This window comes from Streptomyces sp. NBC_01520 (assembly GCF_045040375.1).
In the GTDB taxonomy this organism is placed as follows: domain Bacteria; phylum Actinomycetota; class Actinomycetes; order Streptomycetales; family Streptomycetaceae; genus Streptomyces.
In genome coordinates this window covers 4,585,694-4,640,369 of sequence record NZ_CP109404.1, presented here as the reverse complement: position 1 = coordinate 4,640,369, position 54,676 = coordinate 4,585,694, and the positions used below count along the sequence as shown (strand labels likewise).

Here is a 54,676-nt window from a genome sequence, read left to right as displayed (position 1 = left end):
GTCCAGTACGCGGCGGAAGTTGTCCACCACGTTCTGGCCGTGTTCCGCGATCTCGCCGAGCGCGCGGGCCAGCGGGCCGGCCGCTTCCGACTCCGCCTCCGCGAGCAGGCCGTGGCAGGCTCTCAGCCCCGAGATGCTCTCCGCGCTCATCCCGACGACGTGCAGGCACGTCAGCGGCGCACCGCCCCGGCCCCGGAGCGTGTAGCCCTCCGGGTCCCGTCGCTGACGGGCCCGGCGGACCGCCGTCTCCTGCCAGTGGAGGCGGCGAGGCATCCGGCTCTGGATGTCTCCCCAGCCTTCGTACGCGTCACGAATGACCTTTGCCTGCCCGGGGGGAAGGTCGCGCAGGTAGAAGTAGTACAGCGAATGAAGGAGCGGTTCCTCCATCGCCAGGAATCTGGTCATGAAGACGGGGTCTTCCGGCACCAGGACGTGCATCGAGCTCCTTCTGTCACCAGGCTGGAACGGGATCGCCGGTACGCGCACCGATTTCCGGGTCCGTCGGGGCACGGGCCGTCCCGTCCCCCGTCAGGGCGCTCCGGAAGTCGTGTGCGCCACGACCTCGGTCACCGCCGGCGGGCCTCGCCACCGTCGGCCCGGATCCACCGGTCCGACGCCGGTGGACAGCTCTTCCGGGAACGAGGAAGCATGCCGCGACCTGCGACGACGGGGTTGCTCCACGGCCCCAACCGACTGGATCGGCAGGGCAGTTCGGAGAAATGATCTTGCCATGCCCCGGCGCCTCCGGAGACCGCCGAAGCCGGCTCCCGGCCCTCGGACGCCGAGGTGCGGGGCACAGGTGTGCCCGACGGGACGCCCAGGAATCCGTACGGCGCCCCGGCCGCCCGGTGTCCGCGCCGGGCCGGGTCAACACCCTTGTGGACCAGGCAAGTTATTCTGCGTAAGTGTCGCCGGTCCCGACGTTAGGGTGACCTGCATGAGCCACATAGCGTTGAGCGATGTCACGCTGCACTACGACGACCAGGGGCCGTCGGACGGGCTGCCGGTCGTGCTCGTGCACGGCCATCCGTTCAACCGCACCCTGTGGGGACCCTCCGTCCGGGCGCTGGTGGTGGCCGGGTACCGCGTGATCACCCCGGATCTGCGCGGCTACGGCGACAGCGGCGTCACCCCCGGCAAGGTCCTCCTCTCCGAGTTCGCGGACGACATCGCCGCTCTCCTCGACCACCTGGGCGTGGAGCGCGCGGTCGTCGGCGGCGTGTCCATGGGCGGCCAGATCGCCATGGAGTTCCGGCGGGGCCGTCCGGAGCGGGTCCTGGGCCTGGTGCTGTCCGACACGTCCGCGCCCCCCGAGACCGAGGAGGGCAAGGAGATCCGCAACGCGATGGCGGACCGGTTGCTGGCCGAGGGCATGGACGGATACGCGGCCGAGGTGATCGGCAAGATGCTCGCCCCGTACAACGTCACCGACCTGCCTGACGTGGCGGCACACGTCCTGGGCATGATGCGGGCCACCGCCCCCGAGGGGGCCGCCGCCGCACTCCGGGGGCGGGCCGAGCGGCTCGACCACCGGGACACCCTCGCCGCCGTCGACACACCGGTCCTGCTCGTGGTGGGCGCGGACGACGCCTACACCCCGGTCCGCGACGCCGAGGACATGCTCCGTCTCGTGCCCCACGCCACGCTCGCCGTCATCGAACGGGCCGGCCACCTGCCGGGGGTGGAGCAGCCCGAGCGGTTCAACGAAGCGCTACTGGGCTTCCTGGGCGCCCGGTTCGCCGGCGGTGCGTAAGGGGCCCAGCGCGTCGTCCAGCAGCCCCGCCCACTGCGCGACGACCCTGCGGCGGCGGGCGGTGTCGTCGGTGAGGACGTTGGCGAGGCCCAGGCCCCTGGCCATGTCGAGGAGGCCCTGGACCGTTTCGCGGACCCCGGGGCGGCTCTCGTCCGCGCTGAGGAGTTCGACGGCTATGCGGTGGGTCTCGCGGCCGACGCGGGCTTCGAGTTCGGTGACGCGGGGGCGGAGCGGTTCCTCGTTGGAGGCGGCGACCCAGAGCTGGAGCGCGGCCCGGAAGAGGGGCCCGGTGTAGAGGTCGACGATGGCGGCGATCACCGCCGGGCGGCCCTGGACGGGCAGGGCGCGCAGGGCGGCGGAGCGTTCCTCGGCGACGTACTCGATGGCGCCGGTGAACAGGTCCTCGCGGGTCGGGAAGTGGTGCTGGGCCGCGCCGCGTGAGACCCCGGCGCGTTCGGCGACGACGGAGACGGTGGAGCCTGCCCAGCCGTGTTCGGCGAGGCAGGCCACCGCGGCTTCGAGCAGCCGTTGACGGGTGGCGCGGCTGCGGTCCTGCTTCGGGGACTTGGGGCTCGTGGGGGTCACAGCAGCCATGCGGGATCCCGTCGTTCCAGGAAGGCCGCCATCCCCTCCCGTGCCTCGTCGGAGGCGAAGAGTGCCGCGGAGCGGGCGATGAGGTCTTCGGCGTACTGATCGAAAGTCTTCAGCACAGTAACCGTGACCAGCTCCTTCGATGCGGCCAGCCCCTGGGGGGACGCTCTGCGCAGTCCGTCCAGTACCGGCACGAGGGCCTTGTCCACGTCCTCGGCCGCGAGGGTCACGAGGCCGGCCCGGGCGGCTTCCGCCGCGTCGAAGCGCTCCCCGGTGAGGTAGTAGCGGGACGCCGCGCGGGGGTCGAGGCGGGGCAGCAGGGGCAGGGAGATGACGGCGGGGGCGAGGCCGAGGCGTGATTCGGTGAGGGCGAACGAGGAGTCGGGGCCCGCGACCGAGATGTCGCAGGCGCCGAGCAGTCCGAGCCCGCCGGCCCGGACGTGCCCGGTGACCCGGGCGACGACCGGTTTGGGCAGGGTGACGATGCGTCGCATGAGGGCGACGAAGGCACGCGGGTCGGCCGGTGCCTTGAGGTCGGCGCCCGCGCAGAACGTGTTGCCGGTGTGGGTGAGGACCACGGCCCGTACGGTGTCGTCCGCCGCGCAGGCGTCGAGGGCGTCGGCCAGCCCGGACACGAGCCCTGCGCTCAGGGCGTTGCGGTTGGCCGGGGAGTCGAGCGTGAGCGTGGTGACACCCCGGTCGTGGGTGGGTGCGGCGAGGGTCATCGTTCCTCTCCTCGGGTCGGGTTCGTGCGCGGGTCCGGCGTGGATCACTGACGCTTCTCCCGGTCGCGCAGTTCCCTGCGCAGGATCTTGCCGGAGGCGGCACGCGGTACGGTCTCGACGAATTCGGCCTGTCTGACCTTCTTGTACGGCGAGACGCGCTCGGCGACGTACGCCATGACGTCGTCCGTGGTGAGGTCCTGGGCGGCCGGTCCGCGTACGACGTAGGCCTTGGGCACCTCGTTGCCGTCGGTGTCGAGGACGCCGATGACGGCGGCGTCGGCGACCGACGCGTGGGTGAGGAGGAGGGCTTCGAGTTCGGCGGGGGCGACCTGGTAGCCCTTGTACTTGATGAGTTCCTTGACCCGGTCGACGACGAAGAGCCAGCCGTCCGCGTCGACGCGGCCGACGTCCCCGGTGTGCACCCAGCCGTCGCCGTCGATCATGTCGGCGGTGGCCCCGGGGCGGCCGAGGTAACCTTTCATCACCTGCGGGCCGCGGATGAGGATCTCGCCGTCGGTGTCGATGCCGAGGTCGGTCCCCGGGTCCTCGATGGACACGATCCGCATCTCGGTGCTCGGCAGCAGCTTCCCGACGGCTCCGGACGGCGGGTTCTCCGCGTCGAGGGGCACGACATGGGTGCCGGGCGAGAGTTCCGTCATGCCGTACGCCTGCCGTACGGGCGGCACTCCCAGGCGGTTGGAGCAGGCTTCGGCGAGCTCGGCGTCCAGGGGCGCGGCGGCGCTGACGATGTATTCGATCGAGGACAGGTCGTAGGTGCCGACCGCCGGGTGCTTGGCGAGGGCCAGGACGATCGGCGGGGCCACGTACAGCCCGCTGATGCGGTGTTCCTGGATGGCGCCGAGGAACTGGTCGAGGTCGAAGCGGGGCAGCACGACGACGGTGGCTCCGCAGCGCAGTGGCACGTTCATCAGGGCGGTCAGCCCGTAGATGTGGAAGAAGGGGAGGACGGCGAGGATGCTGTGGCCGGGCTCCATGGGGATGAAGGGGCGCAGCTGCTCCAGGTTGGTGGCGATGGAGCGGTGGGTGAGCATGACGCCCTTGGGGGTGCCGGTGGTCCCGGAGGAGTACGGGAGGGCGGCGACGTCCTCGGCGGGGTCGAAGGCGATGTCGGGCTCGGGGGCGGTGGAGCCCAGCATGTCGAGCACGGAGGTGTGGCCCTCCGCCTGGTCGCAGACGAAGATCTCCTGGATGCCGCCCGCGAGTTCGGCCGCCCGGCGGGCGACGTCGAGGAACGGGGACACGGTGACGATCCAGCGGGCGGCGGAGTCCTCCAGCTGTCTGGCGAACTCCTCGGCCGTGGCCAGCGGGTGCACGGTGGTGACGGCGGCCCCGGCGCGCGTGGCCCCGTAGAAGACGGCCGGGTAGGCGATCGTGTTGGGGCTGTGCAGGGCGAGGACGTCGCCCTTGCGCAGTCCTGCCGCGGCGAGGTGTGCGGCGATGCGGCGGTGGAAGGTGTCGAGCTGGGCGTAGGTGACGGAGAGGCCGTTCGTGCCGTCGACCAGGGCGACGGTGTCGCCGAAGGCCGCGGCCCCGCCCAGGACCGCTTCGTGGATGGGTGCGTCGAGGGCCGGAACGTCTGCGTACACACTGCGGAACACCATGGTGGTCCCCTGTCGTCGCGGTGCGGCGGGCACGCGGCCCCGCTCGGGAGCGGGTCCGTCGTGCGGGTGTGAGGAGTCGGAATCGCCCTGTCGGCAGGAAATGGGGAGACCCCGGGCCGACCGGGCCGCGTCGTCAGTACGACTTCGGCAGTCCCAGCGACTGGTGGGAGACGTAGTTCAGGATCATCTCCCTGCTGACGGGCGCGATGCGGGCCACGCGTGCGGCCGTGATCAGGGAGGCGAGGCCGTATTCGCGGGTGAGGCCGTTGCCGCCCAGGGTGTGGACGGCTTGGTCGACGGCCTTCACACATGCCTCGCCGGCCGCGTACTTGGCCATGTTGGCGGCCTCGCCGGCGCCGACGTCGTCGCCCTCGTCGTACAGCCTGGCGGCCTTCTGCATCATGAGCCGGGCCAGTTCCAGCTCGATGTGGGCGATGGCGAGCGGGTGCGCGATGGCCTGGTGGGCGCCGATGGGGGCTTTCCACACCTGGCGGGTGCGGGCGTACTCGACGGCCTTGCCGAGTGCGTAGCGCCCCATCCCGATGCCGAACGCGGCGGTCATGATCCGCTCGGGGTTGAGCCCGGCGAACAGCTGGAGCAGCCCCGCGTCCTCATCGCCCACGAGCGCGTCGGCGGGCAGCCGCACGTCGTCGAGGGTCAGCTCGAACTGCTTCTCCGGCGCATGGAGTTCCATGTCGATCTGCGAGCGTCCGAAGCCGGGGGCCTCGCGCGGGACGATGAAGAGGCAGGGCTTGAGCGTGCCGGTCCGCGCGTCCTCGGTGCGGCCGACGACAAGGGTGGCGTCGGCGATGTCGACGCCGGAGACGAAGACCTTGCGGCCCGTGAGGATCCAGCCTCCCCCGCTCTCGCGGCGGGCGGTGGTGGTGATGCGGTGGGAGTTCGATCCCGCGTCGGGTTCGGTGATGCCGAAGGCCATGGTGAGGCTGCCGTCGGCGAGGCCGGGCAGCCACTGCCGCTTCTGGGAGCCGGTGCCGAAGCGGGCGATGACGGTGCCGCAGATGGCGGGCGAGACGACCATCATCAGCAGGGGGCATCCGGCGGCGCCGAGCTCCTCCAGGACGATGGAGAGTTCGGCCATGCCGCAGCCTCCGCCGCCGTACTCCTCGGGGAGGTTGACGCCGAGGTAGCCGAGTTTCGCGGCGTCGGTCCACAGCTCGTGGGGGTGGGAGCCCTCACGGACCACGGTGGTCATGTAGTCGCGCCCGTAGCGCGTGCCGAGTGCGGCGACGGCGGCCCGCAGTGCCTTGTGCTCTTCGGTTTCGAGGACGGTGCTCATGCGTTCTCCTCCGGTGCGGCGGAATCCGGTGCGGCGGGGTCGGTGACGACGGCGAGCAGTGCGCCGACCTCGACCTGGAGGCCGGGGGCGGCGTGGAGCGCGGTGAGGGTACCGGAGGCGGGGGCGAGGATGCGGTGCTCCATCTTCATCGCCTCCAGCCAGATCAGCGGCTGCCCGGCCTCGACGGCCGTGCCCGGTGCGAGGCCGTCCGCGAGGCGTACGACGGTGCCGGGCATGGGGGCGAGCAGGGAGCCGGGTTCGGTGCGTTCGGCGGGGTCGGTGAAGCGGGGCAGGACGGTGAAGGTGTACGCGCCCGCGGCACCGTCCACATAGGTCCGCCCGCCGTGGACGGTGACGGTGAAGTGCCGGGTGAGGCCGTCGGCTTCGAGGGTGACGTGGCCGGGTGCGGCGGTGACGACGCGTTCGCCGGTCTCCGGCCGGGGGCCGGTGCGTCCGGTCCGGTAGGCGACCTCGTGCTCGGTGCCGTCCGGTTCGCTGCGGTAGCTCACGGTCTGGTGCTGCGAGGCGAGGTTGCGCCAGGCGCCGAGGCGGGCCGTCCCGGTGGCGGGCCGGGTGGCGGCCCGCGCCAGGGCGGCGGCGGTGGCGGCGAGGCGGCGGCCCTCCTCGTCCTCGGACCGGGTGAGCGCGGTGAGGTGCCGGTCGTAGAAGCCGGTGTCCGGGCGGGCCCCGGCGAAGTCGGGGTGGCGCAGGGACCGTACGAGCAGGTCGCGGTTGGTGACCGGCCCGTGGATGCGGGCGCGTTCGAGGGTGCGGGCGAGGAGGCGTACGGCTTCGGTGCGGGTGGCGGCGTGGGCGACGACCTTGGCGAGCATCGGGTCGTAGTGCACCCCGATGGTGTCGCCGCCGGTGTAGCCGGTGTCGAGCCGCAGGCCGGGGCCGTGCGGGACGTCCAGGGTGTGCAGGGTCCCGGTCTGCGGCTGCCAGTTCGCGGCGGGGTCCTCGGCGTACAGCCGGGCTTCGACGGCATGCCCGTGCGGCTCCGGGGGCGTGGCGGCGGGCAGTGGTGCGCCCTCCGCGACGCGGAGTTGCAGGGCGACGAGGTCGAGCCCGAACACGGCTTCCGTGACGGGGTGTTCGACCTGGAGGCGGGTGTTCATCTCCAGGAAGTACGGGCGTCCTTCGGCCGATACGAGGAACTCGACGGTCCCCGCGCCCCGGTAGCCCACGGCCTGGGCCGCGGCGACGGCGTCGTCGTGGAGCCGTGCCCGCAGCGCGTCGTCGAGGCCCGGGGCCGGGGCCTCCTCGATGACCTTCTGGTGGCGGCGCTGGAGGGAGCAGTCCCGGGTGCCGAGGGCCCACACCGTGCCCTGTGCGTCGGCCATGACCTGGACCTCGACGTGCCGGCCGCGTTCGACGTAGGGCTCGGCGAAGACCTCGCCGTCGCCGAAGGCGGAGGCGGCCTCGGCCGTGGCGGCCGTCAGCTCGCCGGGCAGGCCGGCGAGGTCCCGGACGATCCGCATCCCGCGTCCGCCGCCGCCCGCCGCGGCCTTGAGCAGCAGCGGAAGGTCCTCGGCGGTGGCGGCGGACGGGTCCACGGGGGCGAGGAGGGACACCCCGGCCGCGGCCATCAGTTCCTTGGCGCGGGTCTTGGACGCCATCAGCTCGATGGCCTTCACCGGCGGCCCCACCCATACGAGGCCCGCGTCCTGCACGGCCTGGGCGAATCCGGCGTTCTCGGAGAGGAATCCGTACCCGGGGTGCACGGCGTCGGCGCCCGCCGCGCGGGCCGCGGCCACGACGAGGTCGCCGCGCAGGTAGGTGTCGGCGGGGGCGGACCCCGGGAGGCGTACGGCGGTGTCGGCCTCCCGGACGTGCAGGGCTTCGGTGTCCGCGTCCGAGTACACGGCGACGGTGGAGATGCCCAGCTCACGGCAGGTGCGGAAGATCCGGCAGGCGATCTCACCGCGGTTGGCGACAAGGAGAGTGGTGATCATCTGGGCCTCACATCCGGAAGACGCCGAAGCCGCCGCGGGCGCCCTCGACCGGTGCCGTGTGGATCGCGGACAGGCACATCCCGAGGACGGTCCTGGTGTCGCGGGGGTCGATGACCCCGTCGTCGTACAGCCGCCCGGACAGGAACATGGGCAGGGACTCGGACTCGATCTGCTGCTCCACCATGGCGCGCAGTCCGGCGTCGGCCTCGTCGTCGTAGGGCAGGCCCCTGGCGGCGGCCGAGGCGCGGGCGACGATCGACAGGACGCCGGCGAGCTGCTGGGGGCCCATGACGGCGGACTTGCTGCTGGGCCAGGCGAAGAGGAAGCGGGGGTCGTAGGCACGGCCGCACATGCCGTAGTGCCCGGCGCCGTAGGAGGCGCCCATCAGCACGGACAGGTGCGGGACCTTGGAGTTCGACACCGCGTTGATCATCATCGCGCCGTGTTTGATGATGCCGCCCTGCTCGTACTCCTTGCCGACCATGTAGCCGGTGGTGTTGTGCAGGAAGAGGAGCGGGATGTCGCGCTGGTTGGCGAGCTGGATGAACTGCGCGGCCTTCTGCGACTCCTCGCTGAACAGCACGCCCTGGGCGTTGGCGAGGATGCCGACCGGATAGCCGTGGAGCCGGGCCCAGCCGGTGACCAGGCTCGTCCCGTACAGCGGCTTGAAGGCGTCGAAGTCCGATCCGTCGACGAGCCGGGCGATGACCTCGCGGGGGTCGAAGGGGATCTTGAGGTCACCGGGCACGATCCCGATCAGCTCGTCCTCGTCGTACTTCGGGGGTTCGGCGGGCGCCGGATCGGCGTACGCCTTGCGCCAGTTGAGACGGGCGACGATACGGCGGGCCTGGCGCAGGGCGTCGTGCTCGTCGAGCGCGAAGTGGTCGGCGAGTCCGGAGGTACGGGCGTGCATCTCGGCGCCGCCGAGCGATTCGTCGTCGCTCTCCTCGCCGGTGGCCATCTTCACCAGCGGTGGGCCGCCGAGGAAGACCTTCGACCGCTCCTTGATCATCACGGTGTGGTCGGACATGCCGGGGACGTACGCGCCTCCGGCGGTGGAGTTCCCGAAGACGACGGCGACGGTGGGGATCCCGGCCGCCGACAGCCGGGTGAGGTCGCGGAACAGCGCTCCCCCCGGGATGAAGATCTCCTTCTGCGAGGGCAGGTCGGCGCCGCCCGACTCGACGAGGCTGACGCAGGGCAGCCGGTTGGCGAAGGCGATCTCGTTCGCCCGCAGGGCCTTCCTGAGCGTCCACGGGTTGGAGGCGCCGCCGCGTACGGTCGGGTCGTTGGCGGTGATCAGGCACTCGACGCCTTCCACGACCCCGATCCCGGTGACGAGTGAGGCGCCCGTCGCGTAGTCGCTGCCCCAGGCGGCGAGCGGGGACAGCTCCAGGAACGGGGTGTCCGGGTCGATCAGCAGCTCGATCCGCTCGCGGGCCGGCAGCTTCCCGCGCTTCCGGTGCCGCGTCACGTACTTCTCGCCGCCGCCCGCCAGCGCCTTGGCGTGCTCGGTGTCCAGCTCGGCGAGCTTCGCGAGCATGGCCTCGCGGTGGGCGGCGTATTCGGGTCCGGCGGTGTCGAGTGCGGTGGGCAGGACGGTCATGCGGTCACCTCCGGTTCTTCCAGGAGCGCTGCGGGGACGGGGAGATGACGGGACCGCAGCCACTCCCCCACCGCCTTGGCCTGCGGATCGAAGCGGGCCTGGGCGGCGACGCCCTCGCCGAGGAGGCCGTGGACGACGAAGTTCAGCGCCCGCAGGTTCGGCAGGACATGGCGTACGACGGTGAGCCCGGCGGTCTCCGGGAGCAGCTCCTGGAAGCGGGTGACGGTCAGCTCGTGGGCCAGCCACCGCCACGCGTCGTCGCTGCGCGCCCACACACCGACGTTGGCGTCGCCGCCCTTGTCGCCGCTGCGGGCTCCGGCGACGCGGCCGAGGGGGGCGGTGCGGACGGGGCCGGGCGGCAGCGGCTCCGGAAGTCCGGGCTCCTCGACCGCTTCGAGCACCCTGTGCCGCCGGGCCGGGGGCACGGTCTCCCGGTCCCCGTCCGGGAGGACGGCCACGTGCCCGACCTCCGCCACCGGTACGTACCTGGCCTCGAACACCCCGTACGGGGCGCCCTTTCCCGGCGGGGCGGTCAGGTGGAAGCCCGGGTAGCTGCCGAGCGCCAGCTCGACGGCCGCCCCGGACACCGCACGGCCCACGGTGTCCGCGTCCCGGTCGCGCACGACGAGGCGGAGCAGGGCGCCGGCGGTCTCCTCGGTGGCGGCGTCGGGCCGGTCGGTACGCACGAGCTCCCACCGCACCTCGGCGGGCTGCCGCCCGCCGCGGGCGAGGGCGTCGGCGAACTGGTCCTTCACGAGGCGTGCCTTGGCCTCGATGTCGAGGCCGGTCAGCACGAAGACGACCTCGTTGCGCCAGCCGCCGAGCCGGTTGAGCCCGACCTTGAGCGTGGGCGGCGGGGCCTCGCCCCGTACCCCGGTGATCCGTACGCGATCCGGGCCGTCCGGCGCCAGCCGTACGGTGTCGAGCCGGGCGGTGACGTCGGGTCCGGCGTACCGGGCCCCGGCGGTCTCGTACAGCAGCTGGGCGGTGACGGTGCCGATGTCGACGACACCGCCCGTGCCGTCGTGCTTGGTGATGACGCTCGACCCGTCCTGGTGGATCTCGGCGAGCGGGAATCCGGGCCTGCGGACGTCGTGGCCACCGAAGAACGCGTAGTTCCCGCCCGTGGCCTGCGTCCCGCACTCCAGCACGTGCCCGGCGACGACGGCCCCGGCGAGGGCGTCGTGGTCCTCGGGTCCCCAGCCGAAGTGGGCGGCGGCGGGTCCGGTGACGAGAGCGGCGTCGGTGACGCGTCCGGTGACGACGATGTCGGCCCCGGCCCGCAGACAGGCCGCGATGCCCGCACCGCCGAGGTAGACGTTCGCGGTGAGGAATCCGTCGGGCGCGGGAAGGCTGTCGCCCTCGACGTGCGCGACCCGCACGGGCACGCCCACCGTGTCGGCCAACTCCCGTACGGCGTCGGCGAGCCCGGCCGGATTGAGCCCCCCGGCGTTGGTGACGATCTTCACGCCCCGCTCGTGGGCGAGGCCGAGGTTCTCCTCCAACTGCCGCAGGAAGGTGGAGGCGTATCCGCGGGTGGGGTCCTTGATCCGGCCGCGGCCGAGGATCAGCATGGTGAGCTCGGCGAGGTAGTCCCCGGTCAGGACGTCGAGGGGGCCCCCGGTGAGCATCTCGCGTACGGCGTCGAAGCGGTCGCCGTAGAACCCGGAGGCGTTGCCGATCCGCAGCGGCCCGGTCATCGGTCGCCCTTCGGAAGACGTCCGGAGCCGGCCGGTCCGGCGAAGGCCTGCGCGATGTCCAGCCAGTGGCCGGCGTCGGCGCCCACAGCCACCAGGGCGAGGTCGTCGCGGTGGGCGCGGTGGGTGACGAGCAGACAGAAGTCGGACAGGGGCCCGGTGACCCGTTGGGCGGCGTCCTCGGGACCGTACGCGTACGCCTCGCCGTCCGGTCCCTCCAGCTCCACCCGGAACGGCTCGCCGGGCGGCTTCTCGCCGTGCACGAAGTAGGCGTAGTCCCGGGCCCGCACCCCGATCCTGGCGACGTGCCGCAGCCTCGCGGTCGGCTTCCGCGTCACCCCTAGGGCGTCGGCGACGTCCTGCGCGTGGGCCCAGGTCTCCATGATCCGCGCGGTCGCCATCGAGGCGACGCTCATGGGCGGCCCGTACCAGGGGAATCTCGCCCCGTCGGGTGCCTCCCGCAGCGCCCGGTGGAGCCGCTCCCGGCCCTCCCGCCACTGCACGAACAGGGCTTCGGGCGGCAGCCGCGCCACTCTCTCGGCGGCTGCCTCGTCGACGAACGTGTCAGGGTCGGCGAGCGCCCGGTCGACCTCGGCGGCGAAGGCCTCGGGCTGGGTGACGGCGATCAGCGCGACCTCGTCGGTCCAGTTCAGGTGGGCGATCTGATGGGCCACGGTCCACCCCTCGGCGGGTGTCGGCCCGGCCCATCCACCGGCGTCCAGTCCGGCGACCAGCAGGTCGAGTTCGTCGCTCTCCCGACGCAGGTCGTCGAGCACGGCGACGGTGACGGCTGCGGCATCGGACACGGTGCGCTCCCTCGGGGCGTGGCGGTGTGCCCCGGAGCATGCCAGCGACCAGGAAAACAAACAAGCACGCTTGCATGGTTTTTTCGACGGGACCAACCACGCCCGGTGCCCGGCCTGTTCAGGTCGTGAGCGGGTGGCCGGTCGTCGCGTCCACGTGGTCCGGGATGTCGTCGTGCCGATCGCCCACGGTCGGCGTCCCGGCGGGCTCGAACATCAGGATGGCGGCGCCGGACGGGGCGGACGGCTTGTGCTCCACGCCCCGGGGGACGGTGAAGACCGCGCCCTGCGGGAGCAGGACCGTGCGCTCCCCGGCGGGCTCCCGCAGGGCGATGCGCAGCTCCCCTTCCAGGACCAGGAAGAACTCGTCGGTGTCGTCGTGGGCGTGCCAGAGGTGTTCGCCCTCGACCTTGGCGACGCGGACGTCGTAGTCGTTGACGCGCGTGACGATGCGGGGGCTCCACAGGGCGTCGAAGGAGGCGAGGGCCTGGCCGAGGGAGAGGGGTTCGCTGCTCATGGATGCCATCGTCGGCCGTCGCGGCGGCCGGCACGAGTGCTAGGAATCGCATATGACGCAAGAATCCTCGCACGCGGGGCGCACGGCGGGCCTCCACCGGGTCGTCGTGATCGTGGACGCGAACTCGAATCCCTTCGAGCTCGGCTGCGCGACCGAGGTCTTCGGCCTGCGCAGACCCGAGATCGGCCGGGACCTCTACGACTTCGGGCTCTGCTCCCCCGAACCCCGCACCCTGATGCGGGACGGATTCTTCACGCTCACGGGCGTGGCCGGTCTGGAGGCGGCCGACACGGCCGACACCCTGATCGTCCCCAACCGTCCCGACGTCGAGGTGCCCCGGCGGACCGCCGTCCTCGACGCCGTCCGGCGGGCGCACGCACGCGGTGCGCGTCTGCTCGGCTTCTGCAGCGGCGCGTTCACCCTGGCCGAGGCGGGCGTCCTGGACGGGCGCAGGGCCACCGCGCACTGGCAGTGGGCGGATTCCTTCCGGGCCCGCTTCCCTTCCGTACGGCTCGAATCCGACGTGCTGTTCGTGGACGACGGCGACATCCTCACCGCTGCGGGGAGCGCCGCCGCGCTCGACCTCGTGCTGCATGTGGTCCGGCGCGACCACGGCGCCGAGATCGCCAACTCGGTGAGCCGGCGCCTGGTCTTCGCGGCGCACCGGGACGGCGGACAGCGGCAGTTCGTGGAGCGCCCCATGCCCGACCTGCCGGACGAGTCCCTGGCACCGGTCCTGGCCTGGGCCCTGGAGCGGCTGGACTCGCCCCTCACGGTGGCGGACCTGGCGGCACGCGCGGCGGTCAGCCCGGCGACGCTGCACCGCCGCTTCCGGGCACAGCTGGGCACGACACCGCTGACGTGGCTCACGGGGGAACGCCTCGCCCTGGCCTGCCGGTTGATCGAGCGGGGCGAGTCCCGCCTGGAGGTGGTCGCCCGGCGCAGCGGGCTCGGCACCGCCGCGAATCTGCGCACGCTGATGCGCCGGGAGACCGGCATCACGCCGTCGGCGTACCGGCGCAGGTTCGGGCCCGCGGTGACCTGACGGGGCGGTACGGGCCGGGCCTCGTTACGCTCACGCCACACACGCTCCGCCCATGGAGCGGGGTGACGACGGGGGGCCGGTGCACATGGGGCGCAGAACGGGCGGAATGAGCCGGAGGGCGTGGCTCACGCTGGGGATCGGGGCGGGTGCCGCCGTGGCCGTGGGCGGCGGCGTGTACGCCTGTAGCGGGCCGACCCCGGCACAGCGGGACGCCGAGCGCGTACGCACGGATGTCGCACCGCTGCGGAAGCGGTTCGGGGAGGCGGGCCGGCTGTCGGACCCGCACTGGCTGGCGTACGACCGGGACGAGGCGGAGCGGAGCCGGGAGCTGCTGCCGAATCCGGACGCGCGCTACCGCGTGGTGGGCGTGGCCCGGCTGCCCGCCGGGACGGTCGCGTCGGTCGTGGCGACGCCCTCGTACGCCTTCGCTCCCGCGAGCCCGGACGACGTACCGGACGTGCTGGCCGAGTTCCTGCCCGGGAAGCCGCGCTGGATGAGCAGCACGGCCTACGACCGCCACCTGCTGGCACCCGCCGCCGAAGGGCTCTCGGGCGGCCGGTTCTTCCTCGACCCGTCGACGGACAGCCTGTACTTCGACACGGTCAATCCCACGTAGGGCCTGCGGGGGCCGTCCGGTAGCCGGGGACGGACGGCCACCGGACGGTCAGGACCACGGACTCCTCCTCCGCACGCCAGGAGTGGTCGACGCCCCGGCCCCACACGACGTAGTCACCCTGCCGGGCCGGCAGCACGCTCCGCCCGGGGAGCTCCACGCGGAACCGGCCGCCGATGAGGACCAGCAGAGCCGTCCGCTCCTCACCGGTCACCCACCGGGCCCGCTCGTCGCCGCGCGGGTGAACACCCCACTTGATCTCCGGATCCTCGCTGTGGCGCGGGTCGGTGGGGTTCCTGAAGTGGCCGAGCAGCCATCCCGCGTCGAGAGCCGCGTCGCTCCCCGCATCGCCTACGTACACGCTGTCGTTCATGGCCGTGGACGGTAGCGGAACGGGGATCCGCGCCCAGGTGCCCTACGTATGGCAGGTGGTAATTTGGAGGCATGATAAAGACGACGGTGTACCTCCCGGAAGACCTGGAAGTGCGGCTGGACGCCGAGTCGTCGGCCACCGGGGTCAGCAAGGCCGAGCTGATCCGGCGGGGCATCGCGATGCTCCTGGAGAGCGCGGAGCGGCCCAAGGGGACCCGGAAGCTTCCGGTCTTCGACAGCGGGCGCCCGCTCAGCCCCGAAGCGATGGACGACTCCGTCTACGAGCACATCAAGGAACGAGCGGCACGCCGTTGATCATCGTTGCCGACACGTCCGCCCTGTACGCCGCCTTCGACGCGGCGCAGCCGGAGCACCACGAGGCGGCGAGGATCCTGGAGCGTGAGCGGCTCGCCGTATCGCCCCTCGTCGTCACCGAACTCGATCACCTGGTGCACCGGGATCTCGGCTTCCCGGCGGCGATGCAGGTGATGGAGGCTCTGAACTCACGCATGGCGGACGGCCAGTACAGGCTGGCCGAGCTGAAATCCGCAGACCTCGGTGCGGCCCATCAGGTCCGCCGGAAGTACGAGGGGCTGAGGCTGGACCTCGCGGACGCGGTGGGTGTCGTCCTCGCGGACCGGTACAGGACCGACCGCATCTTCACCCTCGACCAGCGGGACTTCCGGGCCATCACGCCCCTGACCCCCGGCTTCACCTCGTTCCGCATCCTGCCCGCCGACGGCTGAGGGCCGGCCCCGGGCCTATTCCGCGCGGCCGCCCTCCGCCTGGGAGGGTTCGGTCCGGGGGACGTCCGGGTGGGTCTCGGAGGCCCGGCCGCGTTCGGCGGGTTCGTCGCGTTCACCCTCGGCCTGCGAGGGGGTGTGCGCGTACAGCCCGTCGTACTCATCGGTTCCCTTCGTGGATCCCATGGGCGGGCCTCCTTCCTCAGCTCCCTTCCATCGTCCCTCTCCGCGAGGCGGCGCGCACCGCGCCCATGCTCGCGCCGATGACCAGCGCGATGGCCAGGGCGTCGGTCGTGGAGAGTGCCTGGTCGAGGACGAGGAAGCCGGCCGCGGCGGCGATGGCGGGTTCCAGACTCATCAGGATCGCGAAGGTGGGGGCGGGCAGCCTGCGCAGGGCCATGAGCTCCAGGGTGTACGGGAGGACCGAGCTCAGCACGGCCACCGCCGCGCCCAGTGCCAGCGTGGACGGGACCAGGAGTTTCGACCCGGCCTCCATGATGCCGAGGGGCAGTGAGAGGACCGCCGCCACCGCCATCGCCAGCGCCAGGCCGTCGGCCTGCGGGAAGCGGCGGCCGGTGCGTGCGCTGAAGACGATGTACGCCGCCCACATGGCGCCCGCCCCCAGCGCGTACGCCGCTCCGACCGGGTCCAGCCGGTCGAAGCCCCCGCCGCTGAGCAGGACGACGCCGCCGAGCGCCAGGCCCGCCCAGACGAGGTTGGCCAGACGGCGGGAGGCGACCACGGAGAGGACCAGCGGGCCGAGCACCTCCAGGGTGACGGCGGCGCCCAGCGGGATGCGGTCGGCGGCCTGGTAGAAGAGCGTGTTCATGGCGCCCATCACGACGCCGAACGCCACCACCGTGCCCCAGTCCGCGCGCGAGTGACCGCGCAGCTTCGGGCGGCAGACGACCAGCAGGACGAGCGCGGCGGCGGCGAGGCGCAGGGTGACCACGCCGAGCACACCCGTCCTCGGCATCAGCAGGACCGCGACCGCCGCGCCGAACTGCACGGAGAGCCCGCCCGCGACCACCAGCGCGACCGGCCCGAGCGCCGCCCTGCGGGCGCCGGGGCGGCCATGACCGGGCTCGTCGAGCGCGGACACCGCCTCCGGTACGGCGACGGCTGCGGCCGGCTCTGCGGTGCTGCGCGGGTCGTTCACCTGACACCTTTCAAAAAGTTCACTGGAGTGCACTGAAGGGTTCACAATACGGCACCACTGCCGCACCCTTCCCCTCCTCACCGTAGAGACACGCGCACCTCGCGTGAAATGCCGATTGCGCTCACGTTATGCTCCCCACGCATGAGCACAGGACAGGGCGGCGGCAAGGGCGGCGGACGCGGTATCGAGGTGCGCCATCTGCGGGCGTTCCTCGCGATCGCCGACGAGGGCAACGTCACGCGGGCAGCCGGCAGGCTCCGGCTCACCCAGCCCGTCGTCTCGCGGACGCTGGCCGCCCTGGAGAGGCATCTGGGCGTCCGGCTGGTCGACAGGTCCACGCACCATCTCGCCCTCACCGCCGAGGGCGTCCTCTTCCGGGACAAGGCCGCCGTCGCGGTCGGCGCCTTCGACGAGGCCGTCGGCCCCGGGCGGCCGCGTCACCGGCCGTTGCGGCTCGGGCACGCCTGGTCGGCGTTCGGCCCGTACACCACGCCGTTGCTGCGGACCTGGCAGGAGCGCGACCCGGCGACCCCGCTCGAACTGCGGCGGATCGACGACCGTACGGCGGGGCTGACGCGGGGCGAGGTCGACGCGGCCCTCCTGCGCGGGCCGGTGGACGCGCCGGGGCTCGTCACCGAGGTGCTGTTCGCCGAGGCCCGGGTGGCGGCCGTCGCCGCCGACGGGCCGCTCGCGGCCCACGGGTCGCTGACACTGGCGGACCTGGCCGGGGACGCCGTCGTCCTGAACACCGTCTCCGGCACCACCACGCTCGACCTGTGGCCCCGGGACGCCCGGCCCGTCGCCACGCTCACCGTCGCCAACACCGACGACTGGCTCACCGCCATCGCCGCGGGGCGCGGGGCGGGGGTGTCCGGCGCGTCCACGGCCGACATGCATCCGCACGCCGGGGTCGCGTACCGGCCCCTCGACGACGCCCCGCCGCTGCCCGTCCTGCTGGCCCGCCGGGACGGCCCCGGCCACCCCGCGCTTCCGCGGCTCTTCGCGCTCGCACGGGAGATCGTCGAGCGCGGGAGGTGAGGCGCCCGCGGGGGTGAGGCGCCCACTGGAGGTGAGGCGCCCACTGGAGGCCGGGCGCCCCGTTGCGGGGCTACCAAGTAGGTAATGGGGGGGGTGAGGCGCCCGCTGGAAGTGAGCCGCCCGTGGCAGTCAGGGACCCGCCCCTCACGGCCCGAAGCCCCCGAACCCCCACGAGGGGGCCGGGGGCTTCCGTGGTCCGGCGGGCCTGCGCCGACGGAGCCGGCGGATCCGCGGGGGCGGCCTACTTCGCGCAGACCGCCTTGTCCGCCTGGACCTGCTGTATGTCGGCCGGGGCCTTGTCCGGGGCCGACAGCGGGGTGCCCGCCTCCGTGAAGTCGGGGCCCAGGGTCAGCACCATCGGGTCCATCTCGCCCGCGTCCGTCTTCGTCGGCTTCATCACCGAGGCCGACAGGCCCATCAGGTCGGCCAGCCGGCGCGCCTGGTCCGCCTGGTTGGGGGCGTAGACGAGCTGGGTCCTCCTGACGTCCTGGGGGGCGTTGGCCTTGTTGGTGGACTTCAGCACGCCCTCCTCGTTCTGCAGCCAGTCCAGGGCGTTCTGCGCGGACCCCGCCGGGGCGCCGCCGTTGTAGACGTCGACCCGCACGTCCGCCGGGGCGGCCATCTCGCCCTTGAGCTTGGCGGCGGCCTCGGCCTTCGCCGCGGCCTTCTCCTGCTTCTCCACCGCGGTGAAGGAGACGTCCTCGCGCATCATCGAGAACACCTGAGGGGCCCTGGACTCGTCGAGGATGACGGTGGCCTTGTCGTTCGGGTTGTCCAGCACCGGCACCGTGGCGAAGGTGATGTTCTTCGGATCGACCGAGGCCAGCTCCATGCCCAGCTTGCGCAGCTCGTTTATGTCGGCGATCTTGTCGTCGACGGTGAGCGCCTTGGTCGCCGCCTCCGCGAGGTTCCACATCTTGGTGGGGCTGGTCAGGGTGTCGTTGGACTTCAGCTTGCGCATGAGCGAGCCCAGGAACTGCTGCTGGAGCTCGATCCGGCTCAGGTCGCTGCCGAAGCCGACGGAGTACCTGGTACGCAGGAAGGACAGCGCCTCCTCGCCCTGGAGGGTGTGCTCGCCCTTCTTGAGGTTCAGGTGGGACTTCGTGTCGTTGATGTCCTTGTCGAGGCAGATCTCCACACCGTCGACGGCGGCGGTCAGGGTCTTGACCGCGTTGAAGTCGGCCACCATGAAGTGGTCGGCCTTCATGCCTGTCAGCTCCGTGACGGCGCGCATCGTGCAGCTGGGCGTCCGGTCCGACTGCCCGAGGCTCGTGTTGAAGCGAGCGCCCTCGGTTCCCGGGATGTCCTTCGTCGAGCCGTCGCTCTGCGTCGTCGGGCAGTCCGGGATGTTCGCTATCAGGTCACGCGGGATGCTCAGCGCGGTGGCGTTCGTACGGTCCTTGGAGACATGGAAGAGGATCGTGGTGTCGGCATGGCCGACACTCTCCTTGTCCCCGTAGCCCTCGTTCCCCGCACCGGTCCGCTTGTCGGTCCCGATGACCAGGATGTTGATGGGACGGTCCTTGCTGAAGCCGCCGGTCCCGGCCCCGTCGCTGGAGACGGACGTGATGTTGCCGTTGAAGTGCTCGTACACGAAGTAGCCCGTGGTCCCGACGCCCACCAGCAGGAACGCCAGTACGCCACCGGTCCACACCAGGGCCTTCTTCTTGCCGGACTTCTTCTGCTTCGTCCTGCGGCGCCCCGTGGACGCCGCGGCACCCCGGCCGCCGGACCGGTTCGCGGCCCGCCCGCCCGGCTTCCGCTCCGGCTGCGGATCGTCGTCGTCACGCGCGTCGGCGCCTCTGCGCCCGTCGCGCTGTCCCGGTACGGAGGCCCGCTCGCCCGGAGGCGGTGGCGAGGGCTTCGAGCGGCGGCGCGGCGACGGCGTGGCCGCAGCGCCTCCCGGGGAGGACGGTGCGGCCGATCGCCCTGTGGAGGGGGTCAGTCGCAGTTCGTAATCACCGGTGTCCGGGTTGAGTACCCACTGGTCTGCGGGGTCGATTCCCTCGTCCCGCCCACGGCCTTGCGCGTCCACGGTTGCCTGCGTCCTCCGTCGGGGCCCACGCGGCGCCTCCCCCTTCAAGGCGCGCGGTGTGTCATACGGCAGTGCGCGACCTGGGGGGTCGGCTGCACCGGAGCGCTCACACTAGCTGGCCACCCGCTCCTGAGCGACGATCGTGGCAAATCAAGCCCCCTACAGGGGACATAGCGCAACATATGCCACCTATTCCCCACCCACCCCACCGGCCCACCCCCGGAACAGGACTCGCAACGACCAGCAAGGGTCGCTTTTCGGCCAAATTTCAAACAGAAGTGGCCACAAGGAATCCCCAAACAACTCGTCAATTCTCCTATAGTTGCCATCACTTAATCAGGAACAATCAGCTCCAGTTGTGGTTCTTTCGCCACAGCCGCACAGAGTGTCCTGATTGTCCCTTCCCCCTGAACCGTCCGCCCCGAGGACTCCGATTGCGCCCTTCACTCCGGCCAACCGCGCTCGCCCTGCTGATCTCGGCAGCCGTCACCGGTTCCCTGTGCCTGTGGGCGGTCGCCGCCGCTCCCACCTCGGTACGGACCCCGTTGTTCTGGGGAGCGAGCGCCGCCGCCGTACTGCTGTGCGTCGCGGTGACCGTCACCGTCCACACGCTCGCGACGGCACGCAACCTTCGCGCGCTGCGGGCCACCGACTCCGAACGCTTCACCGCCGAGACCTCCCGGCTCGTCTCGTCCTCCGCCGCCGAGGCACAGCGCTTCACCGCGGAGACGGCCCGGATCAGGGCTGCCGCCGCCGCCGAGACCGCCCGGGTCACCGCCGAGGCCAACGGCCTGGTCGCCCGCGCCACCGAGGAGGCAGCCGAGCGCGGCGACCGTCTCACCGCCGAGGTCGCACGGCTCACCGCCCGTGCCCGGCGCAGTGAGACCGAGCGCGCCGCGGCCGTCGCCGCCTGCGCCAACGCCGCGGGCCGCATGCAGGCCCTGTCCACGAGCATGCTGGCCGACCTGCGCGAGATGGAACACCGGCACACCGCCGAGGACGTGCTCGGGGACCTGCTGCACCTGGACCACCGCACCGCCCAGGCGGGCCGCCTCGCCGACTCCATCGCCGTGCTGACCGGCGCCCGCTCCGGGCGGCGCTGGGCGAAGCCGATCGTCATGGAGTCGATCCTGCGCGGCGCGATGGGCCGGATCGGCAGCTACCAGCGCATCCGCCTGCACTCCACCAGTGACGTGGCGATCGCCGGTCACGCCGCCGAGGGCGTCATGCACGCGCTCGCGGAGCTCCTCGACAACGCCGCCAACTTCTCGCCGCCCACCGCCGAAGTACATGTGTACGTCGAGGAGGTCCCGGCCGGCATCGTCGTCACCGTCGAGGACAGCGGCCTGGTGATGAGCGATGTGCAGCTGCGCCGCGCGGAGCGTGCCGTGTCCGCCGGGAACCAGGACCTCACGGGTCTCTCCGGCACCCGCCTCGGCCTCGCGGTCGTCGGCCGGCTGGCCCGCAAGCACGGTCTGACCGTCTCCTTCCGGCCGTCGGCGCGCGGCGGTACGGGCGCGCTGATGATGCTGCCGCAGGAACTCATCTCCCGTGCCCCCGTCCCCCTACCGGCAGCCCCGGCCGTCCGCCCCGAGCCGGAGCCGGACCACACGTCGGCCGCCGCACCGGGCTCCGCCGGATCCGCGACCGGGTCCGCGCCGGACTCCGTGACCGTGACCGCGCAGGACTCCCCGCCGGAATCCACGCCCGCCCCGGAATCCGCGTCCGCGCCCGCCCCGGAGTCCGCGTCCGAATCCACCGGTGCCGTGCCCCAGTTCGGTGACAGCGGTCTGCCCAAGCGCCGCCGCGGCCGCACCCTGGCAGCCGCCGAATCCCGTACCGGCAATGCCACACCCGGCGGCGCCGACTCCCCCCGGCCCCGTGCCACCGACCCGAAGGTCCAGGCCGCGCGCTTCAGCACCTTCAGCCAGGCGGTACGAGCCAACTCCCCGCACCCGGAAGGCAACACCCGATGACCGCGACCACCGACGAGAAGCTCAACTGGCTGCTGGAGGGGCTCCTGGACCGCACGCCCGGCGCCCGGCACGCCCTGGTCCTGTCCCGGGACGGCCTGAAGCTGTGCCGTACCCCCGAGCTCTCCGTCGACCAGGCCGATCAGCTGGCCGCGATCTCGGCCGGGATCCAGAGCCTGTCGCATGGCGCTTCCATCGAGTTCGGTGACGGCACCGGTGGCGTACGGTCCGCGATGGCCGAGTTCTACGGCGGCGTGCTGTTCATCGTCGAGGCCGGCGCGGGCGCCCACCTCGCGGTCGTGGCGGCGGAGGACTCCGACGTCGGTCTCGTCGGCCACAACATGAGCGAGCTCGTCGAGCAGCTCGGCGAATATCTCGTGGCCCCGCCCCGGAGTCCCGCCGCGGCGGACGACGCAGCGGCCCTCGCCGCGGAAACCGCGGACGTATGACATCGATGCCGCGCCCCCGCCCCGGACGCGACGACGATCCGGACCGGCTGTACACCCTCACAGGTGGCCGCAGCCGGTCCGACTCGGCCGCGTTCGACCTGGTGACGCTCGTCGTCGCCGAATGCGATCCGAACCCCGGGATGCAGTCGGAGCACGTCGCGATCCTGCGGATGTGCCAACGGCCCACCGCGGTGGTCGAGATCTCGGCAACCCTGAACCTGCCCGTCAGCATCGTCCGCATCATGCTCTGCGATCTGCTCGACACCGGCCGGATCAGCGCCCGCCACCCCCGTACTGCACGTGTCGCGGACCGGCTCCCCGACACCGACACCTTGGAACAGGTACTCGTTGGACTCCGCAACCTCTGACCGTGCCGCCCTTCAGGCGACAGCCGACAACGGACTGAAGATCGTCGTCGTCGGCGGCTTCGGTGTCGGCAAGACCACCATGGTCCGTTCCGTGAGCGAGATCCGTCCGCTCAACACCGAAGAGACCATGACCCGCGCGGGCGAGGCCGTCGACCACCTCCACGGTGTGCAGTCGAAGACGTCCACCACGGTCGCCTTCGACTTCGGCCGGATCACCCTCGACGCGCACTCGGTCCTCTACCTCTTCGGCGCCCCCGGACAGGAACGTTTCTGGTTCCTGTGGGACCGCCTCTTCTCCGGAACCCTGGGTGCCGTCGTCCTCGTCGACACCCGGCGTCTGGCCGACTCCTGGTACGCGATCGACCGGCTGGAGCACCACGGCACCCCGTTCATCGTCGCGTGCAACGACTTCGGCGGACCGCTCCACTCCGAGCAGCAGATCCGCGAGGCGCTGGACCTCTCCCCCGACGTCCCGCTCGTCGAGTGCGACGCCCGGGACCGGTCCTCCAGCAAGTACGTCCTGATCACGCTCGTCGAACACCTCCACGCACTCTCCGTCGCCCGCGCGAAGGCCGCGGACGCGGCCCTGGCAGGAAGCCCTGCCCCGGCGGCCGCAAAGACCCCGGAGCCGACCCTGTGACCCGGTGCCCCGTACCCCACGGTTCCGTACCCCTGTCCGGGCCACGGTTCCAGTCCGACCCCGTGCAGCTGTACCGGGACATGCGCCGTGACCACGGCGCCGTGGCCCCGGTCGTGCTCGACGGGGACATACCCGCCTGGCTGATCGTCGGCTACCGCGAACTGCACCAGGTCACCAACGACCCGGTGCTCTTCAGCCGGGACTCGGAGCTGTGGAACCAGTGGGACAACATCCCCGACGACTGGCCGCTGCTGCCGATGATCGGCCGCAGGCAGCCGTCGATCCTCTACACGGTCGGTGAGCGGCACACCGTCCGCGCGGGCATGATCAGCAACGCCCTGGAGGCCGTCGACCCGTTCTCGCTGAAGAGGTACGCCGAGGAGTTCGCCGACAGCCTCATCGACTCGTTCTGCGCGACCGGGCGGACCGACATCATCGCCGACTACGCGATGCTGCTCCCCGCCCGGGTCCTGGCGAAGCTCTACGGGTTCAGCGACGAGGTCGGGGGGCCGCTCGTGGGTGCGCTCAACGACATGATCAACGGCACCGAGCGGGCCCTGGCCGGCCAGCAGCACCTCGGCGGGGCCATGTTCCAGCTCCTCGCCGACAAGCACGCCGAGCCCGGCGACGACGTCGCCACCAGGATGCTGGACGACCCGGGCGGCTTCACCGACGAGGAGGTCGCCCAGGACCTCATGGTCATGATGGCCGCGGGACACCAGCCGACCGCCGACTGGATCGGCAACTCGCTGCGGCTGATGCTGACCGACGACCGCTTCGCCGCCTCGCTCTCCGGTGGCCGGCACAGCGTCGCCGAGGCGATGAACGAGGTCCTCTGGGAGGACTCACCCACCCAGAACGTGGCCGGCCGCTGGGCCTCCCGCGACACCCACCTCGGCGGACGCCACATCCGTGCCGGCGACATGCTGCTCCTCGGCATCGCCGCCGCCAACGGCGACCCGCAGGTACGCACCGACGGCTCCACGCTCACCGGTGGCAACAACGCCTTCCTCTCCTTCGGCCACGGCGAGCACCGCTGCCCGTTCACCGCCCAGGAGACCGCCGAGGTCATCGCCCGTACGGGGATCGAGGTGCTCCTGGACCGGCTCCCGGACATCGACCTCGACGTGCCCGAGGGGCAGTTGACCCGGCGCCCGTCGCCGTGGCTGCGCGGGCTGACGGACCTGCCGGTGCACTTCACCCCGACCCCCGCACTTGGAGGCCAGAAATGACCCGGATCGTCCTCGATCCCTTCGTCGCCGACCTCGACGGCGAGAGCGCCGCGCTGCGCGCCGCCGGTCCGCTGGCCGAGGTGGAGCTCCCCGGCGGGGTGCACTGCTACGCGGTCACGCGTCACGCCGAGGCGCGTGAGCTGCTCACCGACAGCCGTGTGGTCAAGGACATCGACGTGTGGACCGCCTGGCAGCGCGGCGAGATCCCCATGGACTGGCCGCTGATCGGACTGGCCAACCCGGGCCGCTCCATGCTGACCGTGGACGGCACGGAGCACCGCAGGCTGCGCACCCTGGTCGCGCAGGCGCTGACCGTGAAGCGGGTGGAGCGGCTGCGGGCGGGCATCGAGGCGCTGACGAACGCGAGCCTGGACCGGCTGGCCGCGCTGCCCAAGGGCGAGCGCGTCGACCTGAAGGCCGAATTCGCCTACCCGCTGCCCATGAACGTCATCAGCGAGCTGATGGGCGTGGACGCGGCCGACCACCCGCGGCTGAAGGAGCTCTTCGAGAAGTTCTTCTCGACGCAGACCCCGCCCGAGGAGGTGCCGCAGATGATGGCGGACCTCGGCACCCTCTTCACGAAGATCGTGGACGGCAAACGGGCGAACCCGGGCGACGACCTGACGAGCGCGCTGATCGTGGCCTCCGAGGACGGCGACCACCTCACCAACGAGGAGATCGTCAACACGCTGCAGCTGATCATCGCGGCCGGTCACGAGACCACGATCAGCCTGATCGTCAACGTCGTGGAGGCGCTCCAGACGCACCCCGAGCAGCGCGAGCGCGTGCTGAACGGGGAGGTGCCGTGGGAGAACGTGATCGAGGAGACCCTGCGCTGGAACACGCCCACCTCGCACGTCCTCATCCGGTTCGCGACCGAGGACATCGAGGTCGGCGACCGGATCCTGCCCAAGGGTGAGGCGCTGATCGTCTCCTTCGGCGCGCTCGGCCGCGACGAGCGGCAGTACGGGCCGACCGCGGAGGACTTCGACGTCACCCGCTCCCCGAACCGCCACATCGCGTTCGGCCACGGCCCGCACGTCTGCCCCGGTGCCGCGCTGTCCCGGATGGAGGCCGGTGTGGCCCTTCCCGCGCTATACGAGCGCTTCCCCGGGCTGGACCTCGCGGTACCGGCCTCCGAGCTGCGCAACAAGCCGATCGTGACCCAGAACGACCTGTACGAGCTCCCGGTCGACCTGGGCTGACGGCCCCGCCGCACACCGTCCACGGGCCGGTTGGTGCTCGTCTCATCCGACGGACACGGTCCTCGACCGTGTCACGGAGGGACTACGCTCCGGCTCGTGGCCGATATCCAGATTCCCGCTGACATCAAGCCCGCCGACGGACGTTTCGGCGCCGGACCCTCCAAGGTGCGGACGGAGGCGCTCGACGCGCTGGCCGCCACGGGCACCTCTCTTCTCGGTACGTCCCATCGCCAGGCCCCGGTCAAGAACCTGGTCGGCGAGGTACGTGACGGTGTGCGCAGCCTCTTCTCCCTCCCCGAGGGCTACGAGGTCGTCCTGGGCAACGGCGGGTCCACCGCCTTCTGGGACGTCGCGACGCACGGTCTCATCGAGAACAAGTCCCAGCACCTGAACTTCGGCGAGTTCTCGTCCAAGTTCGCGAAGGCCGCCAAGCTCGCCCCGTGGCTGGCCGACCCGACCGTCATCGCCTCCGACCCGGGCACCCACCCGGACCCGAAGGCCGAGGCGGGCGTCGACGTCTACGCCTTCACCCACAACGAGACCTCCACCGGTGTCGCCGCCCCGGTCAAGCGGGTCGCCGGTGCCGACGAGGGTTCACTCGTTCTGGTGGACGCCACCTCCGGTGCGGGCGGCCTGCCGGTCGACATCACCGAGACGGACGTCTACTACTTCGCCCCGCAGAAGTCCTTCGCCTCCGACGGCGGCCTGTGGATCGGCGTCTTCTCCCCGGCGGCCCTGGAACGCGCCGCGCGTGTCCACGCCTCCGGCCGGCACGTCCCGGAGTTCTTCTCGCTGCCCACGGCGATCGACAACTCCCTGAAGAACCAGACGTACAACACCCCGGCGCTCGCCACGCTCTTCCTGCTGAACGAGCAGCTGAAGTGGATGAACACCCAGGGCGGCCTGGACTTCACCACCGGCCGCACGGCCGCCTCGTCGCAGAACCTGTACGGCTGGGCCGAGGAGTCCAAGTACGCGACGCCGTTCGTCACCGACCCGGCGAAGCGCTCGCAGGTCATCGGCACGATCGACTTCGAGGACGGCATCGACGCGGCGGCGGTCGCGAAGGTGCTCCGCGCCAACGGCATCGTCGACACGGAGCCCTACCGCAAGCTCGGCCGCAACCAGCTGCGCGTGGCGATGTTCCCGGCGATCGACCCGGCGGACGTCCAGGCGCTGACGGCCTGCATCGACTACGTGATCGAGAAGCTGTAGCGGTTACGCGTACGAGACGGCCCTGCACACGTGATGAGTGCAGGGCCGTTTCTGCTTCACTCGGCCGGGTGGCGGACCGCCTGCGGGACGAATTCGGGCGTGCCGTCCTACGATGATGTTCTCGACACCAGCCATCCCAGGAGGCCCGCAATGTCTGCAGCAGCAGTCGAGCACCCCTGTGACGATGAGCCGGAATCGCTGCTCGAGAGTGCCAACCGGCTCTCGGAGCAGCTCCCCCCGGGTTACCGCGTCGAGATCGTCGGAGGCGTCATCACCGTGGCCCCACCCCCGGACGGCCCGCACGCCCGCGCTCTGACCCAGCTCATGATCCCCTTCCTGGCTGCCGGCCTCCACGACGAGGAGACCGAGGTCCTTCAGGGAATCGGTCTGTGGCTGCCCGGCGGGCCCGAGGACTACGCCATTCCCGACCTGGCCGTCGTCGATGCCGATCTCGACGAGCACCTGGTCGAGAACAACTGCTACGACCCGGCGGCGTTCCGCCTCGTGCTGGAGGTGACCTCCAGCAACTACAAGAACGACCTGCGCAACAAGGTCGCCGCGTACGCCGAAGCCAATGTCCCGGTCTATGTGATCGTCGACCGCAAGCACAGCCGGGTACACGTCCTGACCGAGCCGGTCGGTGGCGAGTACAACAGCCACGAGGTCTACGCCCCCGGCCAGACAGCCGAGCTCCCCGACTCCATCGGAGCCAAGGTGACGCTCGACGTGGCGGAACTGGTGAAGGCCGGACGACCCCGCGCGTAAGGCCTTCGGTGCCGGTTCACTCAGCCGGCGTCCTGAGCCCCCGCTCGCGCCGCTTCCCCGGCCAGGATCTCGCGGAGGGCGAGCACCCCCGCACGCCACTGCTGGTCCTCACCCACGTCCGCCCACAGCTCCAGCAGCTCGGACTCCGCGGCGACGACCCGGTCCAGGGCCAGTGCCGCCAGCGGGCCCAGGTCCGGGGCGAACCGGGGCAGGGGTTCGTCCGGTCCGTACGCGGTGTCCACCGGTGCGCCGCCCGGCCGTTGGGCCGCGAGCAGTGCCGACGCGGCCACCGCCACGACGGCGTCGTCGGCGTCGAGGTATTCCTTCGGGCCCGTCCGGACGACGATCGTCAGCGCCTCCCTGATCACGCTCTCGCGCTTGTCGGCCGGAGCGTCGTCGAGATTCCCCGCGAAGTCCGCGGCGGTGTCGCTGTCGAAATGGCCCATGCCCCAGGTCCCCATCGGAGCCCCCTCCTCGGTCGGTGTCACCATCCTGCCGCCCACCACTGACAGTCGGCCTCAGCGCAGGCCGGCCGCGTCCAGGCGCCACCGCACCTCGCCGTCCTCCCACTCCTCGGTGGGTGCCAGTCCCGCTGCCGCGGCCACCGTGGCGGACGCGGTGTGGTCCGGGTGGATGTGGGCGATCACCGTGCGGACCGTCCCGCCGTCCAGCAGGTGCCGGACCAGAGCGGTCGCCGCCTCCTGCGCGTAGCCCCGCCCCTGCCGCTCGGCCCCGATCACCCAGGCCACCTCGGCCCGCGAACCGCGCACGGTCGCCTGGACGTAGCCGGCCAGGCGACCGTCGGTACGCACCCGGAGCACCCAGTTCCACCAGAGCTCGGCGGGGTCGGGCGAGCCGGCGCTCTGGCGGGCGTAGCGGCCGCGCAGGGTGTCCGCGTCCTCCGGGGCGCCTCCCGTGTACCTGTGCAGGGCGGGGTCCGCGAGGACGGTGGCCATCTCGTCCGCGTACGCCGGATCGAGCGGGAGCGCGTCGAGGCGGCTGGTGGAGAAGGGTTCGGGCCCGTTGTCCGGCATGGGCCCGACCCTAAGGCCTCTCGCCCGCCGGTCAGCGGCTGAGCGCTGGAACCTGCGTACCGCCGACGGAAGGAACACCAGCGTGATCACCAGCGCCATCAGCAGTGCGTGTTCCTCGGCCCAGATGCCGCAGCTCGCCCCCGGGTTGCCGAACAGCTGCCGGGCCGCGGTCACCGTCGAGGACACCGGGTTCCACGCGGCGACCGGGAGGTCGGCCGCCTCGGCGGCGACGGCCTCGATGCGGTCCCCGCCGACCCGGTCCTTCAGCCCGTCCGGGCTGTCGTCGGCGATGGCCCGCCTGCGGCTATGTCGAGGGCTTCGTCCGGACGGAGAGCCACGCCAGGGAGGCCGCCCAGCAGACGGGCCTCAGCGACGCCGCGTTCCGGGAGAACCAGCGCCCCTACCTGGAGCGGGCCATGCTGAGCGGCGCCTACCCGGAGATGGCCGCGCTGCCCGAGGACTCGTTCGGGGGACACGTTCGACCACTTCGCGTTCGGCATCGGCCGTCTCGTCGACGGCTTCGAAGTGCTCGTGCGGGAGCGCACGCGGAAGTGACGCGGCCCCCGATCCGTGGACCATGGGAGGCATGGACACGATCCGCGAGTTCAAGCCGTTCGTGAAGCAGTACGCCGTCCTGCTCAGCACCCGGCGGCAGGACGGGTCAGAGGTCCACACCCCGGTCAGCATGGCCGTCGAGGGCGACCACGCCTACATCCGTACGTTCTCCTCGGCGTGGAAGGTGGACCGGATGCGCAACCATCCGGTGGTGCGGATCGGCCCGTGCACGGTGGGCGGCAGACCTACGGGGCCGCAGATCGACGCCCACGCCCGGCTGCTGGAGGCCGGTTCGCGGGAGAACACCCATGCGGCGCGGATGCTCTCGCGCAAGCACCCGGTGCTGCACGGCGTACTCGTGCCGCTGGTCCACAAGGCCAAGCGGGACCGGACGCTGCACTACGAGCTGCGCCCCTTCACCGACGACGGCTGAACCCCGCGAAGTGCCGCGACGCCTCCGGTCGTCCCCTGCGGCGCCCGCCCCCCGGTCAGCCGGTTGCCCCGGCGGCGCCCGCCCCCGGTCACCTCAAGCCGTGCCCGCCACGGGTCACCGCTGGCCGCGCCGCCGCCTGACGCCGATGACGGCCAGTACGATCACGCCCAGGAGCACCGCGCCCCCGGTCACGGAGGGGCCACCCCCGTCGGACGACTCCGCGCCGCCCCCCGAGCCCTCGCGCGTGGGCACCCTGGTCCCGCCCCCGCCGTTCCCGCCGCCCTCGACGTCCACCCGCACCACTTCGCTCCGCTCCCCCTCCGAGCCGAACATCATCGCCGAGCCGTCCGCCGTGAACGTCACCGACTCGGACTGCCCCTGGAGCGGCACGCTCACCCGGTAGTCCGCACCGAGCCGGCCGTCCTCGAAGGCGTAGCCCCGGGTACTGAAGTAGGAGCGCAGCACCAGGTCCTTGCCGTCCGGTGAGAACGCCCCGTCCGTCACCCACGGCACCTCGCCCACCCGCCGGAACACGTTGGCCCCGCCGGTGGTGAGCTTCGCGGGTCCCTCGTAGAGGCCGCCGCCGTCCTCGTTCTTGGAGGCGACGTACACACGGCCCGTCTTCGGGTGGACCATCAGCGCCTCGGCGTTGCGCGCCCCGTCGGCGTACTTCACGTCGAACTGCGTGGCCTGCACGGTGGCGTCCGCGAGCTTCTTCGGCTCGGGGAAGCGGTAGATCCAGACGTGGTCCCAGGACCCGTCGAGGTTGTCGCCGATGTCGCCGACGTACAGGTTCCCGTCCGGTCCGATCGAGATCGCCTCCACGTCACGGGGCTCCCCCACCCCCCGCAGGGTGATCGTCGCGACGGTCTTCCCGGTCCGGGAGTCGACGGCGTAGACGTACGGCCCGTCGTCGCTGTCGTTGTGCGTCCAGTAGACGCCCGGGTGGATCCGGCTGGCGGCGAGGCCGCTGGACTCCTTGATCCGGGGGTCCTCGATCGTGAAGGTCCGGTCGGCCCCGTCCCCGTCGTCCGCCACAGCGGGCACCGCCCCGGCAAGGAACAGGAGGGCGGCGGCGGCGCAGACAGTCAGCGATCTCATGGCACAAGTGTCCACTGTCACGTATCAGCCCGGAGTGGTGATCGGCCATGATGTCGCCATGCGTTTTCTCTTCGTCGGCGACTCCATGACCATCGGGCGTACCGGCGACTTCACCTGGCGTTACCGCATGTGGCAGCACCTGGAAGCAACTTTCGGCGAGGGTGGGTACGCGATCACGGGCCCGCGCACCGAGCTGTACGACACCGGCGCGAACGCCCCGCTCTGCCACACCTACGGCGACCCGGCCTTCCCCGCCCCCGCGAGGCGGCACCTGGCCGGCTGGGGCGAGGGCTGGCTCCACATGGCCCCGGTCATCGCGGACACGGTCACGGCGACCCGCGCGGACATCCTGCTCGTCTCGCTCGGCCTGATCGACCTCGGCTTCTACACGGACAGCGAGCAGACGGCCCGCAACGCACGGGCCTTCATCGCCGCCGCCCGGTCCGCGAACCCGCACGTCAAGATGGTGCTGCTCCCGGTGATACCGAACATACGGGCCGAGTCCGACGCCCCCTTCGCCGACGAGTGCGCCCGCTTCAACACGCTGCTCGCCAAGGCGGTCACCGACCTCGACGACCCCCGCTCCCCGCTCCTGCTGGCCTCGCACCCCACGGGCTACGACATCCACTCGGACACCTACGACGGCACGCACCCCGGTCCCGGCGGCGAGCACAAAATTGCCGGGGCCTTCGCGGACGCGATGCACCAGGCCTGGGAAGTGGGCGGCCCGTACGCGGGATCGCCGGCCTACGCCTGAGGTGCGGCCGGGCGGGACAGGATCCAAGACGCGTAACAGATGTACATCTGTCACTTTGGATACATGAGCGAACCGGTGACCGAGTCCATGGCGGAAGTCCGTCGGCACCTCGCGGACGTGATAGACCGCGCCCGCCGCGACGACACTCCGACCATCATCACGCGACGCGGGAAGAGCGAAGCCGTGCTGGTCGACATCGACGAATACCGTCGGCTGCGTGAGGCCGCGGCCCTGTTCGATGACGCCTGGCTGAACCGGCTCGCGGATGAAGCCGAGTCCGGAGGCACAAAGGGGTCGGTCTCCTTGGAGGACATGGCCGCGCTCATCCGCTCGGCACCCTGATCCATGGGCTACGTCACGCGTTTCACCCCGCACCCACAGCGGGATCTGCTCAAGATCACTCGCCAGGACGCCTTGCGTGTCCTCATGCGCCTCAGCGACCTCCAGAAGGCCCTGGACGCCGGCGACACCAGCGCCTTCGACGTCAAGGCCCTTCAAGGTCGTCCGGGGCGGTGGCGGCTGCGGATCGGCGACTACCGCGCCGTGTACACCGTCGAGGACGGGCAGTTGATCCTGTGGGTCCTGACCGTGGGCAACCGGCGCGACCTCTACCGCACCTCTGAACAGGCGTCCGGAACCGGGCCGGTGATCACCGCGTCGTCGTAACGTGCGACGTCGTGCCCTCCGGCACGGTGTGACGAAGACCGACGGGGACCGGGCGGGGCGATGACGAAGGCGGCGAACAGCAGAGCACCGTGGAGCGGGCGGCGGGGGCGGGTCCTCGGGGTGCTCTCCGTCCTGGTCGCCCTCCTCCTGGTCTTCCACTCCGTGGTCCCCGGGACCCCGGGGCACGTGGGCAGCCTCCTCGAAACGTTCCTGCCCTGGCTGGGCGTGGCCGTTCCCGTCGTGCTCGTCCTGGCCGTGCTGCGCCGCTCGTACGTGGCCCTGGCCGCGACACTGCTCCCGGCCGTCGCCTGGCTCGTCCTCTTCGGTGGCCTGCTGCTCCCGGGCGACGACTCCCCGCACACGCTCACGGTGCTCCAGCACAACGTCAGCGACGAGAACCCGGATCCGGCGGGCACCGTACGCACTCTGCTCGGGGCCGACGCCGACCTCGTCGCCCTGGAGGAGCTCACGCCCGCCGCCCTGCCCGCGTACGAGGCCGCCCTGTCGGCGGACTACCCGCACCGCGCGACGCAGGGCACGGTCGGGCTCTGGTCGAAGTACCCCCTGTCCGGCATACGGCAGGCGGACATCAAGCCGAAGGCCGTCGGGGACGGCTGGGACCGCGGACTGCGGGCGACCGCCCGGACGGCACAGGGCGAGGTCGCCGTGTACGTCGCCCACCTGCCCTCCGTCCGGCTGGGCCTGAGCGGCGGATTCAGCGCCGGCCTGCGGGACGAGAGCGCGGTCCTCCTCGGTGCGGCCCTCGCCGCCGAGCCCCTGGACCGGGTGATCCTCCTCGGGGACCTCAACAGCACCCTGGACGACCGGGGTCTGGAGCCGGTCGCCTCACAACTCGACGGGCCCGCCTCCGATTTCGCGTTCAGCTGGCCGGCGAAGCTGCCCCTGGCCCGGATCGACCAGGCCATGGCCCGGTCGGCGACGGTCACCCGCGTCTGGACCCTGCCCGCGACGGGAAGCGACCACCTGCCCGTGGCCGCCCACATCAGGTTCTGATCGCCCGGGCGACCGAATTCCTCCTGACGCACACGCTGCCCGGTCGGCAGGCGTCCACCTGACCCCGGCCGCCGCCTGAGGGTGCCGCGTCCTGCGGCGGTTCAGAGTCGGATGACGACCAGAGCGGTGTCGTCCGTGTTGCCGGACGGTGGAATGACTTCTGACAGCAGGGCGTCGGCGACGGAGTCCGGATCGGCCGACGCGTGCCGGCCGAGGCAGTCGGCGAGCCGCTGAAGGCCGGTGTCGATGTCCTCGTGGCGGCGCTCCACGAGTCCGTCGGTGTAGAGGACGAGGGTGGCGCCCTCGGAGTAGGCGGCTTCGGCCTGGACACGGGGAACGTCTTCGATACGGGCGCCGAGCGGCGGATCGGTGGCCCGGTCGAGGAATTCGATGCCGCCGTCGGCATGGAGCAGGGCAGGCGGAGGATGACCGGCACTGCTGTAGGTGACGGTGCGGTGGTCGTAGTCGATCACCGCCTGCAGAGCGGTGGTGGATTCGGCGCCGTCGACCGAGCGGGCGTAGAGGTCGAGTGCGTCGAGGGCGGCCGCGGGGCCGTCGGCCACACGCACGGCCGCGCTGAGTGCGCTCCGGAGCTGCCCCATGACGCAGGCCGCGGTCAGACCGTGGCCGACGACGTCCCCGACCGCGACCGCGAAGCGCCCGTCGGGCAGCTCGGCCAGGTCGTACCAGTCGCCGCACACGTTCAGCGCCCCGACCGCCGGCCGGTAGCGCACAGCACCCCACCGGGGGCCGAGCGGTCCGGGCGTGGGCAGCATCGCCGCCTGAAGTCGCAGGGCGACCTCGCGTTCGTGGGCGTGGGCCCGGCGCAGCCGCTCGTTGACCTCCTGCAGCTCCTGGGCCCGGGTGAACAGCTCGGCCTCCAGCCCCTTGGACCGGTCACCGCCGTTCCGCCCACCCCGGGCATGGATGAGCTCGGTGACCTCCTCCACCCGGTGCAGGAGCAGCACCACCTGCCCGTCCGGGCCGAGGATCGGGGCGTTGACCGGGCTCCAGTACCGCTCCTCCCACTCACCGGGCCGGCCGGGCCGCTCGACGTCGTAGCGCTGCAGCGCCATGGCGTCCCGCTCTCCGGTGGCGGCCACCCGCAGCAGCGACGCCTGGAGGTTGCGCATGCCGGTCGCGGCGGGATCGTTGGGGTTGTCGGGGAACACGTCGAACAGATAGCGGCCGATCAGCTGGTCACGGGTGCGCCCCGACATCTGGAGGAACGCCTCGTTGGCGTCGACGTACACCAGGCCGGTGGTGAGCAGGGTGACCGCGCCCGGCATCGCCTGGAACACCGTCTCGTAGTCGATCCCGGAGTGCTTCACGACGCCTCTCGCCCTGGGGTGCGCCAACGGCCCGAAGCCACCGGCCACACCGAACACCCACGGGCTCCCGAGACGACCGTGGCGAACCGACCACAGCGTGCCCCGTCGACCGTCCCGAAGTTCCCATTTAGGGCCATCAGCGGCATGTCACACGCCGCAGGTCACCCTTGGCCCCGTCGGACCGCTACCCGGCCGCCCCCTGGATCCCCAGCATCGCCAGCCCCAGCTGGGTCAGCTCCGCCGACACCTCTTCCGGACGGGCCCTGCGGGGGCGGCGGCTGTGGTGGGCCATGAGCTCGTGCACGGTGCCGACCATCACCATCACCACCACCCGGTGGTCCCGTTCCTCCGCCTCGCCGCGCACCGCCGCCCGCTCGGCCTCACCGGTCAGGAAGTCGGCCCACAGGTCCCGCCACCGCTTGCAGTGCTCGTCGACGGCCGGGCTCACACCCAGCACCTCGACGAACGTCACCCGGGCCTCGCGCAGATCCCGGGTCACCGCCGACACGTACGCGTCGAACAGGATCCGGAACCGCTGCTCCACCGGGCAGTCGTCCATCCCCTCCGACAACAGGGCCTTTTCCGCCGCTCGCAGTCCGCTCGTCGTCACCTCGTTGTGCAGGGTGATCAGCACACCCTCCCGGGAGCCGAACTCCTCCCAGAGCACTTCCTCCGGGACTCCGGCCACCTCGCACAGCGCCTGTTCCGACGTCTGCGCGTAGCCGTAGACGCCGAACATCTCCCGCCCCGCGTCAAGAAGCTGCGCTCGGGCCCGCACACGAGCCCTGTCGACCGTGCCGGTCAGCTGGTCCACCGGAACATCCACCACGGGTCCTCCTTCGTCTGCCACATCTCCGACTGTCGCGGCGGCGGCTGAGCGGGGTCGCGAGCGCGGAAGAGGGTTTCGTCACCTCTGCGTGGCGCCTACGCCATTGTTCTCACCCTCGCCGAGCCCCGCGTCCCGCCGCGCCGTCACCTCGGCAGGACCACCGGTACGAGCAACCCCTGAAAGCCCACGCACCGACAGGACCCGGCCGCCCGTGGGTCGTTGAGCGCCACCACCCCGTGAAAAAGCACACCCCGGGGCCGCCCGCGCACGCGTGCGCACAGAGCGTAATGACACGATCACGCTACTGCACCGCGTAAGCACCCTCTACGCATATGCCCCGAGCACAGGTATTCGATCAGGCACCCTTCAGGGTCATGCTCGCCAACTCGTGCAGCAATCCGGCCTCCACGAACGGCGCCTCGGCGGTGGGCCGCGAACGCCGGTCCGGAGGCCACGTCCGGCCGTCCGGTACGGGCACCCTCACGAACACGTCGCACCGCGCGTCCCGGCCCATCAGCCGCGCCCGGCCGGCCACCTGTACGCCGCTCCGGTTTGCGGCGGCAACAGGAAGTACATGCTCCGCCCACCGATACCGGACCGGACGATCGGACCCGCGCAGAAGTCCGCGAACGGCATCAGCTCGTACGCCACTTGCTCGCCCGTCAGCCCGGCGATACGTACGGCGTCGAAGTGGATACCCGTGTGCCGCAGGACTCCGAGGACCTGGCCGTCCCGGCCCCCGCCGCCTGGTCCGCCTTCCTCGGGCGGGTGGCCGTCGGCCAGGCGCCGCACTGGTCAGCGGGGCTGGAGCCGGGTGCGCAGGAGGCAGAATTCGTTGCCCTCCGGGTCGGCCAGGACGTGCCAGTCCTCCTCGCCGGTCTGGCCGACGTCGGCCGACCGGGCGCCGAGGGCGAGCAGGCGTTCCAACTCGGCGTCCTGGTCGCGGTCGGTGGCGTTGACGTCGATGTGCAGTCGTAGCTGCTCGGCCTTCGGGGTGCTGCCGGGGCTGAGGACGAGAGTGGGCTGCAGGCCGCCGAAGCCGGCGTCGGGCGGCCCGATCTCGATGCTTCCGTCGTCCTCGCGGCCGAGTTCGACGTAGCCGAGCACCCCGCCCCAGAAGACGGCGAGCCGCTCGGGGTCGGCGGCTTCGATGACCAGCTCACTGATGCGGCATGCCATACCGCCAGTGTATGTACGGCCCTCAGTGCCCGGCACGTCCCGGCCACGGACATGTCCGGCCGGACGCAAAGGAGTTGCCCCGCCCGCGGGCGTCCCGCACCATTCCGGTCTGTGACCCTCATGGACGAGAACGACTCCGTACGCCGCCCGCTCGCCCTGATCACCGGAGTGGGCCGCACCGTCGGGATCGGCGCGGGCATCGCCCGGCAGCTCGCGGCGTCGGGCTGGGACATCGCCTTCACCTACTGGAGCCCCTACGACCGGCGCATGGACTGGGGCGTGGAGCGGGGGGCCACCGAGGCGATCGTCCGGACGCTCACCGAGCACGGCGCGGCGCACGCGGCGATCGAGGCGGACCTGAGCGACCCGGACGCCCCCTCCCGGATCTACGACGAGACGGAGCGCCGCCTGGGGCCCGTCACCGCGCTCGTGATGTGCCACTGCGAGTCGGTGGACTCCGGGCTGCTCGACACCACCATCGAGAGCTTCGACCGGCACTTCGCCGTGAACGCCCGTGCCACCTGGCTGATGATCCGCGAATTCGGCCTGCGCTTCCGCGGTGCACCCGGCACCGGCCGGATCGTCGCCCTCACCAGCGACCACACGGTCGGCAACGTCCCCTACGGGGCCAGCAAGGGCGCCCTGGACCGCATCACCCTGGCCGCCGCGCACGAGCTCTCCCACCTCGGCGTGACCGCCAACACCGTCAACCCCGGCCCGGTGGACACGGGCTGGATGTCCCCCGAGGCGAAGGAGGGGCTCACCGCTGCCACCCCGCTCGGCCGGCTCGGCACCCCGCAGGACACCGCGCACCTCGTGGACTTCCTCTGCTCACCGCAGGGGCAGTGGGTCAACGGCCAGCTGCTGAAGAGCAACGGCGGCCTCGGCCAGTGACTACAACCATGGCGTTTCCTCGCGAGTCCTGATCATCGGCAGTCGCATTCCTGCCGCAGACGATCAAGACCGAAGGAACGCATGAACCGACCCAGAGGAACGACGGTCGCCACCGCGAGCGCCGTCGTACTCGCCGCCGCGGGCGGCCTGCTCACCGCGGCAGCCCCCGCGTCCGCCGCCGTGACCTGCGCGTCGCCCGTCTTCACGCGGACGTTCTACGCGAACACCACCTTCACCGGGACCCCCAAGGGCACGGACTGCGATTCCGTGATCGACCAGAACTGGGGTACCGGCGCGCCCGGTTACCAGGGCATGCCCTCCAACGACTTCGGCGTCCGCTGGTCCATGACCCGCGACTTCGGCTCCGGTGGGCCCTTCGCCTTCACCGCCACCTCCCTCGACGGCATCCGCGTCTACGTCGACGGCGTCCGCAAGGTCGACGTGTGGAAGAACGTCTCCACCGCCGTCTCCAGGACCGTCAACCTGACCATCCCGTCGGGCAAGCACAGTCTCCGCGTCGACTTCGTCAACTGGACGGGCGCCGCGAACGTCAAGTTCGCGTACACGCCGCGCACCACCGCGACCGTCGACAAGGTCAAGCCCCTCGTCCCCACCGGGACCACCGCGGTGTACAGCACGACGACCACGTCCACGAAGGTCAGCTGGGCGGCGAACAAGGAGATGGACCTCGCCGGGTACCGCGTGTACCGCCGGCTGAAGGGCGCCGCCTACCCCACGAAGCCCCTCGCGACCACGACGGCCACCTCGTGGACCGACACGGCCGTCCCGAAGGACGGCAACGTCTACTACTACGAGGTCCGCGCCTACGACAAGGCCGGCAACACCTCCTCGGGCACCGCCGACCTCGGCGTCACCACCGTCGACCACACCGCCCCCGCCGCCCCGAAGGGCGTCGAGGACAACTGGGCCATGGGCAGCCCCACCAGGATCACCCTCTACTGGGACAGCAACACCGAGTCCGACCTCGCCGAGTACCGGGTCTACCGCTCGACCTCCCAGCCGGTCGCCCTCACCCCAGAAAACCGGCTGGCCTCCACGGGCGGCGGGTACAGCGGACCGCTGCCGCAGACCGGTGACGTCTACTACTACGTCGTCACCGCCGTCGACACCCACGGCAACGAGTCCCCGGCCTCGGGCACCGCCATGTACTACAGCGACGACCTGACCGGCCCGGTCGAAACCCCGCTCGGCACCCGGGTCACGGAAGGCGAGACCGGCGTCACCGTCACCTGGGACGCCTCCGAGGGGACCAGCTCCGACTTCGCGGGCTGGTCGGTCTTCCGGTCGCTCAAGCCGCGCGCCGGCGGAATCACGGTGTGGGAGATCGCCCAGGGGCTGAAGGGCACCACCACCTTCGTCGACAACACCGTGAAGCCCGGCACCACCTACTACTACTGGGTGGTCGCCAAGGACTGGGAGGGCAACCCGGGCACCTCGTCCACCGACCTCCAGGTCGCCGTCGCGGGCAACACGACCGCGCCCGCCGCGATCGAGGGCGTCACCACGGTCCCCACGGAGAACGGCGTCACGGTCTCCTGGAAGGCGAGCGGCGACCCGTCCCTCGCCCACTACCGGGTGCTGCGCGGCACGTTCGCCGACGGGCGGTGGGACTGGACCCCGGTGGGCGACCGCACCAACGAACGACCGTGGCTCACCGGGACGACCTGGCACGACATCACGCCCGCCGACGGCCAGCAGGTGCGCTACGCCGTCGTGGGCGTCGACCAGTACGGCAACCAGCTCACCCCGGACACCGGCGCGGCCGTCACCGCTGTCACCGAGCTGGACCTCCGTCCGACCGTGCCGCCCGCCACCGGCTCGCCCTTCACCTGGATCCACCCCAACGGGCCGAGCTACTTCAACCTGTACCTCGAAGACACCACGAACGAGAACGGCAGCGAGGCCACCGGGTTCAACGTCCGCCGCTGGAACCCGGCGACAGGGACGTTCGACCTCCTCGGCACGGGCGAGATCTCCTACCCCATGTCGTGGCACGACGCCGACCAGCCGAAGGCGACCACGCTCTTCTACCGCTTCACCGTCCTGTACGCGGACGGCACGGAGTCGGGCGCGACCGAGATCGCCGGCGCGATCGCCTGAGCCCGGAAGCCGTACCCGGGCCGTCGGTCAACGCCCCGGGTACGGCTCCCCGCAGGCACTGCAGAACGCGGGATTCCGGTCCGCCGACAGCCGTCCGCACCCCGGGCAGACCAGGTCCAGCATGCACGGGGCCTCGCCGCCCTCGTACGCCGTCTCCGGGGCCCGGACGGCCGGCTTGATCGTCAGCCCCGGACGGCGGCGGTGCACCGTCAGATACGTCAGCCCCTCCGGCCCCGCCTCCAGGGCGCGGCGGGAGGTGCGGGGCAGCCAGGTGACCGTGGTCGGGGCGAGGTCCAGGGTGCCGCCACCCGTACGCAGGCTGCCGCCGCCCGCGAGGACGACCAGCAGCACGTCCAGGACGTCCTCCTGGTGCTCGCCCACCCCGGCGTCCGGTGGCAGGTGCACGACGTTGGCGTCCAACTCCCGCCCCTGTTCGGCGAGATGCCACAGGGCTCCGCGTTCGCCGGGTGCGGCGGAGGCGAGCAGCTCGTCCAGCACGGCCAGTACACGCGCGGTGGCGTTCATGCCGCGGCCTCCTCGTCGTACCGCTCACGGGCCTCGTGGACCTGGTCGAAGTGGGTCTCCGCCCAGGTCTTCACCGCGAACAGCAGATCGCTCAGACTGTGCCCGAGGTCCGTCAGCTCGTAGTCGACGCGGACGGGCACGGACGGCGTCACGGTGCGCGTGACGAGGCCGTCGCGCTCCAGTGCGCGCAGCGACTGGGTCAGCATCTTCTGGCTCACCCCGGCGATCCTGCGGCCGAGGTCGCTGTAGCGCATCGGGCCCTCGCGCAGGGCGCTGACGATGAGGCTGACCCACTTGTCGCCGAGGCGGCCGAGCAACTGGTTGGTCGGGCACTCCCTGAGGAACGCGTCGTACGCGGATCGGGCTTCCTCGCGGCGCTGCGCCGCCGTGCGTGTCGCCATGGGCCCGCTGCCTCCGGTCCTACCTGTGGGTGGCCTACGCACCTCGAAGTACGTACTTACCGAAAGAGAGTAACTCTTCCTAGGTTTGTGGGGCGGGAGAAACCCGCACCGTCCGCGGTGGTTCAGCGGCTCACGGATTCAGGGAGATATCGACATGCGTGCTGTGGTGGTCAAGTCGTTCGGCGGCCCCGAGGTCGTGGAGGTCGTGGAGACGGCACTGCCCGAGCCGGGTCCGGGTCAGGTACGGATCAAGGTGACGGCGGCGGCCCTCAACCCGGTGGACGCGGCGTACGGCGCCGGTGTCCTCGTGCCGCTGCCCGAGAACGGCCTGCTGGGGCTCGGCTGGGATGTGGCGGGAACCGTGGACGCGGTGGGCGCGGGGACGCCGTTCGCCGCCGGGGCCGAGGTGGTGGCGCTGGCCTACGGGCCGGGGACGGTCAAGGCCCAGGCCGAGCACGTGGTGGTGGACAGCTCGGCGGTCGCGCCCGCCCCGGCCTCGGTGGACGCGGTCCTCGCGTCGAGCGTGCCGCTGAACACCCTGACCGCCGCGCAGGCGCTCGACCTGCTGGACCCGGCCCCCGGATCCACCCTGCTGGTCACGGGTGCGGCGGGCGCGGTCGGCGGATACGCGGTGCAGCTCGCCCACCGGGCCGGGATCACGGTGATCGGGGTGGCCGGAGCCGCCGACGAGGAGCTCGTACGGTCCTTCGGCGCGGACCGGTTCGTGGAACGCGGCGCACCGGCGGGCCCGTTCGACGCGGTGCTCGACGCGGCCGTGCTGGGCGCCGACGCCCTGGCGCACGTCCGGGACGGTGGTGACTACGTGGGCGTCATCCCGCACGCCGGCCCTTTGGGCGTGCGGGGCATCCGGGTCCGGGCCGTCGAGGTGGCCGCCGACGGCAACCGGCTCGCCGAGCTGGTGAAGCTGGTCGACGAGGGCGCCTTGACCCCCCGGGTGGCACGTACGTACCCCCTGGAGCAGGCACCCGAGGCGTACCGCCGTCTCGCGGAGGGCGGTGCACGGGGACGGCTCGTCCTGGTCCCCTGAAAACGACTGGTCAGGAGGGGCGGGCGGACGGACCGCCTCCGTAAGTGGAGGCGTCCTCCCTCCTGGCCGAAACCGCCGAACGCGGCCGATAACCGCTGTACTCTCAGCCGAATGATCCAGCCCACGTCCTCGCCTTCATGGGGCACGGACGCCGAGTGTGTGGCGCTCACGCGCACCCTGCGCCGCCGCGGCACCGTCGTCCTGTCGGTGTTCGCGCTCGTCTGGGCCTTCGCAGGCGCGTCCGGACTGGCGTCGTCCGGTGCGGCCCTGGCCGTCGGGATCGCCGCCGTGCCCCTCGCGGCCGTGGCGGTCTTCCTCGCGTACCGCGAGGGGGCGGCGCCGTCGCCCCGGTCGGTGAACCTGCCGGACAACTGGGCGCGTTCGGTCGGCATCGTCAACGTCGTCGAGCTCGCGGCGGTCTTCGCGGCCGTCGCGGCGTCCAACGCCTCCGGCCACCCGGCCTTCGTCCCGCCCGCCGTGGCCCTGGTGGTGGGCCTGCACTTCTTCCCGCTCGCCCGCCTCTACGACCAGTGGCAGTACCGGGTGACGGCGATCGTGCTGAGTGCCGTGGCGGTCGTCGGGCTCGCACTCATCGCGGCGGGACTGTCCGACGAGGGCGTGCGGGCCGTCGTGGGCCTGGCCTCCGCGGCGACCCTGTGGGCGTCCGCGTACCACGTGGCCGTCAAGGGCTGACTACGCTGATCCCCTTCGCAGCCGAGGCCGAGGAGGACGCCACCGTGGACCGTGAGCCGGACGGGAAGTACCCGCCCATCGAGCCCCACGACGGGGGCATGCTCGACGTCGGCGACGGCAACCTCGTGTACTGGGAGGTCTGCGGCAATCCGGCGGGCAAGCCCGCCCTCGTCGTCCACGGCGGCCCCGGCTCCGGATGCGCTCCCCGGGCCCGCCGGTACTTCGACCCGGACCTGTACCGCGTGGTCCTCTTCGACCAGCGCAACTGCGGCCGCTCCACCCCCCACGCGAGCGACCCGGCCGCCGACCTGCGGCACAACACGACGGCCCACCTGATCGCCGACATGGAGCGGCTGCGCACCCGCCTCGGCATCGACAACTGGCTGCTGTACGGGGGTTCCTGGGGCTCCACCCTGATCCTGGCGTACGCCGAGCGGTACCCGGAGCGGGTCTCCGAGATCGTGATCCCGGCAGTGACGACGACCCGGCGCAGCGAGATCGACTGGCTCTACCGGGGCGCCGGGCAGATCTTCCCCGAGGCCTGGGACCTCTTCCGGGCGGGCGTCCCGGAGGCGGAGGGGCCGGGCGGCCTCGTCGCCGCGTACGCCCGGCGGACGGAGAGCCCGGACCCGGAGGTACGGGCGAAAGCGACGGCGGACTGGTGCGCGTGGGAGGACGCGGTCCTGTCCATGGAGACGTACACCGGCCCGCCCCCGTACGCCGGCCGGCCCGGCCGCGACCGGCTGGCGTTCGTACGGATCTGCGCGCACTACTTCGCGCACGCCGCGTGGCTGGAGGAAGGCCGGCTGATCCGCGACGCGCACCGCCTCGCCGGAATCCCCGGGGTGCTGGTGCACGGCCGCTTCGACCTGGGCGGGCCGCTGACCACCGCGTGGGAGCTCGCGAAGGCCTGGCCGGACGCGGAGCTGACGGTCATCGAGGACGCGGGCCATCTGGGCGGCCCCGCGACCACCCGCGCGGTTCTCGCGGCGCTGGACCGGTTCGCGCGGCGCGCCTGAGATCACCCCTTGCTTCGAGCGCGCTCGAAGGCGTTGGCTTGGGGGTCATGAAGTACACGCAGCTCGGACGCACCGGACTCAAAGTCAGCCGCCTCGTCCTCGGGACGATGAACTTCGGCCCCCAGACCAACGAGAGCGACAGCCACGCCCTCATGGACGCCGCCCTCGAAGCGGGCGTCAACTTCTTCGACACCGCGAACGTCTACGGCTGGGGCGAGAACAAGGGCCGCACCGAGGAGATCCTCGGCACCTGGTTCGCCCAGGGCGGCAACCGCCGCGACAAGGTCGTCCTCGCCACCAAGGTCTACGGCAGCATGGCCGCCGAGGGCGACCCGTGGCCCAACTACGACAAGCTGTCCGCCGTCAACATCCGCCGGGCCGTCGACGCGAGCCTCAAGCGCCTCCAGACGGACCACATCGACCTGTACCAGTTCCACCACGTCGACCGGTCCACCCCGATCGAGGAGATCTGGCAGGCCATCGACGTACTGATCCAGCAGGGCAAGATCCTGTACGCCGGCTCGTCCAACTTCGCGGGCTACAAGATCGCCCAGGCCAACGAGGTCGCCAGGCAGCGGGGCAGCTACGGCCTGGTCAGCGAGCAGTGCATCTACAACCTGATGGAGCGGGGGGCCGAGATGGAGGTCATCCCGGCCGCCCAGGAGTACGGCCTCGGCGTCATCCCGTGGTCGCCGCTGCACGGCGGGCTGCTCGGCGGCGCGATCCGCAAGGAGCGCGAGGGCGGCGGCGCCCGGTCCACCTCGGGCCGGTCCGCCGAGGCACTGGCCGACCCGAAGGTGCGGGCCCAGGTCCAGGCGTACGAGGACCTGCTGGAGAAGCACGGTCTGGAGCCCGGCGAGGCCGGCCTGGCCTGGCTGCTGACCCGCCCGGGGATCACGGGGCCGATCTCCGGACCGCGTACCCGGGAACAGCTCGACTCCGCACTGCGTGCCGTGGAGCTGGAGCTGTCGGACGAGGTCCTGACCGCGCTGGACGAGATCTTCCCGGGCCCGGGCCCGTCGCCGGAGAACTTCGCCTGGTAGCCGGCTCGCGCGTCCGTCCCCGGTGGGCTCAGCCCCCGAGGGCGGACGCCGCCGCGACAACGACGAACATCAGTACGAGCACGGCGGCCATGATGCGGTTTCTGGTCTTCGGATCCACCCGACGAGCGTAACCGGCCCGCTCAGCGCCCCAGCGGCCAGGCCCGCACCACCTCGTACCGCGGCTGCTCCCCCGGCACCCCGTCCACCGGCAGATCACTGCGTACGAGACTGAGCTCCCCGGCCTCCCAGTGCAGGCCCTCGAAACCGGCCAGGGCCTCCGTGAACGGCGTCAGATCCGTCTGGACACGGGCGCGGGCCAGGGTGAGGTGCGGGGTGAAGCGGCGGTGCTCCTCCATGGACACCCCGGCCCGCCGGGCGGCGGCATCGGCCCGCTCGGCCAGCAGCCGCAGCGTGTCCAGCCCACCCGCGGCCCCCGCCCACAGCGCCCGCCCGTCGAACCTGCCGCCGCCGTGCACGCGCAGCGGGAACGGCTCGGTCCGGTGCGCGGCCCGCTCCATCCGGCTGTACAGATCGGGCAGCAACTCCTCCTCGACGTCTCCGAGGAAGGCCAGCGTGTAGTGCCAGCCCGCACGTGCGGTCCAGCGAAGATTCACGGCCCCCGGCAGGCCGTGCAGCGGGGCGACGGCCCCGGCCAGCTCGTCCGCCGCGGGCGCGGGCGGCAGGACGGCGGCGAAGAGTCTCTGGCTGCTCATGCGGCGAGTGTCGCAGCGTCCCGGCGTGTCCTGGGTACGGCCCAGCACACTGAGCCTCGGGTTCGGCGCCGCGATCGACATCACCGGCACGGTCGTGGGCCACGCCGGAGACCGGCGACCTCCCCCGCGACCGACACGCGAACGCCGCCCTCTCCGGCGAGGAGCAGGGCGGCGTCCATGGGCCGGTTCAGGCAGCCGTCGCGAGCTGGTCGCGCGGGACGAACCGCACGTGCGGGCGGCCCGGGCGCAGGTCGAGCTTGATGCGCAGGCCTCCGACACGGGTCAGGGCGAAGCCCACACCGAGCGCGGCCAGCATCGAGATCGCCCCGCCGGCCGCCATGCCGGTCCGGGCGCCGTAGACGTCGCTGATCCAGCCGACGATCGGGGCGCCCACCGGCGTACCCCCGGCGAAGACCATCATGTAGAGGCTCATCACCCGGCCCCGCATCTCCGGCTCCGCGGCCATCTGGACACTCGTGTTGGCGCTGATGTTGGTCGTCAGACCGATCATGCCGATCGGGAGGAGCAGCAGCGAGAACAGCCAGACGGACGGCGACAGCGACGCGGCGATCTCCAGGACACCGAACAGGGTGCCCGCGGCCACCAGCATCCGCAGCCGCGACGAGCGGCGGCGGGCGGCGAGCAGGGCTCCGGCCAGGGAGCCGGCCGCCATGAGGATGTTGAAGAACGAGTACATCCCGGCGCCGCCGTCGAAGATCTCGTCCGCGAAGGCCGTCAGGAAGATCGGGAAGTTGAAACCGAACGTACCGATGAAGCCGACCAGGACGATCGGCCAGATCAGCTCGGGCTTGCCGGACACGTAGCGCAGGCCCTCACGCAGCTGGCCCTTGGCGCGCTTCACGGTCACCGACGCGTGGAACTCGCTCGTACGCATCATGAGCAGGCCGACGAGCGGGGCGATGAACGACAGCCCGTTGAACATGAAGGCCCAGCCGCTGCCGACCGTGGTGATCAGGACACCCGCGACGGCGGGGCCGATGAGCCGGGCGGACTGGAAGTTCGCCGAGTTCAGGCTGACGGCGTTGCGCAGCTGCGCGGGGCCGACCATCTCGGAGACGAACGACTGGCGCGCCGGGTTGTCCACGACGGTCACCATGCCGAGCAGGAACGCGATCAGGTAGACATGCCAGACCTCGACGACGCCGGAGAGGGTCAGGACGGCGAGTGCGATACCGCACAGACCGAGCGCTGCCTGGCTGATGAGCAGCAGACGCCGCTTCGGGAGCCGGTCGGCTATGACGCCGCCGTACAGGCCGAAGAGCAGCATCGGGAGGAACTGGAGGGCCGTGGTGATGCCGACGGCGGCGGCGGACCCGGTGAGGCTCAGGACGAGCCAGTCCTGCGTGATGCGGGACATCCAGGTACCGGTGTTGGAGATCACGGCGCCTGTGGCGAACAGGCGGTAGTTACGGATCTTCAGCGACGAGAAGGTCCCGCCGGTCTTGCTCTCGTGGGTGGAAGTCGGTGCGGGGGCGGAGTCTGCTCCGGATCCCGTACTCAAAGAGTTCGCCTCCTCAGGCGTATACGACGTGCGTGCTGACGAGGACGTGACGGCGGGCGCTGCGGGCTGCGGACTGCGGGCCCGCGCGCCCCGTCAGGGGTCAGAGGTGGGCGAGCTTCTCCAGCACGGGCGCGGCGGCCCGCAGCTTCTCCCACTCGTCCTCGTCCAGGCCCTCGGCCAGGTCGGCCAGCCAGGCGTTCCGCTTGGAGCGGCTCTCGGCGAGCATGGCTTCCGCCTGCTCGGTCCGGCTGACCATCTTCTGCCGACGGTCATCGGGGTGCGGTTCCAGTCTGACCAGGCCCTTGGCTTCCAGCAGCGCGACGATGCGGGTCATCGACGGCGGCTGCACGTGCTCCTTGCGGGCAAGCTCACCCGGAGTGGCGGAGCCGCAACGGGCGAGTGTGCCGAGCACCGACATCTCGGTCGGGCTCAGCGACTCGTCGACGCGCTGATGCTTCAGGCGTCGGCCCAGCAGCATCACGGCGGAGCGAAGGGAGCTCACGGCGGCGGCACTGTCACCGTCGTGGATCAGGTCAGGCATGTTTCTTAGCCTAACTCATTAGCTTCACTAAAGACCAGTCGGTGGTACACGCGCGAGCAAACGAGCACCCGAACGAGTGAATACGAGGCGGAAACAACCCCGAAACGACCACCTGTGCCGCGACCCTGCTTGGCATGGGATCGACAGTGCTCAGCCTGCGCATAGACGGTGAGCTGCTCGACCGGCTCCGCCAGCACGCCGCCAGACGCGGCATGACCGTCCAGGACTACGTGGTCCGGACGCTCGTCCGCGACGATTTCGACGAGCGCTTCAACGCGGCCGTCGACGAGACGGAAAAGTTCTACGGGGCGGACCCCCGTCACCCGGACCCGGCCGACCGGGTCACCTGACGGAGGTCCGCCCCGTAGGGGTGGACACCTCGGACGCCACGACGTCCGGACGCTACGACGTGAGGCCGAGCGCCGGCATCGCGTAGTAGAAGACGAAGACCGCCGAGACCGCGTACATGGCCACCGGGACCTCACGGCCGCGGCCCGCCACCAGACGCAGCACGGAGAAGGCGATGAAGCCGATGCCGATGCCGTTGGTGATCGAGTAGGTGAAGGGCATCATCAGCATCGCGAGGAAGGCCGGGATCGCGAGCGTGTAGTCGCTCCAGTCGATGTCGCGCACGGAGCCCGCGAGGATCAGGAACCCGACCGCGATCAGGGCCGGAGTGGCGGCCTGCGAGGGGACCATCGTCGCCAGGGGCGTCAGGAACAGCGCCACCGTGAAGAGCAGACCGCTCACCACGCTCGCGAGTCCGGTGCGTGCTCCTTCACCGACGCCCGCCGTGGACTCCACGAAGCAGGTCGCTGCGGAGGAGGAGCTCGCGCCGCCCGCGGCGACGGCCACGCCGTCGATGAACAGGACCTTGTTGATGCCCGGGAAGTGCCCGTCCTTGTCCATCAGCTTCGCCTCGTCGCCGACACCGAGGATGGTGCCCATCGCGTCGAAGAAGCAGGACAGCAGCACGGTGAAGACGAAGAGGATGCCGGTCAGGTAGCCGACCTTCCCGAAGCCGCCGAACAGGCTGACCTCACCGATCAGCCCGAAGTCCGGGGAGGCGACCGGATTGCCCGGCCACTCGGGGACCGTCAGCCCCCAGGCACCGGCCGGGAGGTCGGCGACGGCGTCGATGACCAGCGCGACGACGGTCATCGCGACGATGGAGATCAGGATCGCGCCCGGCACCTTGCGGACGATCAGCGCCAGGGTCAGCAGCGTGCCGATGACGAAGACCAGGACGGGCCAGCCGTTGAGGTGACCGTCGTTGCCGAGCTGCAGCGGCACGGTGGTGTGCGCGGCGTCCGGGATGCGGGAGACGAAGCCGGAGTCGACCAGGCCGATCAGCAGGATGAACAGTCCGATCCCGATCGCGATGCCCTTGCGGAGCGACTTCGGTACGGCGTTCATCACGCGTTCGCGCAGCCCGGTCGCGACGAGCAGCATCACGACGATGCCCGCGAGGACGACCATGCCCATCGCGTCGGCCCAGCTCATGCGGGGCGCGAGCTGGAGGGCGACGACGGTGTTGACACCGAGACCGGCGGCGAGCGCGATCGGCACATTGCCGATGACGCCCATCAGGAGCGTGGAGAACGCGGCCGTCAGCACGGTGGCCGTGACGAGCTGGCCGCTGTCGAGCTGGTGCCCGTACATGTCCTTCGCGCTGCCCAGGATGATCGGGTTGAGCACGATGATGTACGCCATCGCGAAGAACGTGGCGAAGCCACCGCGGACCTCGCGGGCGACCGACGACCCCCGCTCGGAGATCTTGAAGTAACGGTCCAGGCCGCCGGAGGGCTGCTGCGGAGCCGGGGGCGGCGTGGGGTCGACCTGAGCGGTGGCCGAGGGGGACATGTATGACCTTCAGTCGTGCATCGAGGGAGTGAAATCAGTCAACTTTTGGATGTTCACACGAATAAATTGAGACATCCGTAAGCAGATTCAGTATGAATACATCACGGAAAGATCGCTATCTCCGCGCGTAGACCCTTGGGCCGTCTGCCTCGCCGGCCCTTGCGTACCGGGGCCCTAGACTGAGCCCATGGAGAAGTGGACCCCGAAGCACGAGGCACCCGAGCCCCTGGAGGGCCCCGTCGTCGCCACCATCACCGGCGGCACGGTCCTCTGGTTCGTCCTCTTCCTCGTGCAGCTCCCCTTCTACGGGTGGTTCGACGACCACGGGCACAGCTGGTGGGTGTGGACCTGCCTGACCGGTGCCGGACTCGGACTGATCGGCATCTGGTACGTCCGGGGACGGGACGCCGCGATCAAGCGGGCCGCGGCCGCCGCGGGGGACGCCGGCGCACAGGGCTGACGCGGGCGGCACAGGACCGATGCGGGGGACGCCGGCGCACAGGGCTGACGCGGGCGGCACAGGACCGATGCGGGCGCACACACAGGGCTGACGCCCGGCACAGGCCCGACGCCCGGCACGCAGGGCGGTGCCGGGCACGTAGGGGTGCTCACGTACGACCACGGGACCATTCCGCTCCTCCCCCGGTCGGATCTTCGGCCTTCCGGCGGGTGAATCGCCGCTTCCGCCCGTACCGTCGTCCCCATGACGCAGCGGGCACTCGACTCCTTCGGTGAGCAGCCGGACCCCGGACTCCCCGCCCCTCCGCCCGCACCACCCGCGGGCCTGAGCACCGCCGAGGTCGCCGAACGGGTCGCGCGCGGCGAGGTCAACGACGTACCGGTACGGTCGTCCCGCTCCGTCACCGAGATCGTCCGCGCGAACGTCCTCACCCGCTTCAACCTGATCATCGGCGTGCTCTGGGTGATCATGCTGTTCGTCGCGCCGATCCAGGACAGCCTCTTCGGCTTCGTGATCATCGCCAACACCGGCATCGGTATCGTCCAGGAGTGGCGCGCCAAGAAGACCCTGGACAGCCTCGCCGTCATCGGCGAGGCGAAGCCCACGGTCCGCCGCGACGGGGTCTCCGGCGAGGTCTCCGTCTCCGAGATCGTCCTGGGCGACCTGGTCGAGCTCGGCCCCGGGGACAAGGCCGTCGTCGACGGGGTGGTCGCCGAGGCCGACAGCCTGGAGATCGACGAGTCGCTCCTGACCGGCGAGGCCGACCCCGTGATCAAGCGGCCCGGCGACCCGGTGATGTCCGGCAGCTTCGTCGTGGCCGGCGGCGGGGCGTTCACCGCCACCAAGGTCGGCCGCGAGGCGTACGCCGCGCAGCTCGCCGAGGAGGCGTCCCGCTTCACACTCGTGCAGTCCGAGCTGCGCAGCGGCATCAGCACCATCCTCAAGTACGTGACGTGGATGATGGTGCCGACCGCGATCGGGCTGATCATCAGCCAGCTCGTCGTCAAGGACAACGACTTCAAGGACTCGGTCGCCCGCACCGTGGGCGGCATCGTCCCGATGATCCCCGAGGGCCTGGTCCTGCTCACCTCGGTCGCCTTCGCGATCGGCGTCATCCGGCTCGGCCGCAAGCAGTGCCTGGTGCAGGAACTGCCCGCCATCGAGGGCCTGGCCCGGGTGGACATCGTCTGCCTGGACAAGACCGGCACCCTCACCGAGGGCGGTATGGACGTCACCGAGGTCCGGCCGCTGAACGGCTCCGACGAGGCGTACGTCCACCGTGTCCTGGGGGCCATCGGCGCGTCCGACCCGCGGCCCAACGCCAGCCTCCAGGCCATCATCGACGCCTGCCCGCCGAGCCGCGAGGCCTGGGGCGTCACCCAGGCGATGCCGTTCTCCTCGGCCCGCAAGTACAGCGGTGCCGAATTCACCGAGGACAACGGCGATGCGTCCGCCTGGCTGCTCGGCGCCCCCGACGTACTGCTGCCGCCCGACGACCCGGCCCTCACCGAGACCACGCACCTCAACGAACAGGGGCTGCGGGTCCTGCTCCTGGCCCGGGTGCCGGGCGGGCTGGACGCCCCGGAAGCCGCCACGGGGGCCCGGCCCGCCGCGCTGGTCGTCCTGGAGCAACGGCTGCGGCCGGACGCCGGGGAGACCCTGGCCTACTTCGCCGACCAGAACGTCGCCGCGAAGGTGATCTCCGGCGACAACGCCGTCTCCGTCGGCGCGGTCGCCCGGAAGCTGGGCCTGCCGGGCGCCGAGCACACCCTGGACGCCCGCCGGCTGCCCGCCGACCGTGACGACATGGCGACGGCCATCGAGCGGAACGCGGTCTTCGGCCGGGTCACCCCGCAGCAGAAGCGGGACATGGTCGCGGCCCTCCAGTCACGGGGCCACACGGTCGCCATGACGGGCGACGGCGTCAACGACGTGCTCGCGCTCAAGGACGCCGACATCGGGGTCTCGATGGGCTCGGGCTCCGAGGCGACGCGCGCCGTGGCCCAGATCGTGCTGCTGAACAACAGCTTCGCGACACTGCCGTCGGTCGTCGCGGAGGGCCGCAGGGTCATCGGCAACATCACCCGGGTCGCCACGCTGTTCCTGACGAAGACCGTCTACTCGGTGCTGCTGGCGATCCTGGTGGTCTGCTTCCAGGTGGAGTACCCGTTCCTGCCGCGCCACCTGACGCTGCTCTCCACGCTGACGATCGGCGTACCCGCGTTCTTCCTGGCTCTGGCGCCCAACACGGAGCGCGCGCGACCCCACTTCGTACGCCGCGTCATGCGGTACGCGGTCCCGTCGGGGGTCATCGCGGCGGTGGCCACCTTCACCACGTACCTGGTGGCCCGGCACCACTACGCGGGTACGGGGGCGCTGGACGCCGAGACCAGCGCGGCGACACTCACGCTGTTCCTGGTCTCGATGTGGGTCCTGGCGATCATCGCCCGCCCGTACACCTGGTGGCGGGTCGCTCTGGTGGCGGCGATGGGCCTGGGGTTCCTGATCGTGCTGGCCGTGCCCTGGCTCCAGGACTTCTTCGCGCTGAAGCTGGTGGGGACGACGATGCCGTGGGCCGCGGTGGGGATCGCGGCGGTCGCGGCGGCCGTCCTCGAAATGACCTGGAGGCTGGTCGGCCGCCGCTTCCCCACGTAGTCGTGAAGGTGTTGCCGTTCGACTACTTCACGTCGACGAAGTCACCCGCGGCCGTGACGGTCGGGGTGGTGGACGTACCGGCGAAGCTGTAGCGCCAGTAGCCGTCCACGGACGCCTTGACGGTGGTCTTCAGCGCGCCGGTGCTGCTCGACTTGATGGTCTTGACGGTGGTGTAGGCGGTGCTGGTCTTCTTGCGGAACTGGAGCTTGACGGCCTGGGTGGCGTAGCCCTTGTACGTGCCGGTCTCCCAGTTGGCGCGCGAGAGCTTGCCGGTGACCGTGATGGTCTGGCCCTTCTTGACGGGCTCCGGGGCGGCGTTGACCGTCACCTTGGAGAGGCGCTGGAGCCTCGTCGTGGCGAAGGCGTCGTTCTGGACGATCTGGCCGTCGTTGCTGAGCGCCGCGGCGGCGACCTTCCAGCTGGTCGCGTCGGAGTTGATCAGCCATGCCGGGTCGATGGTGACCGTGAGCGTGCAGGTCGACGTCGTGGCGTTGACCGCCTTGCACGTGGCGGCGTCCTCGTTCTGCACGAAACCGAAGCTGTCCTCGGACTCCAGGTCGCTGCCGATCCACAGCATGGTGCCGGCGTCGGCGATGCCCGAGTCGTCCGTGGCCGTGATGGCGACGGTGACCTTCTTGGGGGCGGTGGTGCCCACCACGATGGCCTTGCCGCCGTTCACGACAGCCTTGGTGATCTTGAGGTCGTCGTCGGCGGTGACCGAACGGGCGGCCATGCGCCCGTTGGACTGCTCCGGGGCGGAGAGCCCGAAGTCAGGTGCCCAGGTGCGGCCGTCGTCGGCCGTCGCGGCCGGGACGCCGAAAGCGGACAGAGCCAGGGCGCCGGAGACAACGGCAACAGTGGCACGAATACGCATGTGTTCCCCAGTGGAGAAGGGGGCCCGTGGCACGTCGTGAGGCCGACGGTCCCCATGTGGTCTGCGAGTCTGGTGACTCGCAGAACCAGACGCGTCTCACATGTGAATGGTTGTACGACAAAACGACTTTCCTGTGAAGATCACACGGCTCAGTCGAACCAGCGGTCCCTGGCCAGCTCCTCCGTACGCGACGGGTCCTCCAGCAGCGCGGCCACCTCGAAGCGGCGCGGCCACTGACCGGCCGCCCACGCGAGACCGGCCGCCACACCCTCCAGCGTGGACGCGTGGACCACCCCGTCCGGGGTGCGGCGCCAGTCCAGCTCCACCCCACCGGCCCGCAGCTCGCCGTGCTCGACGTAGGCGTCCGGGGTCCCCGCCCCGAGCAGGATCCGCACCGACTCGGGCACCTGGTGCTCCTCGCCCTCCGTCGTCACCTCCGCGTCGATGCTCTCGCCGAGCCGCCGCACCTGGAGCAGCTCCGCGAGCTCGGCCGCACGGGCCGGGGCCACCGGCAGCAGCGGGAGCCCTGCGGTCAGGGGCAGCACGTCCGGCGCGTCGGCGATCACGGCGTCGGACGCGTCGACCACCCGCACCTCGTCGTCGACGACGGCCCGCAACTCGTCCGGCAGCGTGACCTGTTCGGGATCCAGCTCCGCGAGGGCCGTGTAGAGCGAGTGCAGCTGTACGGGGCCGACGGGACGGTCCTCGTCCGCGAGCCGGCCCAGCAGCTCGGCCGCACCGCCGGGCTCGTCCAGGAGCGCGGCCACCGACGTCCGTACGCCCAGCGCACGCAGCACCTGGGCGTCGTCGAAGCCCGTCGCGTCCACGGAGTCGTACAGCCCCGCGAGACGCGGGTCGCCACCCTCCGCGCGCAGGCCCGCCGGGCGGCGGCCGTCGAGCACGGGGTGGTCGCGCAGCCACCACGCGGTGTAGGGGCGCACCGACTGCGTCGTACCGTCCGGCAGCAGGACGCGCACCGGCTGGGTCAGCGCGTCGCGCAGCGGCGGACGGGCCAGCATCGCGAGGGCCTGCGGCCAGGCGTCGTCGTCGACGAGGTCCAGGTCACGCACGGCGACGAGCTCCGTGGCGACGGGCGGCACCGGCGTGTCGGGCAGCTGGTCCAGGACGTCCTCGCACCACACGTCGACGGCGTCCAGCAGCCCGGCGTCGTCCGGCTCGGCAAAGTCGGTGTCACGGGGCTCCAGTTCGTCCGGATCCAGGACGACGTCCGTGGCCCGTACGAGGGCGAAGGTGGCCAGCACCCCGCAGGCGGTCAGCGGCTGCTCACCCCAGCGTTCGGCCAGTTCCCCGTCGCACAGGGCGAGTTCGCCCTCACGCATGACCTGGGCGAAGGGGCTGCCGGGCAGCACGAGTTCGCCCGCGGGCGCGGGTTCGCCGTCCTCGTCGGGCAGGGCCAGGGCACCCAGCCAGGGCTCCTCACCGGGTTCGAGGTCCGCGTCCCGTACGAGCGTGAGAACGGTCTCGACGAGCTCGTCCCCGTCCAGGGCGTCCTCGTCCCAGATCTCGCCCGCGTCCAGCGAGCCCGCGACGGCGGCCCGTACCTGCGGGGTCGTCAGGACGGCGCGGGGGGTGGCGGGCAGGGCGCCCAGCTTCTCCAGCAGCGGATGGGCGGCGTCCGGGTGGGCCACCTTCAGCCCGAGCCGGGCCAGCCGGGTGAGGACCGGGCCGGTCACCGCGTCGGGCAGCGGCAGGAGGACCTGCCGGGGGCCGATGGCCGTACGGGGCGCGTCGTCCGCCGCACCGTCCCCGGCGAGCGGCACCGGCAGGCCGGAGAGCCGGTCGGGGTCGACGCCGGACAGGCTGTCGTAGAGCCGCCGCCACCAGTCCGCGGCCCGCTCCAGACCCGCCAGGCGGTCGATGGCCTCGGTCAGCGGGACGCGGGCCACGCCGAGCGTACGGAGCTCGACACGGCGCTCCAGACCCGCCGGCAGCAGGCAGGGCAGGACCTCGGCGAGGACCCGTACGG

Annotated in this window: 56 protein-coding genes and 1 pseudogene (2 of these 57 cut by a window edge); 28 read left to right on the top strand and 29 right to left on the bottom strand. The window is 71.6% G+C overall.

All coding sequences use genetic code 11. The features are described 5' to 3' along the window. Positions 1 to 438, bottom strand: partial view of a hypothetical protein gene (locus OG524_RS21105; RefSeq protein WP_405389288.1) — the 5' portion only. Its footprint begins 192 nt before the window's first position; the window shows 438 of its 630 coding nt (coding positions 1-438); the start codon lies at positions 436 to 438; its stop codon lies off the left edge, out of view. Positions 439 to 937: 499 nt separating this feature from the next. Here OG524_RS21105 and OG524_RS21100 point away from each other — a divergent pair, with 499 nt between their 5' ends. Then, entirely contained in the window at positions 938 to 1,753 is an 816-nt protein-coding gene (locus OG524_RS21100; protein ID WP_405811503.1) for an alpha/beta fold hydrolase, read from the top strand. On the opposite strand, the gene OG524_RS21095 is transcribed toward OG524_RS21100, so the two are convergent. The 9 genes from OG524_RS21095 to OG524_RS21055 form a co-directional block, all read right to left on the bottom strand. After that, positions 1,712 to 2,347, bottom strand: coding sequence for a TetR/AcrR family transcriptional regulator (locus OG524_RS21095; RefSeq protein ID WP_405389290.1), 636 nt, complete (start codon positions 2,345 to 2,347; stop codon positions 1,712 to 1,714). The genes OG524_RS21100 and OG524_RS21095 overlap by 42 nt on opposite strands. Then, entirely contained in the window at positions 2,335 to 3,069 is a 735-nt protein-coding gene (locus OG524_RS21090) for an enoyl-CoA hydratase family protein (RefSeq protein ID WP_405811502.1), read from the bottom strand. Before OG524_RS21090 ends, OG524_RS21095 begins: the two co-directional genes overlap by 13 nt. Before the next feature lie 44 nt (positions 3,070 to 3,113). Next, a complete protein-coding gene (locus OG524_RS21085; RefSeq protein WP_405811501.1) occupies positions 3,114 to 4,691 on the bottom strand; it encodes a 4-coumarate--CoA ligase family protein in 1,578 nt (525 codons plus the stop codon). 133 nt (positions 4,692 to 4,824) lie between these two features. Further along, positions 4,825 to 5,988, bottom strand: coding sequence for an acyl-CoA dehydrogenase family protein (locus OG524_RS21080; protein WP_405811500.1), 1,164 nt, complete (start codon positions 5,986 to 5,988; stop codon positions 4,825 to 4,827). Continuing rightward, on the bottom strand, positions 5,985 to 7,943 hold the full coding sequence (locus tag OG524_RS21075; protein ID WP_405811499.1) for an acetyl/propionyl/methylcrotonyl-CoA carboxylase subunit alpha: 1,959 nt from the start codon (positions 7,941 to 7,943) through the stop codon (positions 5,985 to 5,987). Before OG524_RS21075 ends, OG524_RS21080 begins: the two co-directional genes overlap by 4 nt. Positions 7,944 to 7,950: 7 nt before the next feature. Then, positions 7,951 to 9,549, bottom strand: a complete 1,599-nt coding sequence (locus OG524_RS21070; protein WP_405811498.1) for an acyl-CoA carboxylase subunit beta — start codon at positions 9,547 to 9,549, stop codon at positions 7,951 to 7,953. Continuing rightward, the gene (locus OG524_RS21065; RefSeq protein WP_405811497.1) at positions 9,546 to 11,249 is read right to left on the bottom strand and encodes an acyclic terpene utilization AtuA family protein; all 1,704 of its coding nucleotides are present in this window, start codon (positions 11,247 to 11,249) and stop codon (positions 9,546 to 9,548) included. The genes OG524_RS21070 and OG524_RS21065 overlap by 4 nt, the downstream gene beginning before the upstream one ends. Next, positions 11,246 to 12,052 carry a TIGR03084 family metal-binding protein gene (locus OG524_RS21060; protein ID WP_405389297.1) on the bottom strand — a complete coding sequence of 269 codons (807 nt, stop codon included), beginning with the start codon at positions 12,050 to 12,052 and terminating at the stop codon, positions 11,246 to 11,248. Before OG524_RS21060 ends, OG524_RS21065 begins: the two co-directional genes overlap by 4 nt. A gap of 118 nt (positions 12,053 to 12,170) precedes the next feature. Beyond that, positions 12,171 to 12,566 (bottom strand): cupin domain-containing protein, encoded by a 396-nt coding sequence (locus OG524_RS21055; RefSeq protein ID WP_405811496.1) that lies wholly within the window; start codon positions 12,564 to 12,566, stop codon positions 12,171 to 12,173. Positions 12,567 to 12,618: 52 nt separating this feature from the next. On the opposite strand from OG524_RS21055, the gene OG524_RS21050 reads away from it, so the two are divergent. Both OG524_RS21050 and OG524_RS21045 read left to right on the top strand, forming a co-directional pair. Next, positions 12,619 to 13,611 (top strand): GlxA family transcriptional regulator, encoded by a 993-nt coding sequence (locus OG524_RS21050; protein WP_405811495.1) that lies wholly within the window; start codon positions 12,619 to 12,621, stop codon positions 13,609 to 13,611. 106 nt (positions 13,612 to 13,717) lie between these two features. Next, positions 13,718 to 14,227: a hypothetical protein gene (locus OG524_RS21045; RefSeq protein ID WP_405811494.1), complete on the top strand. Its 510-nt coding sequence runs from the start codon at positions 13,718 to 13,720 to the stop codon at positions 14,225 to 14,227. Here OG524_RS21045 and OG524_RS21040 read toward each other — a convergent pair. Next, positions 14,214 to 14,597 carry a signal peptidase I gene (locus tag OG524_RS21040; RefSeq protein ID WP_405811493.1) on the bottom strand — a complete coding sequence of 128 codons (384 nt, stop codon included), beginning with the start codon at positions 14,595 to 14,597 and terminating at the stop codon, positions 14,214 to 14,216. The genes OG524_RS21045 and OG524_RS21040 overlap by 14 nt on opposite strands. Positions 14,598 to 14,668: 71 nt before the next feature. Here OG524_RS21040 and OG524_RS21035 point away from each other — a divergent pair, with 71 nt between their 5' ends. Further along, a complete protein-coding gene (locus OG524_RS21035) occupies positions 14,669 to 14,911 on the top strand; it encodes a ribbon-helix-helix domain-containing protein (protein ID WP_405389302.1) in 243 nt (80 codons plus the stop codon). Then, on the top strand, positions 14,908 to 15,342 hold the full coding sequence (locus OG524_RS21030) for a PIN domain-containing protein (RefSeq protein ID WP_405389303.1): 435 nt from the start codon (positions 14,908 to 14,910) through the stop codon (positions 15,340 to 15,342). Before OG524_RS21035 ends, OG524_RS21030 begins: the two co-directional genes overlap by 4 nt. 15 nt (positions 15,343 to 15,357) lie before the next feature. Here OG524_RS21030 and OG524_RS21025 read toward each other — a convergent pair whose 3' ends face one another. After that, positions 15,358 to 15,525 carry a hypothetical protein gene (locus tag OG524_RS21025; protein WP_405389304.1) on the bottom strand — a complete coding sequence of 56 codons (168 nt, stop codon included), beginning with the start codon at positions 15,523 to 15,525 and terminating at the stop codon, positions 15,358 to 15,360. 16 nt (positions 15,526 to 15,541) lie between these two features. Continuing rightward, positions 15,542 to 16,498 carry an EamA family transporter gene (locus OG524_RS21020; protein WP_405811492.1) on the bottom strand — a complete coding sequence of 319 codons (957 nt, stop codon included), beginning with the start codon at positions 16,496 to 16,498 and terminating at the stop codon, positions 15,542 to 15,544. A 141-nt stretch (positions 16,499 to 16,639) separates the two neighbouring features. On the opposite strand from OG524_RS21020, the gene OG524_RS21015 reads away from it, so the two are divergent. Continuing rightward, the gene (locus OG524_RS21015) at positions 16,640 to 17,536 is read left to right on the top strand and encodes a LysR family transcriptional regulator (RefSeq protein WP_405389306.1); all 897 of its coding nucleotides are present in this window, start codon (positions 16,640 to 16,642) and stop codon (positions 17,534 to 17,536) included. Positions 17,537 to 17,777: 241 nt separating this feature from the next. Here OG524_RS21015 and OG524_RS21010 read toward each other — a convergent pair whose 3' ends face one another. Continuing rightward, positions 17,778 to 19,571, bottom strand: coding sequence for an LCP family protein (locus OG524_RS21010; RefSeq protein ID WP_405389308.1), 1,794 nt, complete (start codon positions 19,569 to 19,571; stop codon positions 17,778 to 17,780). A 434-nt stretch (positions 19,572 to 20,005) separates the two neighbouring features. Between OG524_RS21010 and OG524_RS21005 the strand changes: the two genes are divergently transcribed. From OG524_RS21005 to OG524_RS20970, 8 genes are all read left to right on the top strand, one after another. Then, a complete protein-coding gene (locus OG524_RS21005) occupies positions 20,006 to 21,547 on the top strand; it encodes a sensor histidine kinase (RefSeq protein WP_405389309.1) in 1,542 nt (513 codons plus the stop codon). Beyond that, positions 21,544 to 21,993: a roadblock/LC7 domain-containing protein gene (locus OG524_RS21000; protein ID WP_405389310.1), complete on the top strand. Its 450-nt coding sequence runs from the start codon at positions 21,544 to 21,546 to the stop codon at positions 21,991 to 21,993. Before OG524_RS21005 ends, OG524_RS21000 begins: the two co-directional genes overlap by 4 nt. Next, positions 21,990 to 22,361, top strand: coding sequence for a DUF742 domain-containing protein (locus OG524_RS20995; RefSeq protein WP_405389312.1), 372 nt, complete (start codon positions 21,990 to 21,992; stop codon positions 22,359 to 22,361). The genes OG524_RS21000 and OG524_RS20995 overlap by 4 nt, the downstream gene beginning before the upstream one ends. Then, on the top strand, positions 22,342 to 23,001 hold the full coding sequence (locus tag OG524_RS20990) for a GTP-binding protein (RefSeq protein WP_405389313.1): 660 nt from the start codon (positions 22,342 to 22,344) through the stop codon (positions 22,999 to 23,001). Before OG524_RS20995 ends, OG524_RS20990 begins: the two co-directional genes overlap by 20 nt. After that, the gene (locus OG524_RS20985) at positions 22,998 to 24,233 is read left to right on the top strand and encodes a cytochrome P450 (RefSeq protein ID WP_405389314.1); all 1,236 of its coding nucleotides are present in this window, start codon (positions 22,998 to 23,000) and stop codon (positions 24,231 to 24,233) included. Before OG524_RS20990 ends, OG524_RS20985 begins: the two co-directional genes overlap by 4 nt. After that, the gene (locus tag OG524_RS20980) at positions 24,230 to 25,438 is read left to right on the top strand and encodes a cytochrome P450 (protein ID WP_405389315.1); all 1,209 of its coding nucleotides are present in this window, start codon (positions 24,230 to 24,232) and stop codon (positions 25,436 to 25,438) included. Before OG524_RS20985 ends, OG524_RS20980 begins: the two co-directional genes overlap by 4 nt. Positions 25,439 to 25,534: 96 nt before the next feature. Further along, entirely contained in the window at positions 25,535 to 26,653 is a 1,119-nt protein-coding gene (gene serC / locus OG524_RS20975; RefSeq protein ID WP_405389316.1) for a phosphoserine transaminase, read from the top strand. A 150-nt stretch (positions 26,654 to 26,803) separates the two neighbouring features. Next, a complete protein-coding gene (locus tag OG524_RS20970; protein ID WP_405811491.1) occupies positions 26,804 to 27,418 on the top strand; it encodes a Uma2 family endonuclease in 615 nt (204 codons plus the stop codon). Between the two features lie 20 nt (positions 27,419 to 27,438). On the opposite strand, the gene OG524_RS20965 is transcribed toward OG524_RS20970, so the two are convergent. After that, the gene (locus tag OG524_RS20965; RefSeq protein ID WP_405389318.1) at positions 27,439 to 27,879 is read right to left on the bottom strand and encodes a DUF4259 domain-containing protein; all 441 of its coding nucleotides are present in this window, start codon (positions 27,877 to 27,879) and stop codon (positions 27,439 to 27,441) included. A 57-nt stretch (positions 27,880 to 27,936) separates the two neighbouring features. Then, the gene (locus OG524_RS20960; protein ID WP_405393135.1) at positions 27,937 to 28,452 is read right to left on the bottom strand and encodes a GNAT family N-acetyltransferase; all 516 of its coding nucleotides are present in this window, start codon (positions 28,450 to 28,452) and stop codon (positions 27,937 to 27,939) included. A 586-nt stretch (positions 28,453 to 29,038) separates the two neighbouring features. On the opposite strand from OG524_RS20960, the gene OG524_RS20955 reads away from it, so the two are divergent. Beyond that, positions 29,039 to 29,440 carry a PPOX class F420-dependent oxidoreductase gene (locus OG524_RS20955; RefSeq protein WP_405811490.1) on the top strand — a complete coding sequence of 134 codons (402 nt, stop codon included), beginning with the start codon at positions 29,039 to 29,041 and terminating at the stop codon, positions 29,438 to 29,440. A gap of 114 nt (positions 29,441 to 29,554) precedes the next feature. On the opposite strand, the gene OG524_RS20950 is transcribed toward OG524_RS20955, so the two are convergent. Beyond that, positions 29,555 to 30,541, bottom strand: coding sequence for a WD40 repeat domain-containing protein (locus OG524_RS20950; protein ID WP_405811489.1), 987 nt, complete (start codon positions 30,539 to 30,541; stop codon positions 29,555 to 29,557). Here OG524_RS20950 and OG524_RS20945 point away from each other — a divergent pair. From OG524_RS20945 to OG524_RS20930, 4 genes are all read left to right on the top strand, one after another. Beyond that, entirely contained in the window at positions 30,540 to 31,298 is a 759-nt protein-coding gene (locus OG524_RS20945) for a GDSL-type esterase/lipase family protein (RefSeq protein WP_405389322.1), read from the top strand. The two genes, OG524_RS20950 and OG524_RS20945, sit on opposite strands and share 2 nt — an antisense overlap. Positions 31,299 to 31,361: 63 nt before the next feature. Then, a complete protein-coding gene (locus tag OG524_RS20940; RefSeq protein ID WP_405811488.1) occupies positions 31,362 to 31,640 on the top strand; it encodes a type II toxin-antitoxin system Phd/YefM family antitoxin in 279 nt (92 codons plus the stop codon). Between the two features lie 3 nt (positions 31,641 to 31,643). Next, the gene (locus tag OG524_RS20935; protein ID WP_405389324.1) at positions 31,644 to 31,964 is read left to right on the top strand and encodes a type II toxin-antitoxin system RelE/ParE family toxin; all 321 of its coding nucleotides are present in this window, start codon (positions 31,644 to 31,646) and stop codon (positions 31,962 to 31,964) included. Between the two features lie 60 nt (positions 31,965 to 32,024). Further along, a complete protein-coding gene (locus OG524_RS20930; RefSeq protein ID WP_405389325.1) occupies positions 32,025 to 32,978 on the top strand; it encodes an endonuclease/exonuclease/phosphatase family protein in 954 nt (317 codons plus the stop codon). 101 nt (positions 32,979 to 33,079) lie between these two features. Here the strand turns inward: OG524_RS20930 and OG524_RS20925 are convergent, their stop codons facing one another. From OG524_RS20925 to OG524_RS20910, 4 genes and pseudogenes are all read right to left on the bottom strand, one after another. Beyond that, the gene (locus OG524_RS20925; protein WP_405393136.1) at positions 33,080 to 34,267 is read right to left on the bottom strand and encodes a PP2C family protein-serine/threonine phosphatase; all 1,188 of its coding nucleotides are present in this window, start codon (positions 34,265 to 34,267) and stop codon (positions 33,080 to 33,082) included. 226 nt (positions 34,268 to 34,493) lie between these two features. After that, positions 34,494 to 35,138 (bottom strand): TetR/AcrR family transcriptional regulator, encoded by a 645-nt coding sequence (locus tag OG524_RS20920; protein ID WP_405389326.1) that lies wholly within the window; start codon positions 35,136 to 35,138, stop codon positions 34,494 to 34,496. 355 nt (positions 35,139 to 35,493) lie between these two features. Further along, positions 35,494 to 35,849 (bottom strand): annotated as a pseudogene (locus OG524_RS20915) (hypothetical protein). A gap of 84 nt (positions 35,850 to 35,933) precedes the next feature. Then, entirely contained in the window at positions 35,934 to 36,317 is a 384-nt protein-coding gene (locus OG524_RS20910) for a VOC family protein (protein ID WP_405811487.1), read from the bottom strand. 120 nt (positions 36,318 to 36,437) lie between these two features. Between OG524_RS20910 and OG524_RS20905 the strand changes: the two genes are divergently transcribed. Together OG524_RS20905 and OG524_RS20900 are read left to right on the top strand one after the other, a co-directional pair. Continuing rightward, positions 36,438 to 37,211, top strand: coding sequence for an SDR family oxidoreductase (locus tag OG524_RS20905; RefSeq protein ID WP_405393137.1), 774 nt, complete (start codon positions 36,438 to 36,440; stop codon positions 37,209 to 37,211). An 81-nt stretch (positions 37,212 to 37,292) separates the two neighbouring features. After that, positions 37,293 to 39,332, top strand: coding sequence for a PA14 domain-containing protein (locus OG524_RS20900; protein WP_405811486.1), 2,040 nt, complete (start codon positions 37,293 to 37,295; stop codon positions 39,330 to 39,332). A gap of 27 nt (positions 39,333 to 39,359) precedes the next feature. Here OG524_RS20900 and OG524_RS20895 read toward each other — a convergent pair whose 3' ends face one another. After that, positions 39,360 to 39,857: a hypothetical protein gene (locus OG524_RS20895; RefSeq protein WP_405389329.1), complete on the bottom strand. Its 498-nt coding sequence runs from the start codon at positions 39,855 to 39,857 to the stop codon at positions 39,360 to 39,362. Beyond that, on the bottom strand, positions 39,854 to 40,258 hold the full coding sequence (locus OG524_RS20890) for a winged helix-turn-helix transcriptional regulator (RefSeq protein WP_405389330.1): 405 nt from the start codon (positions 40,256 to 40,258) through the stop codon (positions 39,854 to 39,856). The genes OG524_RS20895 and OG524_RS20890 overlap by 4 nt, the downstream gene beginning before the upstream one ends. A gap of 154 nt (positions 40,259 to 40,412) precedes the next feature. On the opposite strand from OG524_RS20890, the gene OG524_RS20885 reads away from it, so the two are divergent. The 4 genes from OG524_RS20885 to OG524_RS20870 all read left to right on the top strand — a co-directional run bounded on the left by OG524_RS20885 (position 40,413) and on the right by OG524_RS20870 (position 44,061). After that, the gene (locus tag OG524_RS20885; protein ID WP_405811485.1) at positions 40,413 to 41,306 is read left to right on the top strand and encodes an NADP-dependent oxidoreductase; all 894 of its coding nucleotides are present in this window, start codon (positions 40,413 to 40,415) and stop codon (positions 41,304 to 41,306) included. Positions 41,307 to 41,417: 111 nt separating this feature from the next. After that, entirely contained in the window at positions 41,418 to 41,999 is a 582-nt protein-coding gene (locus tag OG524_RS20880) for a DUF7010 family protein (protein WP_405389332.1), read from the top strand. Between the two features lie 44 nt (positions 42,000 to 42,043). Further along, positions 42,044 to 43,018 (top strand): prolyl aminopeptidase, encoded by a 975-nt coding sequence (gene pip / locus OG524_RS20875; RefSeq protein ID WP_405389333.1) that lies wholly within the window; start codon positions 42,044 to 42,046, stop codon positions 43,016 to 43,018. Between the two features lie 47 nt (positions 43,019 to 43,065). Next, on the top strand, positions 43,066 to 44,061 hold the full coding sequence (locus tag OG524_RS20870; protein WP_405389334.1) for an aldo/keto reductase: 996 nt from the start codon (positions 43,066 to 43,068) through the stop codon (positions 44,059 to 44,061). 140 nt (positions 44,062 to 44,201) lie between these two features. Here OG524_RS20870 and thpR read toward each other — a convergent pair whose 3' ends face one another. The 3 genes from thpR to OG524_RS20855 all read right to left on the bottom strand — a co-directional run bounded on the left by thpR (position 44,202) and on the right by OG524_RS20855 (position 46,837). Then, the gene (thpR, locus tag OG524_RS20865; RefSeq protein ID WP_405389335.1) at positions 44,202 to 44,774 is read right to left on the bottom strand and encodes an RNA 2',3'-cyclic phosphodiesterase; all 573 of its coding nucleotides are present in this window, start codon (positions 44,772 to 44,774) and stop codon (positions 44,202 to 44,204) included. A 187-nt stretch (positions 44,775 to 44,961) separates the two neighbouring features. Further along, positions 44,962 to 46,296 carry an MFS transporter gene (locus OG524_RS20860; RefSeq protein WP_405389336.1) on the bottom strand — a complete coding sequence of 445 codons (1,335 nt, stop codon included), beginning with the start codon at positions 46,294 to 46,296 and terminating at the stop codon, positions 44,962 to 44,964. Between the two features lie 100 nt (positions 46,297 to 46,396). Beyond that, positions 46,397 to 46,837 carry a MarR family transcriptional regulator gene (locus OG524_RS20855; protein WP_361890453.1) on the bottom strand — a complete coding sequence of 147 codons (441 nt, stop codon included), beginning with the start codon at positions 46,835 to 46,837 and terminating at the stop codon, positions 46,397 to 46,399. A 134-nt stretch (positions 46,838 to 46,971) separates the two neighbouring features. Between OG524_RS20855 and OG524_RS20850 the strand changes: the two genes are divergently transcribed. Next, positions 46,972 to 47,187 (top strand): hypothetical protein, encoded by a 216-nt coding sequence (locus OG524_RS20850; RefSeq protein ID WP_405389337.1) that lies wholly within the window; start codon positions 46,972 to 46,974, stop codon positions 47,185 to 47,187. Between the two features lie 52 nt (positions 47,188 to 47,239). Here the strand turns inward: OG524_RS20850 and OG524_RS20845 are convergent, their stop codons facing one another. Beyond that, complete coding sequence (locus tag OG524_RS20845; protein WP_405389338.1) at positions 47,240 to 48,700, bottom strand: NCS2 family permease; 1,461 nt, start codon at positions 48,698 to 48,700, stop codon at positions 47,240 to 47,242. A 187-nt stretch (positions 48,701 to 48,887) separates the two neighbouring features. Here OG524_RS20845 and OG524_RS20840 point away from each other — a divergent pair, with 187 nt between their 5' ends. Next, the gene (locus OG524_RS20840; RefSeq protein WP_405389339.1) at positions 48,888 to 49,160 is read left to right on the top strand and encodes a DUF2530 domain-containing protein; all 273 of its coding nucleotides are present in this window, start codon (positions 48,888 to 48,890) and stop codon (positions 49,158 to 49,160) included. Between the two features lie 243 nt (positions 49,161 to 49,403). Beyond that, positions 49,404 to 51,815 (top strand): HAD-IC family P-type ATPase, encoded by a 2,412-nt coding sequence (locus tag OG524_RS20835; RefSeq protein WP_405389340.1) that lies wholly within the window; start codon positions 49,404 to 49,406, stop codon positions 51,813 to 51,815. Positions 51,816 to 51,837: 22 nt separating this feature from the next. On the opposite strand, the gene OG524_RS20830 is transcribed toward OG524_RS20835, so the two are convergent. Further along, complete coding sequence (locus tag OG524_RS20830) at positions 51,838 to 52,689, bottom strand: DUF5707 domain-containing protein (protein ID WP_405389341.1); 852 nt, start codon at positions 52,687 to 52,689, stop codon at positions 51,838 to 51,840. Positions 52,690 to 52,838: 149 nt separating this feature from the next. Next, positions 52,839 to 54,676 carry the 3' portion of a sacsin N-terminal ATP-binding-like domain-containing protein gene (locus tag OG524_RS20825; protein ID WP_405389342.1) on the bottom strand. It continues 1,348 nt past the right edge of the window, so only the last 1,838 of its 3,186 coding nucleotides appear in the window; its start codon lies off the right edge, out of view; the stop codon is at positions 52,839 to 52,841.

What these genes read in the sequence shown, in the direction of transcription:
- OG524_RS20850 (WP_405389337.1), top strand. Translation starts at nt 46,972, where the DNA reads ATGGGATCGACAGTGCTCAGCCTGCGCATAGACGGTGAGCTGCTCGAC.
- OG524_RS20900 (WP_405811486.1), top strand. Translation starts at nt 37,293, where the DNA reads ATGAACCGACCCAGAGGAACGACGGTCGCCACCGCGAGCGCCGTCGTA.
- OG524_RS20995 (WP_405389312.1), top strand. Translation starts at nt 21,990, where the DNA reads ATGACATCGATGCCGCGCCCCCGCCCCGGACGCGACGACGATCCGGAC.
- OG524_RS20885 (WP_405811485.1), top strand. Translation starts at nt 40,413, where the DNA reads ATGCGTGCTGTGGTGGTCAAGTCGTTCGGCGGCCCCGAGGTCGTGGAG.
- OG524_RS21035 (WP_405389302.1), top strand. Translation starts at nt 14,669, where the DNA reads ATGATAAAGACGACGGTGTACCTCCCGGAAGACCTGGAAGTGCGGCTG.
- OG524_RS20870 (WP_405389334.1), top strand. Translation starts at nt 43,066, where the DNA reads ATGAAGTACACGCAGCTCGGACGCACCGGACTCAAAGTCAGCCGCCTC.
- OG524_RS21095 (WP_405389290.1), bottom strand. Translation starts at nt 2,347, where the DNA reads ATGGCTGCTGTGACCCCCACGAGCCCCAAGTCCCCGAAGCAGGACCGC.
- OG524_RS21085 (WP_405811501.1), bottom strand. Translation starts at nt 4,691, where the DNA reads ATGGTGTTCCGCAGTGTGTACGCAGACGTTCCGGCCCTCGACGCACCC.
- OG524_RS20880 (WP_405389332.1), top strand. Translation starts at nt 41,418, where the DNA reads ATGATCCAGCCCACGTCCTCGCCTTCATGGGGCACGGACGCCGAGTGT.
- OG524_RS20895 (WP_405389329.1), bottom strand. Translation starts at nt 39,857, where the DNA reads ATGAACGCCACCGCGCGTGTACTGGCCGTGCTGGACGAGCTGCTCGCC.
- OG524_RS21070 (WP_405811498.1), bottom strand. Translation starts at nt 9,549, where the DNA reads ATGACCGTCCTGCCCACCGCACTCGACACCGCCGGACCCGAATACGCC.
- OG524_RS20940 (WP_405811488.1), top strand. Translation starts at nt 31,362, where the DNA reads ATGAGCGAACCGGTGACCGAGTCCATGGCGGAAGTCCGTCGGCACCTC.
- OG524_RS21040 (WP_405811493.1), bottom strand. Translation starts at nt 14,597, where the DNA reads ATGAACGACAGCGTGTACGTAGGCGATGCGGGGAGCGACGCGGCTCTC.
- thpR (WP_405389335.1), bottom strand. Translation starts at nt 44,774, where the DNA reads ATGAGCAGCCAGAGACTCTTCGCCGCCGTCCTGCCGCCCGCGCCCGCG.
- OG524_RS20950 (WP_405811489.1), bottom strand. Translation starts at nt 30,541, where the DNA reads ATGAGATCGCTGACTGTCTGCGCCGCCGCCGCCCTCCTGTTCCTTGCC.
- OG524_RS21080 (WP_405811500.1), bottom strand. Translation starts at nt 5,988, where the DNA reads ATGAGCACCGTCCTCGAAACCGAAGAGCACAAGGCACTGCGGGCCGCC.
- OG524_RS20890 (WP_405389330.1), bottom strand. Translation starts at nt 40,258, where the DNA reads ATGGCGACACGCACGGCGGCGCAGCGCCGCGAGGAAGCCCGATCCGCG.
- OG524_RS20930 (WP_405389325.1), top strand. Translation starts at nt 32,025, where the DNA reads ATGACGAAGGCGGCGAACAGCAGAGCACCGTGGAGCGGGCGGCGGGGG.
- OG524_RS20965 (WP_405389318.1), bottom strand. Translation starts at nt 27,879, where the DNA reads ATGGGGACCTGGGGCATGGGCCATTTCGACAGCGACACCGCCGCGGAC.
- OG524_RS21100 (WP_405811503.1), top strand. Translation starts at nt 938, where the DNA reads ATGAGCCACATAGCGTTGAGCGATGTCACGCTGCACTACGACGACCAG.
- OG524_RS20935 (WP_405389324.1), top strand. Translation starts at nt 31,644, where the DNA reads ATGGGCTACGTCACGCGTTTCACCCCGCACCCACAGCGGGATCTGCTC.
- OG524_RS20960 (WP_405393135.1), bottom strand. Translation starts at nt 28,452, where the DNA reads ATGCCGGACAACGGGCCCGAACCCTTCTCCACCAGCCGCCTCGACGCG.
- OG524_RS20855 (WP_361890453.1), bottom strand. Translation starts at nt 46,837, where the DNA reads ATGCCTGACCTGATCCACGACGGTGACAGTGCCGCCGCCGTGAGCTCC.
- OG524_RS21090 (WP_405811502.1), bottom strand. Translation starts at nt 3,069, where the DNA reads ATGACCCTCGCCGCACCCACCCACGACCGGGGTGTCACCACGCTCACG.
- OG524_RS20835 (WP_405389340.1), top strand. Translation starts at nt 49,404, where the DNA reads ATGACGCAGCGGGCACTCGACTCCTTCGGTGAGCAGCCGGACCCCGGA.
- OG524_RS20845 (WP_405389338.1), bottom strand. Translation starts at nt 48,700, where the DNA reads ATGTCCCCCTCGGCCACCGCTCAGGTCGACCCCACGCCGCCCCCGGCT.
- OG524_RS20840 (WP_405389339.1), top strand. Translation starts at nt 48,888, where the DNA reads ATGGAGAAGTGGACCCCGAAGCACGAGGCACCCGAGCCCCTGGAGGGC.
- OG524_RS20945 (WP_405389322.1), top strand. Translation starts at nt 30,540, where the DNA reads ATGGCACAAGTGTCCACTGTCACGTATCAGCCCGGAGTGGTGATCGGC.
- OG524_RS21055 (WP_405811496.1), bottom strand. Translation starts at nt 12,566, where the DNA reads ATGAGCAGCGAACCCCTCTCCCTCGGCCAGGCCCTCGCCTCCTTCGAC.
- OG524_RS21045 (WP_405811494.1), top strand. Translation starts at nt 13,718, where the DNA reads ATGAGCCGGAGGGCGTGGCTCACGCTGGGGATCGGGGCGGGTGCCGCC.
- OG524_RS20830 (WP_405389341.1), bottom strand. Translation starts at nt 52,689, where the DNA reads ATGCGTATTCGTGCCACTGTTGCCGTTGTCTCCGGCGCCCTGGCTCTG.
- OG524_RS21025 (WP_405389304.1), bottom strand. Translation starts at nt 15,525, where the DNA reads ATGGGATCCACGAAGGGAACCGATGAGTACGACGGGCTGTACGCGCAC.
- OG524_RS21015 (WP_405389306.1), top strand. Translation starts at nt 16,640, where the DNA reads ATGAGCACAGGACAGGGCGGCGGCAAGGGCGGCGGACGCGGTATCGAG.
- OG524_RS20970 (WP_405811491.1), top strand. Translation starts at nt 26,804, where the DNA reads ATGTCTGCAGCAGCAGTCGAGCACCCCTGTGACGATGAGCCGGAATCG.
- OG524_RS20925 (WP_405393136.1), bottom strand. Translation starts at nt 34,267, where the DNA reads ATGCCGGGCGCGGTCACCCTGCTCACCACCGGCCTGGTGTACGTCGAC.
- OG524_RS21075 (WP_405811499.1), bottom strand. Translation starts at nt 7,943, where the DNA reads ATGATCACCACTCTCCTTGTCGCCAACCGCGGTGAGATCGCCTGCCGG.
- OG524_RS20910 (WP_405811487.1), bottom strand. Translation starts at nt 36,317, where the DNA reads ATGGCATGCCGCATCAGTGAGCTGGTCATCGAAGCCGCCGACCCCGAG.
- OG524_RS21065 (WP_405811497.1), bottom strand. Translation starts at nt 11,249, where the DNA reads ATGACCGGGCCGCTGCGGATCGGCAACGCCTCCGGGTTCTACGGCGAC.
- OG524_RS21050 (WP_405811495.1), top strand. Translation starts at nt 12,619, where the DNA reads ATGACGCAAGAATCCTCGCACGCGGGGCGCACGGCGGGCCTCCACCGG.
- OG524_RS20955 (WP_405811490.1), top strand. Translation starts at nt 29,039, where the DNA reads ATGGACACGATCCGCGAGTTCAAGCCGTTCGTGAAGCAGTACGCCGTC.
- OG524_RS20980 (WP_405389315.1), top strand. Translation starts at nt 24,230, where the DNA reads ATGACCCGGATCGTCCTCGATCCCTTCGTCGCCGACCTCGACGGCGAG.
- OG524_RS20905 (WP_405393137.1), top strand. Translation starts at nt 36,438, where the DNA reads ATGGACGAGAACGACTCCGTACGCCGCCCGCTCGCCCTGATCACCGGA.
- OG524_RS21000 (WP_405389310.1), top strand. Translation starts at nt 21,544, where the DNA reads ATGACCGCGACCACCGACGAGAAGCTCAACTGGCTGCTGGAGGGGCTC.